This window comes from Nonomuraea sp. NPDC051941 (genome assembly GCF_044593615.1).
On record NZ_JBIUCF010000021.1, the window covers coordinates 1 to 57,037 of the forward strand.

Annotated in this window: 50 protein-coding genes (1 of these 50 cut by a window edge); 18 read left to right on the forward strand and 32 right to left on the reverse strand. The window is 72.9% G+C overall.

Annotated elements, in window-relative coordinates:
• A partial coding sequence (locus ACIHFD_RS31745) for a zinc ribbon domain-containing protein (protein WP_397370003.1) occupies window positions 1–215 on the forward strand: 215 nt, incomplete at its 5' end.
• Between the two features lie 119 nt (window positions 216–334).
• On the opposite strand, the gene ACIHFD_RS31750 is transcribed toward ACIHFD_RS31745, so the two are convergent.
• The 15 genes from ACIHFD_RS31750 to ACIHFD_RS31820 form a co-directional block, all read right to left on the reverse strand.
• On the reverse strand, window positions 335–2,326 hold the full coding sequence (locus ACIHFD_RS31750) for a beta-galactosidase (protein ID WP_397370004.1): 1,992 nt from the start codon (window positions 2,324–2,326) through the stop codon (window positions 335–337).
• Complete coding sequence (locus tag ACIHFD_RS31755; RefSeq protein ID WP_397370005.1) at window positions 2,323–3,354, reverse strand: LacI family DNA-binding transcriptional regulator; 1,032 nt, start codon at window positions 3,352–3,354, stop codon at window positions 2,323–2,325. The genes ACIHFD_RS31750 and ACIHFD_RS31755 overlap by 4 nt, the downstream gene beginning before the upstream one ends.
• Window positions 3,355–3,518: 164 nt before the next feature.
• Window positions 3,519–4,520 (reverse strand): LacI family DNA-binding transcriptional regulator, encoded by a 1,002-nt coding sequence (locus tag ACIHFD_RS31760; RefSeq protein WP_397370006.1) that lies wholly within the window; start codon window positions 4,518–4,520, stop codon window positions 3,519–3,521.
• Window positions 4,517–5,623 carry a Gfo/Idh/MocA family protein gene (locus tag ACIHFD_RS31765; RefSeq protein WP_397370007.1) on the reverse strand — a complete coding sequence of 369 codons (1,107 nt, stop codon included), beginning with the start codon at window positions 5,621–5,623 and terminating at the stop codon, window positions 4,517–4,519. The genes ACIHFD_RS31760 and ACIHFD_RS31765 overlap by 4 nt, the downstream gene beginning before the upstream one ends.
• Window positions 5,624–5,666: 43 nt before the next feature.
• Window positions 5,667–6,515, reverse strand: a complete 849-nt coding sequence (locus ACIHFD_RS31770; protein ID WP_397370008.1) for an amidohydrolase family protein — start codon at window positions 6,513–6,515, stop codon at window positions 5,667–5,669.
• 40 nt (window positions 6,516–6,555) lie between these two features.
• The gene (locus tag ACIHFD_RS31775) at window positions 6,556–7,017 is read right to left on the reverse strand and encodes a VOC family protein (RefSeq protein ID WP_357742534.1); all 462 of its coding nucleotides are present in this window, start codon (window positions 7,015–7,017) and stop codon (window positions 6,556–6,558) included.
• Window positions 7,014–8,207 carry an ABC transporter permease gene (locus ACIHFD_RS31780; RefSeq protein WP_397370009.1) on the reverse strand — a complete coding sequence of 398 codons (1,194 nt, stop codon included), beginning with the start codon at window positions 8,205–8,207 and terminating at the stop codon, window positions 7,014–7,016. Before ACIHFD_RS31780 ends, ACIHFD_RS31775 begins: the two co-directional genes overlap by 4 nt.
• Complete coding sequence (locus ACIHFD_RS31785; protein WP_397370010.1) at window positions 8,197–9,768, reverse strand: sugar ABC transporter ATP-binding protein; 1,572 nt, start codon at window positions 9,766–9,768, stop codon at window positions 8,197–8,199. The genes ACIHFD_RS31780 and ACIHFD_RS31785 overlap by 11 nt, the downstream gene beginning before the upstream one ends.
• Window positions 9,750–10,718 carry a sugar ABC transporter substrate-binding protein gene (locus ACIHFD_RS31790; RefSeq protein ID WP_397370011.1) on the reverse strand — a complete coding sequence of 323 codons (969 nt, stop codon included), beginning with the start codon at window positions 10,716–10,718 and terminating at the stop codon, window positions 9,750–9,752. Before ACIHFD_RS31790 ends, ACIHFD_RS31785 begins: the two co-directional genes overlap by 19 nt.
• Window positions 10,715–11,698: an alpha-ketoacid dehydrogenase subunit beta gene (locus tag ACIHFD_RS31795; RefSeq protein WP_397370012.1), complete on the reverse strand. Its 984-nt coding sequence runs from the start codon at window positions 11,696–11,698 to the stop codon at window positions 10,715–10,717. Before ACIHFD_RS31795 ends, ACIHFD_RS31790 begins: the two co-directional genes overlap by 4 nt.
• Window positions 11,691–12,638 (reverse strand): thiamine pyrophosphate-dependent dehydrogenase E1 component subunit alpha, encoded by a 948-nt coding sequence (locus ACIHFD_RS31800; RefSeq protein ID WP_397370013.1) that lies wholly within the window; start codon window positions 12,636–12,638, stop codon window positions 11,691–11,693. The genes ACIHFD_RS31795 and ACIHFD_RS31800 overlap by 8 nt, the downstream gene beginning before the upstream one ends.
• Window positions 12,631–13,971, reverse strand: coding sequence for an adenylosuccinate lyase family protein (locus ACIHFD_RS31805; protein WP_397370014.1), 1,341 nt, complete (start codon window positions 13,969–13,971; stop codon window positions 12,631–12,633). The genes ACIHFD_RS31800 and ACIHFD_RS31805 overlap by 8 nt, the downstream gene beginning before the upstream one ends.
• Window positions 13,972–13,973: 2 nt before the next feature.
• Entirely contained in the window at window positions 13,974–14,732 is a 759-nt protein-coding gene (locus ACIHFD_RS31810; RefSeq protein WP_350735230.1) for an SDR family NAD(P)-dependent oxidoreductase, read from the reverse strand.
• A gap of 87 nt (window positions 14,733–14,819) precedes the next feature.
• Entirely contained in the window at window positions 14,820–16,586 is a 1,767-nt protein-coding gene (locus ACIHFD_RS31815; protein ID WP_397370015.1) for an aldehyde ferredoxin oxidoreductase C-terminal domain-containing protein, read from the reverse strand.
• A 72-nt stretch (window positions 16,587–16,658) separates the two neighbouring features.
• Window positions 16,659–17,534, reverse strand: a complete 876-nt coding sequence (locus ACIHFD_RS31820) for an IclR family transcriptional regulator (protein ID WP_397370016.1) — start codon at window positions 17,532–17,534, stop codon at window positions 16,659–16,661.
• 266 nt (window positions 17,535–17,800) lie between these two features.
• Between ACIHFD_RS31820 and ACIHFD_RS31825 the strand changes: the two genes are divergently transcribed.
• From ACIHFD_RS31825 to ACIHFD_RS31835, 3 genes are all read left to right on the forward strand, one after another.
• The gene (locus ACIHFD_RS31825) at window positions 17,801–20,287 is read left to right on the forward strand and encodes a beta-glucosidase H (RefSeq protein ID WP_397370018.1); all 2,487 of its coding nucleotides are present in this window, start codon (window positions 17,801–17,803) and stop codon (window positions 20,285–20,287) included.
• Window positions 20,284–21,834 carry a carboxylesterase/lipase family protein gene (locus ACIHFD_RS31830; protein ID WP_397370019.1) on the forward strand — a complete coding sequence of 517 codons (1,551 nt, stop codon included), beginning with the start codon at window positions 20,284–20,286 and terminating at the stop codon, window positions 21,832–21,834. Before ACIHFD_RS31825 ends, ACIHFD_RS31830 begins: the two co-directional genes overlap by 4 nt.
• 66 nt (window positions 21,835–21,900) lie before the next feature.
• A complete protein-coding gene (locus ACIHFD_RS31835; protein WP_397370020.1) occupies window positions 21,901–22,872 on the forward strand; it encodes a glycosyltransferase family 2 protein in 972 nt (323 codons plus the stop codon).
• Between the two features lie 31 nt (window positions 22,873–22,903).
• Here the strand turns inward: ACIHFD_RS31835 and ACIHFD_RS31840 are convergent, their stop codons facing one another.
• The 7 genes from ACIHFD_RS31840 to ACIHFD_RS31870 are packed head-to-tail and all read right to left on the reverse strand — an operon-like array spanning window position 22,904 to window position 29,429.
• Window positions 22,904–24,139, reverse strand: a complete 1,236-nt coding sequence (locus ACIHFD_RS31840; protein ID WP_397370021.1) for a glycosyltransferase family 4 protein — start codon at window positions 24,137–24,139, stop codon at window positions 22,904–22,906.
• Complete coding sequence (locus tag ACIHFD_RS31845) at window positions 24,136–25,374, reverse strand: lipopolysaccharide biosynthesis protein (protein ID WP_397370022.1); 1,239 nt, start codon at window positions 25,372–25,374, stop codon at window positions 24,136–24,138. The genes ACIHFD_RS31840 and ACIHFD_RS31845 overlap by 4 nt, the downstream gene beginning before the upstream one ends.
• Complete coding sequence (locus ACIHFD_RS31850) at window positions 25,362–26,108, reverse strand: NTP transferase domain-containing protein (protein ID WP_397370023.1); 747 nt, start codon at window positions 26,106–26,108, stop codon at window positions 25,362–25,364. Before ACIHFD_RS31850 ends, ACIHFD_RS31845 begins: the two co-directional genes overlap by 13 nt.
• Entirely contained in the window at window positions 26,105–26,854 is a 750-nt protein-coding gene (locus ACIHFD_RS31855; RefSeq protein WP_397370024.1) for an HAD family hydrolase, read from the reverse strand. Before ACIHFD_RS31855 ends, ACIHFD_RS31850 begins: the two co-directional genes overlap by 4 nt.
• Entirely contained in the window at window positions 26,851–27,975 is a 1,125-nt protein-coding gene (locus tag ACIHFD_RS31860) for a 2-phospho-L-lactate transferase CofD family protein (RefSeq protein WP_397370025.1), read from the reverse strand. Before ACIHFD_RS31860 ends, ACIHFD_RS31855 begins: the two co-directional genes overlap by 4 nt.
• Window positions 27,972–28,748 carry a glycosyltransferase family 2 protein gene (locus ACIHFD_RS31865; protein WP_397370026.1) on the reverse strand — a complete coding sequence of 259 codons (777 nt, stop codon included), beginning with the start codon at window positions 28,746–28,748 and terminating at the stop codon, window positions 27,972–27,974. The genes ACIHFD_RS31860 and ACIHFD_RS31865 overlap by 4 nt, the downstream gene beginning before the upstream one ends.
• Before the next feature lie 3 nt (window positions 28,749–28,751).
• Entirely contained in the window at window positions 28,752–29,429 is a 678-nt protein-coding gene (locus ACIHFD_RS31870; RefSeq protein ID WP_397370027.1) for a hypothetical protein, read from the reverse strand.
• A 666-nt stretch (window positions 29,430–30,095) separates the two neighbouring features.
• Between ACIHFD_RS31870 and ACIHFD_RS31875 the strand changes: the two genes are divergently transcribed.
• The 3 genes from ACIHFD_RS31875 (at window position 30,096) to ACIHFD_RS31885 (ending at window position 35,936) form a co-directional block, all read left to right on the forward strand.
• Window positions 30,096–31,274: an ROK family transcriptional regulator gene (locus tag ACIHFD_RS31875; protein WP_397370028.1), complete on the forward strand. Its 1,179-nt coding sequence runs from the start codon at window positions 30,096–30,098 to the stop codon at window positions 31,272–31,274.
• Between the two features lie 128 nt (window positions 31,275–31,402).
• Window positions 31,403–32,530: a sugar phosphate isomerase/epimerase family protein gene (locus ACIHFD_RS31880; RefSeq protein WP_397370029.1), complete on the forward strand. Its 1,128-nt coding sequence runs from the start codon at window positions 31,403–31,405 to the stop codon at window positions 32,528–32,530.
• Window positions 32,531–32,630: 100 nt separating this feature from the next.
• Window positions 32,631–35,936, forward strand: coding sequence for a PQQ-dependent sugar dehydrogenase (locus tag ACIHFD_RS31885; RefSeq protein WP_397370030.1), 3,306 nt, complete (start codon window positions 32,631–32,633; stop codon window positions 35,934–35,936).
• Between the two features lie 201 nt (window positions 35,937–36,137).
• Here ACIHFD_RS31885 and ACIHFD_RS31890 read toward each other — a convergent pair whose 3' ends face one another.
• The 3 genes from ACIHFD_RS31890 to ACIHFD_RS31900 are packed head-to-tail and all read right to left on the reverse strand — an operon-like array spanning window position 36,138 to window position 39,601.
• Complete coding sequence (locus tag ACIHFD_RS31890) at window positions 36,138–38,480, reverse strand: WD40 repeat domain-containing serine/threonine protein kinase (RefSeq protein ID WP_397370031.1); 2,343 nt, start codon at window positions 38,478–38,480, stop codon at window positions 36,138–36,140.
• Between the two features lie 57 nt (window positions 38,481–38,537).
• Complete coding sequence (locus ACIHFD_RS31895) at window positions 38,538–38,798, reverse strand: hypothetical protein (protein WP_350735260.1); 261 nt, start codon at window positions 38,796–38,798, stop codon at window positions 38,538–38,540.
• Window positions 38,795–39,601 (reverse strand): phytanoyl-CoA dioxygenase family protein, encoded by an 807-nt coding sequence (locus ACIHFD_RS31900; RefSeq protein WP_397370032.1) that lies wholly within the window; start codon window positions 39,599–39,601, stop codon window positions 38,795–38,797. The genes ACIHFD_RS31895 and ACIHFD_RS31900 overlap by 4 nt, the downstream gene beginning before the upstream one ends.
• A 101-nt stretch (window positions 39,602–39,702) precedes the next feature.
• On the opposite strand from ACIHFD_RS31900, the gene ACIHFD_RS31905 reads away from it, so the two are divergent.
• The gene (locus ACIHFD_RS31905; RefSeq protein ID WP_397370033.1) at window positions 39,703–40,470 is read left to right on the forward strand and encodes a helix-turn-helix domain-containing protein; all 768 of its coding nucleotides are present in this window, start codon (window positions 39,703–39,705) and stop codon (window positions 40,468–40,470) included.
• A gap of 103 nt (window positions 40,471–40,573) precedes the next feature.
• Window positions 40,574–41,506 (forward strand): transglycosylase SLT domain-containing protein, encoded by a 933-nt coding sequence (locus tag ACIHFD_RS31910; protein ID WP_397370034.1) that lies wholly within the window; start codon window positions 40,574–40,576, stop codon window positions 41,504–41,506.
• An 18-nt stretch (window positions 41,507–41,524) separates the two neighbouring features.
• Here the strand turns inward: ACIHFD_RS31910 and ACIHFD_RS31915 are convergent, their stop codons facing one another.
• Both ACIHFD_RS31915 and ACIHFD_RS31920 read right to left on the reverse strand, forming a co-directional pair.
• A complete protein-coding gene (locus ACIHFD_RS31915; RefSeq protein ID WP_397370035.1) occupies window positions 41,525–43,279 on the reverse strand; it encodes a glycoside hydrolase family 15 protein in 1,755 nt (584 codons plus the stop codon).
• Between the two features lie 80 nt (window positions 43,280–43,359).
• Window positions 43,360–43,965, reverse strand: a complete 606-nt coding sequence (locus ACIHFD_RS31920) for a hypothetical protein (RefSeq protein ID WP_350735270.1) — start codon at window positions 43,963–43,965, stop codon at window positions 43,360–43,362.
• Window positions 43,966–44,028: 63 nt separating this feature from the next.
• On the opposite strand from ACIHFD_RS31920, the gene ACIHFD_RS31925 reads away from it, so the two are divergent.
• The gene (locus ACIHFD_RS31925; protein ID WP_350735272.1) at window positions 44,029–45,459 is read left to right on the forward strand and encodes a PLP-dependent aminotransferase family protein; all 1,431 of its coding nucleotides are present in this window, start codon (window positions 44,029–44,031) and stop codon (window positions 45,457–45,459) included.
• 237 nt (window positions 45,460–45,696) lie between these two features.
• Here the strand turns inward: ACIHFD_RS31925 and ACIHFD_RS31930 are convergent, their stop codons facing one another.
• The 3 genes from ACIHFD_RS31930 to ACIHFD_RS31940 all read right to left on the reverse strand — a co-directional run bounded on the left by ACIHFD_RS31930 (window position 45,697) and on the right by ACIHFD_RS31940 (window position 48,076).
• Window positions 45,697–45,927, reverse strand: a complete 231-nt coding sequence (locus tag ACIHFD_RS31930; protein ID WP_350735278.1) for a hypothetical protein — start codon at window positions 45,925–45,927, stop codon at window positions 45,697–45,699.
• A gap of 72 nt (window positions 45,928–45,999) precedes the next feature.
• Window positions 46,000–46,608: a trimeric intracellular cation channel family protein gene (locus tag ACIHFD_RS31935; RefSeq protein WP_350735280.1), complete on the reverse strand. Its 609-nt coding sequence runs from the start codon at window positions 46,606–46,608 to the stop codon at window positions 46,000–46,002.
• A 10-nt stretch (window positions 46,609–46,618) separates the two neighbouring features.
• Entirely contained in the window at window positions 46,619–48,076 is a 1,458-nt protein-coding gene (locus tag ACIHFD_RS31940) for a peptide MFS transporter (RefSeq protein WP_397370036.1), read from the reverse strand.
• 140 nt (window positions 48,077–48,216) lie between these two features.
• On the opposite strand from ACIHFD_RS31940, the gene ACIHFD_RS31945 reads away from it, so the two are divergent.
• From ACIHFD_RS31945 to ACIHFD_RS31955, 3 genes are all read left to right on the forward strand, one after another.
• Window positions 48,217–50,058, forward strand: coding sequence for an AMP-dependent synthetase/ligase (locus tag ACIHFD_RS31945; RefSeq protein WP_397370037.1), 1,842 nt, complete (start codon window positions 48,217–48,219; stop codon window positions 50,056–50,058).
• Between the two features lie 104 nt (window positions 50,059–50,162).
• The gene (locus tag ACIHFD_RS31950; protein WP_397370038.1) at window positions 50,163–51,353 is read left to right on the forward strand and encodes a hypothetical protein; all 1,191 of its coding nucleotides are present in this window, start codon (window positions 50,163–50,165) and stop codon (window positions 51,351–51,353) included.
• Between the two features lie 152 nt (window positions 51,354–51,505).
• Window positions 51,506–51,994: a hypothetical protein gene (locus ACIHFD_RS31955; protein ID WP_397370039.1), complete on the forward strand. Its 489-nt coding sequence runs from the start codon at window positions 51,506–51,508 to the stop codon at window positions 51,992–51,994.
• A 213-nt stretch (window positions 51,995–52,207) separates the two neighbouring features.
• Here ACIHFD_RS31955 and ACIHFD_RS31960 read toward each other — a convergent pair whose 3' ends face one another.
• Window positions 52,208–52,870: an NAD(P)-dependent oxidoreductase gene (locus ACIHFD_RS31960; RefSeq protein ID WP_397370040.1), complete on the reverse strand. Its 663-nt coding sequence runs from the start codon at window positions 52,868–52,870 to the stop codon at window positions 52,208–52,210.
• A gap of 107 nt (window positions 52,871–52,977) precedes the next feature.
• On the opposite strand from ACIHFD_RS31960, the gene ACIHFD_RS31965 reads away from it, so the two are divergent.
• The 3 genes from ACIHFD_RS31965 (at window position 52,978) to ACIHFD_RS31975 (ending at window position 55,655) form a co-directional block, all read left to right on the forward strand.
• A complete protein-coding gene (locus ACIHFD_RS31965; protein WP_350735291.1) occupies window positions 52,978–53,346 on the forward strand; it encodes a helix-turn-helix domain-containing protein in 369 nt (122 codons plus the stop codon).
• 166 nt (window positions 53,347–53,512) lie between these two features.
• Window positions 53,513–54,502: a GTP 3',8-cyclase MoaA gene (gene moaA, locus ACIHFD_RS31970; protein WP_397370041.1), complete on the forward strand. Its 990-nt coding sequence runs from the start codon at window positions 53,513–53,515 to the stop codon at window positions 54,500–54,502.
• Window positions 54,503–54,506: 4 nt separating this feature from the next.
• A complete protein-coding gene (locus tag ACIHFD_RS31975; protein ID WP_397370042.1) occupies window positions 54,507–55,655 on the forward strand; it encodes an NTP transferase domain-containing protein in 1,149 nt (382 codons plus the stop codon).
• 303 nt (window positions 55,656–55,958) lie between these two features.
• Here the strand turns inward: ACIHFD_RS31975 and ACIHFD_RS31980 are convergent, their stop codons facing one another.
• A complete protein-coding gene (locus ACIHFD_RS31980) occupies window positions 55,959–56,273 on the reverse strand; it encodes a DUF3099 domain-containing protein (protein ID WP_350735295.1) in 315 nt (104 codons plus the stop codon).
• A gap of 99 nt (window positions 56,274–56,372) precedes the next feature.
• Here ACIHFD_RS31980 and ACIHFD_RS31985 point away from each other — a divergent pair, with 99 nt between their 5' ends.
• Window positions 56,373–56,585, forward strand: coding sequence for a dodecin (locus ACIHFD_RS31985; protein ID WP_350735297.1), 213 nt, complete (start codon window positions 56,373–56,375; stop codon window positions 56,583–56,585).
• A 123-nt stretch (window positions 56,586–56,708) separates the two neighbouring features.
• A protein-coding gene (locus ACIHFD_RS31990; RefSeq protein ID WP_397370043.1) for a hypothetical protein crosses the window boundary here: on the forward strand, window positions 56,709–57,037 show its 5' portion. The gene runs 229 nt beyond the window's last position; only the first 329 of its 558 coding nucleotides appear in the window; the start codon lies at window positions 56,709–56,711; its stop codon lies beyond the right edge, outside the window.

Below are 57,037 nucleotides of genomic sequence, written 5' to 3' on the forward strand. Positions count from 1 at the left end.
GGATGATGCTGGAGTACAAGGCCGCCTGGTACGGGCGCACGCTGGTGGCGGTGGATCGCTGGTTCCCTTCCTCCAAGCTGTGCTCGGCCTGCGGGAGCCTGCAAGAGGCGATGCCGCTGAACGTCCGGGAATGGACCTGCGGCTGCGGCGCGGCCCACGACCGTGACGTCAACGCCGCACGCAACGTGCTCGCCGCCGGGCCGGCGGAGAGCTGAAACGCCTGTGGAGCTGGTGTAAGACCTCAACGAGAGTCCTCTCGGGCGGGCGACCGGCGGTGAAGCAGGAAGGCCAACCGGCGACGGTTGGAATCCCCCTCGTTTACGAGGGGAGGAGGTCAATCCGCTCCTTGAACGAGGGCCGCGACCGCCTGGGGAGCCAACATGATCTGGCCGTCCACGGCGGATCCGGTCAGCAGGTCGGTGGCCGGGTGGGGGAGCGGCACGCGTGCCGCCTCCGAGCCGTGGTTGAGCAGGAACAGCACGTCGCCGCGGCGCACCGCCTCGACGCCGGGCGGCAGGTCCGGCAGGACTCCCCGCACGCCCGCGTCGGCCAGCGCCCGCGCGGCCAGCTCGCCGAGCGCGTCCGGCTCGGGCATCGTCGCCACGTACCAGGCGACCCCCTGCCCGGTCCGGTGCCTCAGCACCGCGGGCCCGCCCCCGGCGAACTCGGCCACCGATTCGGCCCCCTCCGCGGCGACCAGCTCGGTCCAGGCGTGCGCCGTGAACTCCGCCCCGGTGGCCCACCGGCACCGTACGGGCCCGTCCACGGGCCGCCATTCCTCGCCGGACGCGCCGAGCACCTCGCGCAGCGGCGCGGGGAACCGTCCGGTACGCACGTGCGCCCGCTCGTCCACGATCCCCGAGAACGGGCCCACGACCAGGACCCCGCCGCCGCGCACGTAGGCGGTCACGGCCGCGGCGTCCTCGTCGCGGATCAGGAACAGGTTCGGAATCACGACCAGGGCGTAGCTCCGCAGGTCGGCGGACGGGGGCACCAGGTCCACGGTCACGCCGCGCTCCCAGAACGGCAGGTAGTAGCCGAAGAGCTGGTCGGTCGCGGTGAGGCGGTCGCTGGGCCGGCCGCGCTCCTCCAGAGCCCACCAGCTCGCCCAGTCGAACACCATCGCCACCCGCGCGGGCACCGGCTGCCCCGCCACGGACGCCAGCTCGCGCAGCTCCCGGCCGTGCGCGCGGACCTCGGCGTGCAGGCGGGTGTCCGGTCCCGCGTGCGGGAGCATCGCGGAGTGGAAGCGCTCGGCGCCGAACCGGGAGGCCCGCCACTGGAAGTAGCACAGCCCGTCCGCGCCGCGGGCGAGCGCCTGCAGCGACTCCAGCCTGAGCCGGCCGGGCGGTTTGGGCGGGTTGTGCGGGCGCCAGTTGACCGCGCCGGCGGCCTGCTCCATCAGCAGCCACGGCCTGCCCTTGGCCAGGCCGCGCATGAGGTCGTGGGTGAGGGCCGTGCGGGCGGGCGCGAGCGGGTCCGACGGGTCGGGGTAGTGGTCGTTGGAGACGATGTCCTCCTCGTCCGCCCACGACCAGTAGTCGACCGGCTTGAACAGGCCCATGAAGTTGGTGGTGACCGGGATGCCGGGGGTCCTGGCGCGCAGGAGGTCGCGTTCGGCGCGGAAGTGGGCGAGCAGCGCGTCGGAGCCGAAACGCCAGAAGTCGAGCTGCTGGGAGGGGTTGATGATGTAGGGGGCGCGGCGCGGGGTGAGGATCTCGGCCCAGTCGCTGTAGCGCTGGCTCCAGAACGTGGTGCCCCACGCCTCGTTGAGCGCGTCCAGGTCGCCGTAGCGCTCCCGCAGCCAGGCGCGGAACGCCTCGGCGGAGTCGTCGCAGTGGCAGACCTGGCCGTACTCGTTGCCCACGTGCCACAGCGCCAGGGCCGGGTGGCCCGCGTACCGGTCGGCCAGGTCGCTCACGATCGCCAGCGCCCGCTCCCGGTAGACGGGGGACGACGGGCAGAACTGGTTGCGCGAGCCGTACCAGAGGCGGTGCCCGGCCTCGTCGACCGGCAGGGTCTGCGGCCACCGGTGCCCCAGCCACGGGGGCGGCGAGGCGGTGGGGGTGGCCAGATCCACCGCGATCCCGGCCTCGCTCATGAGGTCGAGCACCCGGTCCAGCCAGGCGAAGTCCCGCTTGCCCGGCTCCGGCTCGATGCGCGCCCAGCTGAAGACGCCGACCGTGACGAGGTTGACCCCGGCGGCCCGCATCAGCTCGGCGTCCTCGGCCCACACGTGCTCGGGCCACTGCTCGGGGTTGTAGTCGCCGCCGAACAGCAGCCCGCGCCCGGCGGTGAGCGTGTGCGTGCCCAGTCGTCCCGTCACGATCCGGTCCTTTCGCCTTCGCGGGGTGGTGCGGAGCTGTCGCCGACGACGAGGCGACAGGGCAGCAGCCGCTGCGCGGGCGGCCCGTCGCCCGCCAGCCGGTCGATGAGCATGCGGGCGCCGAGGCCGCCCAGCTCGGCGCTCGGCGGCTCCAGCGTGGTGAGTCTGGGGTGGAACATCTCGGCGACCCGCGCCGACGACAGCACCAGAAGCAGCGTCAGGTCCTCGGGGATCCGCCAGCCGCGCGCCGCCACGGCCGCGATCACCCCGACCGCCGCGTCGTCGTCCATCACCGCCAGCGCCGTCGTGTCGGGATGCGCGGCGACCAGCCGCTCGAACGCCTGCCTGCCCTCGTTGGCCGAGCCGGGCCGGAAGTCGTCGACGTAGCCGATCCCGGCCGCGCGGGCGGCCTCGGCGAACTCCGCCCCGGCCCGGATCGCGGGCCCGTACCGCGCCGCGTGCCGGTCGGCCGAGAGGTTGAAGAAGGCCAGCTTGCGGTGCCCGAGCCCGGCCACGTGCGCCACGGCGGCCGTGGCCGTGGCCGCGAAGTCGATGTCGGCGTAGTCGATCGAGCCCGGGTCGCGGGTCCGCCCGATCATGCTGAACGGCACGCCCGCCTCCAGGAGGTACTCCGTGCGCTCGTCGTCCAGCCCGACCTCCATCAGCAGCACGCCGTCCACCAGCCCCAGCCCCGTGATGTGGCGCAGCTCCTCGACCGGCTCGGCGTGCTCGGGGGAGAGCAGCAGGTGGTAGCCCAGCTCGCGGGCCGCCTCCGCGGCGCCGGTGGCGAACTGCATCTCGGTCAGCCCGAAACCGCTACGCGGGGTGGGGTACAGCAGGGCCAGGATGCGGGTGCGCTTGCTCTGCAGGCCGCGGGCCAGCAGGCTCGGGCGGTATCCCAGCTCGGCCGCCGCCTGCTCGATCCGCCGCCGGGTGTCCGCCGCCACGGGGCGGGTGCCGTTGAGCGCGGCGGACACGGTGCTCACCGCGACCCGCGCCCGCTCCGCCACGTCACGTATCGAAGACATGCCACTGCCGATCCGCTGGGGTCGAAACGTTTCGCACAACGTAGGACGCGGTTTGCGGGGCTGTCAATGGGGTGGAATCGGTCGTCCCAAATTACGGGCCCGCGCGCAGGGCGTCGCCCGCCTCCCGGCCGGGCCCGTAGCGGATCTTCGTGACGCCTGACGGCTCAGGGCGGGGGAGCCGTGGACCGGCGCTGGATCAGCTCGATCGGCCCGGCCAGCACCTCCGCCACCGTGTCGTCCGGCTTCAGACTGGCCAGCAGGGTCACGCCGCGGCGGCCCAGCTCGCCCAGCGGCATGCGCACCGTCGTGAGCGCGGGATTGAGGTAGCCGGCCAGCTCCAGATCGTGCACGGCGACGATCGAGACGTCCCGCGGGATCTCCAGCCCGGCCGCGCGCACGCCCTCCATCGCCCCGATGGCCGAGGCCACGTTGGCGACGAACACCGCCGTCGGCCGCTCGGGGGCGGCCAGCAGCCGGGCCATCGCCGCCGCCCCGCCCGCCGGCGTGTAGTCGGCCGCCACGATCGGCCCCTCCGGCAGCCCGGCCTCGCGCATCGCCGCCGAGTAGCCCGCCGACCTGCGCGTGGCCGTGTCGGCGCGCGCCGGGCCCGCCAGGTGGGCGATGCGTCGGTGGCCCAGGCGTACGAGGTGCTCCACCGCCAGCGCGGCGGCCCGCGCGTCGTCGAGGATGACGTAGCGCTTGACGCTCCTGCTGCGGTTGTTGAGCATCAGCCACGGGATGGCGGACCGGTCGAGCTGCGCGATGAGCCCCGACTCGTCGCCGGTCCCGGCCAGCAGCAGGCCGTCGATGCGGCCCTGCCCGATCCGGTCCATGTAGTCGCCCAGCGCCGCGCCCGACGCGCTGCCGGTGACCAGCACGTAGCCCTGCGAGGCCGCCTCCGCCTCCGCGCCCTTGATGATCTCCGCGTAGACCGGGTTGGCGAAGTCGGGGATGAACAGCCCGAACATGTGCGCCCGTGACGTGCGCAGGCTCCGCGCGGCCACGTTGGGCCGGTAGCCGAGCTCCTCGATCGCCGCCAGCACCCGCTCCCGCGTCTCCGGCCGGATGTTGAGCGTGGGGTCCTTGTTGACGACGCGGGAGACGACCGCCCGGTCGACCTTGGCGACGGCGGCGACGTCGGCCAGCGTGACCCGGGAACGCTTCATGACGACGATCCTCCCCTGTCCGCCGGGCGGCAGCGCACGCTCTCGCCGGTGTCCATCGAGCGGTAGAGCGCGTCGAGCAGGCGCAGCGTGCCGAGGTTGTCGGCGCCGGAGGTCTCCGGCTCGCCGCCCTCCGCGACGGCCCGCAGCAGCGAGCCCATCGGCCCGGCCACCGCGTCCGGCAGCCACCGCCCGGTCACCGGGTACGGCAGCCAGCCGTCCGTCGGCAGCGCCCGGCTGTGCACGGCCAGGGTGTCGGGGCGGCCGTGCGGGTAGTCGTACAGCAGGCCGAGCGTGCCCTTGATCGCGCCTTGCGTGCCGTCGAGGCGGAAGGACGCCTCCTGGTCGCCGGCGCGGTTCTCGTGCGTGACGTGCACCAGCGCCCGCAGGTCGCCCGGGTACACCAGCGTGCTCATCGTGCGCGTCTCGCCCTTGGCGAGCTGGCCCGGCGTGCGGCTGCCGGTGCAGAAGACCAGCTCGGGGTCGCCCAGGATGGAGCGGATCGCGTCCAGGTAGTGGATGGAGTGGTAGACGATCTCCAGCCGGTCGGTGGTGACCAGCCAGTCCCAGGCACTCCAGTCGGTGAGGATGTTCACGGTGAACGTCATCGCCGTCGGCTCGCCGATCCAGCCCGCGCGCACCATGGCCCGGGCGGCGGCGATGCCCTCGTCGAAGCGGAGCTGCTGGTTGACCGCGACCTTCAGGCCGCCGGCCGCCGCCAGGTCGACGATGCCCCGGCCGGTCGCCACGTCGGGCGCGAACGGCTTCTGGCACATCAGGTGCTTGCCCGCCGCCAGCGCCGCCCGCGCGATGCCGGGCTGCGCGCCGGGCGCGACGGCGATGTCCACCACGGCCACGCGCTCGTCGGCCAGCAGTTCCTCCAGCGAGCCGTACGTCCTGGGCACCCCGTGCCGCCGGGCCACCTCGGCGGCGCGATCGGCGTCGAGGTCGTACAGGCCGGTCACCTCCAGCCCGGCCTGCCGGTAGGCGGGCAGGTGGGCCACGTCCACGATGGCCCCGGCGCCCACGACGGCGACGGGCAGCCGGTGCGCGGCCGGGATGGACAGGTCGGCCGCGGCGGAGATGGGCGCGAACACGTCGATCACGCGGCGGCCTCCCGGGCGAGCAGGCCGGGGATGTGGCGGCGGGTCATGGCGCCTCCTGGAGGCCGTAGAAGCGGGTGGCGGTGCCGCCGAGTACGGCCGCGCGGTCGGCGGGCGGGAGCCCCGACAGCAGGACGTTCGTCTCCCGCCACACCTTCGCGTAGTCGCCGGCGAGCAGCGCCACCGGCCAGTCGCTGCCGAACATCAGCCGCTCGGGGCCGAACGCCTCCAGCGCGTGCTCCACGTAGGGCCGCAGGTCCCCGGCCGTCCACGTGGCGGCGTCGGCCGCCGTGTTCAGGCCGGACACCTTGGCGTACACGCCCGGGCACTCGGCCGCGCGGGCGAGCAGGGACGCCCACGGCTCCCAGCCCTTCTCCGCGATCGGCGGCTTGGCCAGGTGGTCGATCACCATCCGCAGCCCGGGCACCCGCTCGGCCAGCACCGGCACGTGCTCCAGGTGCCGCGGCAGCACCGCCACCACGTCGAACGGCAGCCCGGCCGCGGCCAGCAGCCCGAGCCCCTCGATCACCGGGTCCTGGAGCACCCAGTCGGGGTCGGGTTCGTCGTGGATGAGATGCCGCACCCCCGCGAACCTGGGATGCCGCCGGTACCGCTCCAGCGCTTCGGCCGCCTCGCCGGGCCGGTGCAGCGGCACCCAGCCCACCACCGCGCCGATGAAGTCGTGCGCGCCGGCCTGCGCGAGCATGGCGTCGGTGTCGGCGTAGGAGTCCATCGACTGCACCAGCACCGTGCGGCCGACCCCGGCCGCCGCGAGCTGGGGGATGAGCTCCGCCGGCTCGAACGTGCGGTGGATCGGCCCGTGCTCGGGCGTCAGCCACGGGTACGAGCCCGTCTCCAGGTTCCAGAAGTGCTGGTGGGCGTCGACGACGGTCATCCAGCCTCCTCACGTGATCAATCGTTTGAGCGTGCACATATTAGGGGTTATCCGGCGGTTGTACGAGCTCCAAGGTGATGTCGTCGGGGTCGAGGAAGTAGCAGGCGTAGCCGCCCCGGTTCACCCCCGCGGTGATCGCCTCGGGCGGGTTGACGAAGCGCACCCCTGCCGCCGCCAGCCGGGCATGCTCGGCCGGGGCGTCCTCGACGGTGAGCGCCAGGTGCGCGGCGCCCGGCAGGTGGCGGGCCGGGTCGCGCGGGGCGCCCTTCGGCCGTACGTATTCGACCAGTTCCAGGTCGTGCGTGGAGACGCCGCGGGGCTGGCCGGGCACGGCGAGCTGGGCCACGCGCAGCACGGCGTCGGGGTAGCCGACGAGCCGGCGGGTGTAGTCGTTGTCCTGCTCCTGCCGGTGCACCAGCGCGAACCCGAGCAGGTCGCGGTAGAACTCCACGGACCTGTCGAGGTCGGAGACCGTGAAGGAGAAGTGCCAGACGCCTCTCATCGCAGCGCCTCCTGTCTCAGAGTCGGTCGCGGTTTCGGCTCGCGCACGCGGCGCACCTGTCTCTGCCTGCCCGCCACGGTGTAGATGGCGGCGGCCACCACCACGACCGTGCCCACGATGACGCCCTGGTAGTTGGCGCCCAGGTTGACCACGTTGAAGCCGTTGTCCAGGGTGAACAGGATCAGCGCCCCCACCACGGACTTCAGCACGCTGCCCAGGCCGCCGAACAGCGAGGTGCCGCCGAGGATGGCCGCCGCGAGCACGGTCAGCTCGGTGCCCTGCAGGCCCGTCGGGTTGATGGCCAGCAGCTTGGCGGCGAACAGCACGCCGACGAAGCCGGAGCCGAGCCCGTTCAGGACGAAAGCGCCGATCTTGTAGCGGTTGACGTTGATGCCGGAGAGGCGGGCCGCCTCGGCGTTGGCGCCCACCGCGTACAGGCGGCGGCCGATCACGGTGTAGCGCAGCACCGCCCAGGTCACCCCGGCGATCACGATCAGATAGTACGTGGGCTTGCTCAGCCGCAGCTCGAACCCGAGCACCGGGCTGAGCGCGACGGCCACCACGCCCGCGATGACGGCCACCACCCCGGCCCGGCCCGACCGGCGCGCCAGCAGGACCACACCGGCGAGCACGGCCGCCGCCCCGAGGACCGCCAGGACGTGCGGGACCGTCCAGTAACCGGCCTGCAGCGCGATCAGCGAGCGCTGCGCGTCCGGGTCCTCGGCGGTGATCGTGCGTCCGTCGGTCAGGATGAGCACCAGCCCGCGCACCGCCGTCATGGTGCCCAGCGTCACGATGAACGCGTTGATGCCGACGAGCTGCACGATCAGCCCGTTCACCGACCCGCACACCAGCCCGGCGCCGAGCGCGATCGCCATCGCGGCGGGCAGGCCGAGCGGGGCGACCAGGCTGAGCACGGTCGCGGCCGAGAACGCGGCCACCGAGGCGACGGACAGGTCGAAGTTCCCGCTGATCAGGACCACCGTGGTGAAGACGGCGAGGATCGCGATGAGGGAGGACTGGTCGAGGACGTTGATGACGTTCGTCGGCGACAGGTAGGACGGGCGGCCCAGCTGGGCGGTCAGCAGCGTCAGGACGGCGACGATCAGCACGAGCGCGTAGACGACGCCCGCGTTGCCCGGCCTGAGGGCCGCTGCCCACTGGGAGCGCCCGGGGGTCTCAGGCGGCATCGTGGGCGCCTCCCTCGCCGAATCCGCCGCTGAATCCGCCGCTGAATTCGCCACTGAATCCGCCGCTGAATCCGTTCGCCAGCATCAGCAACTCCTCCTCGGATGTCTCGTGTGCCGGTCGTTCGGCGACGATCCGGCCCTCGCGCACGACCAGCACCCGGCTCGCCACCGCGAGGATCTCCTCGAACTCGCTGCTCACGACGACCACCGCGCCGCCGCCGGCGGCGAAGCGGCGGACCAGTTCGAGGAGGTCCGCCTTGGCCCCGACGTCCACCCCGGCGGTGGGCTCGTCGAGCAGGAACACCCGCGCGCCGCCGTACAGCCACTTGCCGAACACGACCTTCTGCGCGTTGCCGCCGGACAGCTCGCCCGGCAGGGCGTCCGGGCCGGGGCAGACGATGCCGAGGTCGGCGATGGCCCGACCGGCCCGCTCGGTCTCGGCGGCCTCGCGCGGGAGCGAGCGGCCCGACGACAGGGCCGCCAGGTCGGGCAGCGAGATGTTCTTCCAGATGGGGAACGTGCCCACCAGGCCCTGGGCGCCGCGGTCCTCGGGCACGAGCGCCATGCCGGCGGCCACCGCGGCGCGCGGGCCACGGCGTACCGGGCGGCCCTCGACCAGCACCTCACCGTGCGCCCTGGGGTCGGCGCCGTAGAGCGCGTGCAGGATCTCCGAGCGCCCCGAGCCCAGCAGCCCGGCGAGCCCGACCACCTCGCCCGCCCTGACCTCGAACGACACGTCGCGCACGCCCGTCGCCGAACCGAGCCCGCGGACCGACAGCAGGACGGGGGCGTCCGGCGGCGCGGGGGCCGCGCTGCGCCGCTCCACGTCGAGGAGGTCGCGGCCGACGATGACCTGGACGAGCCGGTCCTCGTCGTAGTCCGCGGTCGCGCCCTCGTCCACGACCGTGCCGTCACGCAGCACCGTGACCCGGTCGGTCAGCGACAGCACCTCGTCCAGGAAGTGCGAGACGTACAGGAACGCCGTGCCCTGCGCGGACAGGCGGTGGACCACGTCGAACACCACCTGCCGCTCGCCCTCGGCGAGCGAGGCGGTCGGCTCGTCCATCACGACCAGCTCCGCGCCCGTGGCCAGCGCCTGGAGGACGGCCACCATCTGCCGCTCGCCGATCGCGAGGCCGGCGACCTCCGCGTCCGGGTCGATGGCGTAGCCGACCCGCTCCAGCAGCCGGGCGAACTCCGCGCGCCTCGACCGCGGCAGCCGCCAGGGTCCGGGCGCGCCGAGGAAGACGTTCTCCAGCACGGTGAGCGTGGGGGCGAGCGGCACGTGCTGCATGATCGTCGCCACGCCCGCCTTCCGCGCGGCGCCGGGGGTGCGCCAGACGACCCGCTCGCCCTTCCAGCGCACGATCCCCGAGGTCGGCGGGTGCGCGCCCGCGATGACCTTGATCATCGTGGACTTCCCCGCGCCGTTGGCCCCGACCAGGCCGTGCACGCTGCCCGCGTGCACGGTGAGGCGGGCGTCCCGCAGCGCGACCGTCCCGTTGGGGAACTCCTTGCCGATGCCCTCCAGCGACAGCAGGCTCACCATTGCGGCGTGCAATCGGCGAGGTTGTTCTTGGTGATGGCCGGGGTGTCGTACGTGACGAAGGCGGCGTCCTGTTTCTTCTCCCCGGTCAGGTGTTTGTAGAGGGTGTCGAGGGCGAGCTTGCCGAGGTCCTCCGGCTTGTAGCAGACGGTGCCGGAGATGGCGCCCGACCGCACGGCGTCGATGCCGAGCTTGCTGCCGCCGATGCCGACGATCTTGGCTTTGGAGCCGACCGCCGACACCGCCTTGGCGCAGCCCACGGCCATGTCGTCGGACTGGGCGTAGAAGAGCTGCGTGTCGGGGTGGGAGGAGAGCATGTTCTGGCAGGCCGACTGGGCCTTGTCCTGCACCCAGTCGCCCGGCTGGCGGGCCACGACCTCGTACGTGGCGCCCTTGGCCGCGGCCGACGTGGGGAACTCCTGGAAGCGGTTGACCACCTCGGCGAACCCGGCCTGGCCCTCCACGACCGCGAGCTTGCCGCCGCCCGGCACGACGCCGGCCGCGATCTCGCCCGCCTTGCCGCCCGCGGCGTACTCGTCCTGGGTGACCAGCGCCACCAGGCCGGGGTAGACGTCCTTGAGCTTGCGCGCCTTGGGGTCGCCGACCTGCGAGGCCACGGCCACGGTGGGGATGTTCGCGGCCTTGAGCCGGTCGGCCAGCCCCTGGGCGACGCCGGAGTCCACCGGCAGCATGAGCACGCCGTCGGGCTGCTGGGCGATGAGGTCCTGGACGTCGTTGCTCTGCTTGTCGGCCTTGCCCTGCGCGTCCAGCTCGACGATCCGCACGCCGAGCCTGGCGGCCTCCTCCTTGACGCCCTTGCCGATGGCGGCCGGGAAGGGGAAGCTCAGGCCCAGGTTGGAGACGCCGATCGTGTACTCCTTCGTGCCCGTCGCACCGGTGGAACCGCCGCCGCAGGCCGTCGCGCCGGCGATCAGGGCGGCGGCGACGAGGAATGACTTCTTCATGGTGCTCCTGCTTCGGTCAAACGTTTGACTTCGTGAATGATCCGCGTGGCGTCGGGGACCAGAGCCTGCGCGAGGACCGGCGCCGCGGGCATCCGCACGTCGGGCGCGCCGATCCGGATCGGCGGCGCGGCCAGCGCCACCCCGGCCCCCGCGACCCGGGCGACGACCTCGGCGCCGAAGCCGCCGGTGACGTTCGCCTCGTGGACGACGGCCAGCCTGCGGGTGCGGCGCGCGCTCTCGATCACGGTCCCGGTGTCGAACGGGTTGAGCCACGGCGTCTCCAGCACCTCGGCCTCGACCCCCTCGCCGGCCAGGGCCTCGGCCGCCTCGAGCACCCGGTGCGTCATCGCGCCCCAGGTGACGAGCGTGACGTCGGAGCCCGCGCGGCGGGTGCGCGCCCCGCCCATCGGCTGGACCGGGCCGTCCGTCCTGACCGGCTCCTTCGGGCCGAAGTACAGCGTGCGGTTCTCGACCACCAGCACCGGGTCGTCGCCGTGCACGGCCGTCACCAGCAGGTCGTAGGCGTCCTGCGGCGTGCTCGGCATGCACACCCGCAGCCCCGGCACGTGCAGGAAGAGCGCCTCCAGGCACTGCGAGTGCTGCGCGCACGCGCCCGGCGCGTTGCCCTGCTGGGTGCGGATGGTCAGCGGGGCCCGCAGCCGCCCGCCCGACACGTAGCGGACGTTGGCCGCCTGGTTGACGATCTGGTCCAGCGCCACGAGGGAGAAGTCGGCCCACATGATCTCGACGATCGGGCGGCGGCCGAACATCGCCGCGCCGACCGCGCTGCCGAGGATCGCCGACTCGCTGATCGGGGTGTCGAACACGCGGTCGCCGTACTGCTTGCGCAGGCCCCTGGTCACGCCGAACACGCCGCCGGGCACGGCGACGTCCTCGCCGTACACCAGCGTCTCCGGCAGCTCCTCCATGAGGCGGTGCAGGGCCGCGTTCACGGCCTCGCCGTAGGACAGGTCAGGCATACAGGTGCTCCCTTGCGGTGGCGGGGTCGGCGAGGGGCGCGGCCAGCGCGCGCTCGGCGGCGGAGGCCATCTCGGCCCGCGCCCCACGCTCCACGGCGTCCAGGTCGGCGGCCGGCACCCCGTCGGCGAGCAGGCCCTCGCGCAGCCGGGCGATCGGCTCGCGCCTGCCGATCCGCTCCAGCTCGCCGGGCTGCCGGTACGTCTCCGCGTCGCCGATGTAGTGGCCGACCAGGCGCTCGGTCATGCACTCCAGCAGCGTCGGCCCGCCGCCCTCGCGGGCCACCTCCAGCGCGTCGCGCACGTGGAACCGCACGGCCTCCACGTCGTTGCCGTCGACGCGGTGACCCGGCATCCCGTACGCGGCGGCGCGGTCGGCCAGGCGCGGGTTGCGCACCATGTCGGCGATCGGGGTCAGCTCGGAGTAGCGGTTGTTCTCGCAGACGAAGACCACGGGCAGGGAGAACGCGGCGGCGAAGTTCATCGCCTCGTGCACCGCGCCCTGGTTCATCGCGCCGTCGCCGAAGACGCTCACGGCCACCCGGTTCGAGCCGTCGTGCCGGCCGGCCAGCGCTGCCCCGCACGCGATCGGCGCGCCCGCGCCCACGATCGAGTTCTCGCCGTGGAAGCCGTACTCGGCCGCGGTGAAGTACGCCGAGCCGCCCCGGCCGCCGTTCACGCCCGTCGCCCGGCCCGCCAGCTCGGCGAACAGCGCCTGCGCGGGCACGCCCCTGGCCAGCGCCCAGCCGTGCCCGCGGTAGGTCGCGAACAGCGCGTCGTGCGGCTCCAGCACGTCGCACGCGCCCACCGGGACGGCCTCCTGCCCGATGCACAGATGCACCGAGCCGACGATCGGCCCTTCCGCTCGCAGGTCGCGCACCTTCTCCTCGAACGCGCGGATCCGCCACATGGCCAGCAAATCCGCGAGCCTGCGTTCACTCATCACATCTCCAGGCTTCGAGCGCCGCGGCGCAGATCGCCTCGGCGTCGCCGATGTAGGACTCGGGCGGGATGGGCAGCGCGCCCAGGCTCGCCAGATCGTCCGGTCCCGCCACGTCGCGCAGCGCGTCGGCCAGCGCCCGCCCGCGCTCGCGGGCCTCGTGCGCCGCCTTGTAGACCAGGTCGTGCGCCCGCTCCCGGCCCAGCGCCGGGGCCAGCCGCATCATGTACGCCTCCGCCATGATCAGCCCGCCCTCGGCGCCCAGGTTGGCCCGCATGGCCTCCGGGTAGACCCGCAGCCCGGCGGCGACCTCTGCGGCGGTGGCCAGCGCGCCCGCGGCCAGCTCGGCCAGGAGCGGCACCACGTACCACTCGACCTGCCACTCGCCGGCGGCCCGCTCGTGGCCGGCCTCCATCGCGCGGAACAGGCCCGAGCTGAGCGCGCCCGCCGTGCCGGACATGCCGATGACGGCCTCGCAGCCGATCGGGTTGGCCTTCTGCGGCATCGTGGACGACGCGCCACGGTGGTGTCCGCCCGCCTCGCGCACCTCGCCGATCTCGGTCCTGGACAGGTCCACGACCTCGCGGGCGAAGCGGGCCGCGGTGGCCGCCAGGCTCGCGCAGGTCACGCCGAACTCGGCGACGCCGTCCCTGGCCACGTGCCAGGGCACCTCGGTGGTGCCGAGGCCGAGCACCCCGGCCATGCGCTCGCGCACCAGGCTGGAGCGCTCGCCCATCGCGGCGGACGTCCCGCCCGCGCCGAACAGCGACACGACCCGCACCCGCCGCGCCGCCTCGCCCACCCGGTCGCGCTGGCGCGTCACCTCCGCCAGCAGCACCGCCATCTTCGCCCCGAACGTCGTGGGCACCGCCTGCTGGGCGTGCGTGCGGGCGGCGACGACGGTGCCGGCGTGCTCGGCCACCAGCCGGGCCAGCGCGCCGCCGAACGAGCCGAGCAGCGCCCGCAGGTGGTCGAGCGCCTCGCCCATCTGCAGGGCCAGGCCGGTGTCCATGATGTCCTGCGTGGTCGCGCCGTAGTGGACGCGGCCGTTGGGCCCCTCGGGGAGCGCGGCGGAGATCATCCGTACGAGGGGCAGGATCGGGTAGCCCACGTTGACCGCCTCCGACCAGAGGCGCCGGACGTCGATGTTGGCCGGCACGCAGGCCGCCTCGATGGCCCGCGCGTCGGCCTCGGAGATCACACCCTCCTCGGCCTGGGCGCGGGCCAGCGCGGCCTCCGTGCGCAGCCAGGCGAGCACGGTCCGCTCGGCGGAGAAGATCTCGGTCATCGCGCCGTCGCCGAACAGCTCGGGCAGCAGCTTGAACGTCTGGCGCACGGTCAGTTCATCTCCAGTCCGCCGTCGACGTTGAGAGCCTGGCCCGTCACGAACGACGCCAGGTCGCTGGCCAGGAAGAGCACCGCGGAGGCGACCTCCTCGGGACGTCCGGGGCGGCGCAGCGGGGAGCGCTCGCTGACCTCCTTCAGGTAGCCGGCGCCCGCGTCGGGGCCGAACCGCCGGTCGCGGTCGGCGATGATCTCGTCCCACATGGGGGTGAGGAAGACGCCGGGGCACACGGCGTTCACCCGCACGGGGGCCAGCGCCTCGGCCGCCGACTTCGTCAGGGAGAGCAGGGCCGTCTTGGTGGCGGAGTAGTGGGCGGCGTTGGGGCGGCCCGAGCGGGCGGCCACCGAGGCCAGCGTCACGATCGAGCCGCCGCCCCGCTCGGCCATCCCGCGCCCGACGGCCTGGGTGAGCCAGAACGTGGCGTTGAGGTTGACGTCCACGATCCGCAGCCACTCGCCGGGCTCGATGTCGAGCAGCGGGGTGGTGCGCATGATCCCGGCGCAGTTCACCAGCACGTCGATCCGGTCGCGGGCGCCCGCCAGCGCCGCCGCCTGCGCCGGGTCGGTGAGGTCGGCCGGCCGGGCCTCGGCGCCCAGCTCGGCCGCCGCCTCGCTCAGCCGCGGGCCCTCCAGGTCGGAGAGCACGACGTCCGCTCCGGCGTCGGCCAGCGCGCGGGCGCACGCGAACCCGAGCCCTCCCGCGCCGCCCGTGACGAGCGCAGTCCGCCCGCCCAGGTCGATCGTGACAGCCATCCCCGATGGTCTCCCGTCTCTCGTTCAAACGATTGACCAGACCATAACGCGAACCGCACAAACCGGACAAGAGCGTTTTTCGGGAAATCAGCGCCAGCCGAGCTCCTCGTAGAAGGCGGCCCGGGCGAGCTCGAACGAGGCGCGGTCCAGCACCGCGCCCTCGTGGGGCCCCGCAGCGACGGGCTCCTCGTGCATCCGGGCCGGCAACTCGTCGGGACCGCCGCCCTCGCGGATCGCGTACGCGCGCATCGCGTCGAGCCGCGCCTGACCGGCCGCCAGCAGGTCGTCCAGGGTGAACTCCCGCCCGAGGACGGCGGTGACCAGGGCGCTCAGGTGGTCGAGGGTCAGCGGGCGGGTGGGGGAGGAGGCGAAGACGCACAGGTTGAGCGCGTCGAGCCCGCTCCACAGCCGCAGCAGCCGGGCGGTGCGCCGGCCCCGCTCGGCGTCGAGCCCGGCGACCGGCGCGGGCTCCGCCCCGATCCGCCTGGCCTCGCCGAAGCTGTAGGCCAGCCCGGCCACGGGGTCGAAGTCGAGGTCGTGCTCCAGCGCGTCGTAGCGCGGCCCGCCGGGGGCGATCGCGTACCCGAGGCCGATGCCCGGCTGGACGCGGGGGTCGAAGCAGGGCAGCTCGGCGCCCTTGACGGTCATGGCGTACGGGGCCGCGGCCGGACCGAGCTTCGCGGCCGCCCGCGCCGCGCCCTCGGCCAGCAGGTCGCCCATCCCGCCCGTACGCCCCGCCACGTCGTCGATCAGCCCCGGCAACGCCGCCGGATCGCCGAACACGGGCCCGCCGGGGAGCAGCCCGCGCTCGGCGCACTCCATGGCGAACGCGAGCGTGCCGCCGAGGGAGACCGGGTCCAGCCCGAGGTCGTTGCAGCGGGCGTTGGCGGCCAGCACGGTGTCGAGGTCGTCGATCCCGAGGTTCCAGCCGAGCGACAGGAACGCCTCCTGCCCCAGCCCGCCGGTCCGCCGCTCGGCGAGCCCCGGTGGCGCGTACACCTTGAGGCAGTCGTTGGGGCAGCCGGGGCAGGCCCCGGTGGTCGCCACCGCGCGCCCGTCGTAGTCGGCCGCGGACGGGACCCGCAGCCCGTGCGCGCCGGTCACCGAGAAGTTGCGCACCGCGGCGTACCCCGGGGCGGGCGGATCGCCCACCCATCCGGCGAAGCCGGGCATCCCTGCCTGGATCGCCGCCAGCGGGTTCGTGGCCAGCGAGTCGCGGTAGTAGGCGGCCAGCCCGGCGATCGCCCGGGGGTCGGCAACCTCCGTCGGGGCCTCGCCGACGCACACGACGGCCTTGAGGTTCTTGGCCCCGAAGACCGCGCCGAGCCCGTAGCGCCCGGCGGCGTAGGCGTAGTCGGTTACCACGCTCGCGTACCGCACGAGGTTCTCCCCGGCCGGCCCGATCGCCGCCACGTGCGCGCCCTGGCCGTGCCGCGCCCGCAGCGCGTCCGTCGTCGCGGCCGTGCCCAGCCCGCGCAGCTCCGAGGCGTCGTGCAGGGACACCTGTCCGTCCTGGACGAGCAGGTAGGACGGCCGCGCGGCCCGCCCCGTGACGGCCAGCGCCTTGGCGCCCGCCCCGCGCAGGCCCGCCGCGAACGGCCCGAGCGCGTGGGACTCCCCGGCCACCCCCGTCAGCGGCGACTTCGCCAGGAACACCGCCTTGGCCAGCCCCGGCGCCGCCGTCCCGCCCAGCACCCCGGCCGCCACGTACAGCAGCGCCCGCGGATCGTACGGATCGAGCCCGGCGGGCGTGCGCCCGGCCATCAGCCGCAGCCCGAGCACGGACCCGCCGATCTCGCCCGGGTGCTGCTCCTTCTCCACGTTCCCGCTGGTCAGATCCACAATGAACGGCACGGTCAAGCCTCCAGAGCGAAAGAGGAAAGCGAGCCGCACCACATCACACAACACCCGCGAAAGGCAACCCCGTCAGGGCCGCCCCGGGTGCGACTGCAGCCAGCGCGACAGCCCGCGGGCGGCGCCGACGACGGCCGGCACGAGCGCGCCCGGCTGCTGCTCGCCCACCCGCACCACGACCGACAGCGCGGCGATCACCTCCTCCGCCGCGTCCCGCACGGGCGCCGCCACCGACACCGCGTCCAGCGTGACCTGCCGGTCGCTGATGACGTACCCGTGTCGCCGCACCTCGGCCAACACCCCCCGCAGCCGGCCGGGGTTCGCGATGGTCCGGTCGGTGAAGGCCGCCAGCGGCCCGGCCAGGTACGCCTCCTGCGTCGCGGGCGGCGTGTGGGCCAGCAGCGCCAGCCCGACTCCGGTGGCGTGCGCCGGGAAGCGCCCGCCCACCCGGCTGCGCACGCCGACCGCGTCCCGGCCGGAGATCCGCTCCAGGTAGAGCACGTCGGGCGCGTCCAGGACGGCGAGCTGGGCGTGCTGGTGGGTGACCTCGTACAGGTCCTCCAGGAACGGCATGGCGGCCTCGCGCAGGCCCAGCCCGCGCGGGGCCAGCGCGCCCACCTCCCACAGGTGCAGCCCGATCTGGTAGCGGCCGTCGCGGTCGCGTTCCAGCGCGCCCCACGACATCAGCTCGCTGACCAGTCGGTGCGCCGTCGTCAACGGCATCGAGGCGCGGCGGCTGATGTCGGACAGGCTCAGCCTGGGGCACTCGCCGGAGAACGCGCTGAGCACGCTGAGGACCCGGCTCGTCACGGTCCGGCCGGCGGGCCGCCGCGCGCTTCCGGAAGCCGTCCGGCCCGCCGGCTGCTTGGCCGGCTGTTTGACACTGCCGGGCGCGTGCACGCCGCGGCGCATCGTGGCCGCGGCCGGGCCGTCGTCGGTTGTGGTCATGGTCGCCGCCTCCCGGTTCGGACCTGTCACCCCGCGATGTTCCGGTTTTTATGTTGTTTGCGGCAACGTAAACCCGTGCTGCCTGCGGGTCCAGCCCTCGAAGCCCCAGAGTTTGTTGCGATGGGTAACAATCCAGAAACACACCGAACGACGTTCTGAAAAGTCTTCCGTTCAACGGAGAACGCGGTTACGCAACCTCTCCGCGGCTCATATGTTGCGGGCGCGACCCCCAGCCGGTCGACCCGTTCCTCGAAGGAGCTGTTCACATGGCTGAAGCGCTCAACCCGTCGCTGACCCGCCGCGACGCGGCCCGGCTGCTCGGCGCGGCCGCCGCCGTCGCCGTGGTCCCCTCACGGTGGACCGCCCGCCGCACGGATGTCGACGCGCTCCTGCGGCAGCTGACGCTGGAGGAGAAGGTCTCGCTGCTGCACGGCGGCACCGACCCCGCCTCCAAAGGCCAGGCCGGGTACGTGCCCGGCGTGCCCCGCCTCGGCATCCCCGAGATCCGCCTGGCCGACGGGCCCGCCGGGGTGCGCGTCACGGCGAACGCCACCGCCCTGCCCGCGCCGGTGGCGCTGGCCTCGACGTTCGCCCCCGACCTCGCCCGGCGGTTCGGCGCGGTCATCGGCAGGGAGGGCCGCGCGCTGGGCATGGACGTCCTGCTGTCGCCGATGACCAACATCGTCCGGGTGCCGCAGGCCGGCCGGAACTTCGAGACGCTCGGGGAGGACCCGCTGCTGGCCGCCGCGCTCGTCGCCGGCGAGATCCGCGGCATCCAGGGCGAGGGCCTCATCGCCACGGTCAAGCACTACGCGGCCAACAACTTCGAGAACGCCCGCCAGACGATCGACGTCAAGGTGGACGAGCGGACCCTGCGCGAGATCTACCTGCCGGCCTTCGAGGCCGCCGTGCAGGCGGGCGTGGGCGCCGTCATGGCCGCCTACAACCACGTCAACGGCGTGTACGCCGCCGAGCACCCGCACCTGCTGACCGGGATCCTGCGCGACGAATGGCACTTCGGCGGCTGGGTGATGTCCGACTGGTTCGCCACGCACAGCGGCGCGCCCGCGCTCACCGCCGGGATGGACATGGAGATGCCCTTCGGCGTCAACTACGGGGGTCTGGCCGCCGCCGTCGACTCCGGGCAGCTGGCCGAGTCGGTGGTGGACACCGCGGTGCGCCGCGTCCTCGTCCAGCTCGACCGGTTCGGCCTGCTCGGCGGCGGCCGGCCGCGGCCCTCCCCGGACCCGGCGGGCGGCGCCCGCACCGCGAAGGAGATCGCGCTGGCCGGCGCCGTGCTGCTGCGCAACGAGCGGGACCTGCTGCCGCTGGGCCGCGCCGACCTGGCCGACCTGGTCGTCATCGGCCCCACCGCGGCCAGCCCCCTGGTGGGCGGCGGAGGCAGCGCCAGGGTGATCCCCGCGAACGCCGAGAGCCCGCTGACCGCCCTGCGCCGCCAGGCCGGCCCGGGCAGCCGCATCCGCTGGGCCACGGGCGTGGACCTGGAAGGGGTCCCGGTGCCCGCCTCCGCGCTGGTGCTCCAGCGCGCCCAGCAGGGCGGCATCCCGCAGGCCGCCGCCCAGGTCGACCACACCGGCGCGGACGCCCTGCCCGCCGGCTCGTCGTGGACGTGGACGGGCACGCTCACCGCGCCCGCGACCGGCGACTACGACCTGCGCATCCAGGGCTCGGGCGGAGTGCCGTCGTTCAACGGCTCGATCTCGCTGACCCTCGACGGCGTCAGGATCGGCTCGGTCGGCGCCCTCATCGGCGGCAACAGCAGCCTCATCGCGACCTCCGGCGGCCTGACGAACGCCGGCGCGACCGTCCGCCTCGAAGCCGGGGTGGCCAAGCCCGTCACCGTCGCGGCCACCGGCATCGCCGGCACGCCGCTGCAGGTCAGGCTGGCCTGGGTCACCCCGCAGCGCCGCCAGGAGGCGCTGCGCGAGGCCGCCGCGCTGGCCAAGGGGGCGCGGGCGGCGCTCGTGTTCGCCTTCAACGAGGGCACCGAGGGCGCCGACCGCGCCGCCCTCGCCCTCCCGAGCAGCCAGGACCCGGTCATCGGGGCCGTCGCCGCCGCCAACGCCCGCACCGCGGTCGTGCTCAACACCGGCGACCCGGTGCTCATGCCGTGGGTGCGGAGTGTGTGCTCGATCCTGCAGATGTGGTACCCGGGCCAGGAGGGCGCCGACGCCACCGCCACGCTCCTGCTCGGCGGGGCCTGCCCGGGCGGCAAGCTGCCGGTGACGTTCCCCGTGCGGGCCGAGGACGTGCCGACCGCGCAGCCCGAGCGCTACCCGGGCGTGGGCGGCGTCGCGGACTACAGCGAGGGCGTGCTCGTCGGCTACCGGCACTACGACGCGCACGGCATCGAGCCGCTGTTCCCCTTCGGGCACGGCCTGTCCTACACCCGCTTCCGGTACGACGGCCTGTCGGTGCGGGCCGCGGGCGGCGGGCTCAGCGTGTCCTTCACGGTCGCCAACACCGGCCGGCGCGCCGGGGTGGAGGTGCCGCAGGTGTATCTCGGCTCGCCGCCCGGCCCGCCGGTCCCGATGCCGCCCCGCGCGCTCGCCGGGTTCGCCCGGGTGCCGCTGTCGCCCGGCGAGCGGCGCCGCGTCACCGTGACGGTGCCGCTGCGCGCACTGCAGTACTGGTCGGACGGCCGATGGACCCTCGCGAGGGGCCGCCGTACCGTCCACGTCGGGTCCTCTTCCAGGGACCTGCGTCTACGTCAGGAGGTCACAGTCCGATGAGACGATTACTGATCGCGCTCGCCGCGGCGGCCCTGGCCGTCGCCACCGTCCCCGTGCCCGCCGCCGCGTCCGGCGGCGACCGGCCGACGGCGCGTACCGACACCGGCTTCGTACGCGGGGCCCGCGCGGACGGCGTCGACCGCTTCCTCGCCCTCCCGTACGCCGCCCCGCCCACCGGCGACCTGCGCTGGCGGGCACCCCGGCCGGCGCCCGCCTGGCAGGGCGTGCGCGACGCGTCCCAGTGGGGCAACCGCTGCCCCGCCGCCGCCAGCACCAACGGCCCCCGCTCCGAGACCGAGGACTGCCTCTACCTCAACGTGTTCCGCCCCGCCGGCACGAAGGCCGGGCAGCGGCTGCCCGTGCTGTTCTGGATCCACGGCGGCGGCCTGCAGAACGGCTCGGCCAACCAGCACGACGGCACCCTGATCGCCCAGCTCGAGAACGTCGTCGTGGTGAGCGTCAACTACCGGCTCGGCGTGTTCGGCTACCTGGCCCACCCGCTGCTGGCAGCGGAAGCGGGCACGTCCGGCAACTACGGCCTGGCCGACCAGCAGGCCGCGCTGCGCTGGGTGCACCGCAACATCGCCGCGTTCGGCGGCGACCCCCGCCAGGTCACCATCGACGGCGAGTCGGCCGGCGGCTTCTCCGTCTGCGCCAACCTCGCCTCGCCCGCCTCGGCCGGGCTGCTCGCCCGCGCGATCATCCAGAGCGGGTCCTGCACCAGCCGCCCGTACGCGGACGGCGAGCAGGCCGGCGCCTCCATCGCCACCGCGCTCGGCTGCTCCGACCTGGCCTGCCTGCGCGGGCTGAGCGCGGCCAAGCTGGTCGACGGGCCGCAGTTCGCCTCGTTCCTGTACGGCACGCCCGCCCTGCCGGAGAACCCCGACACCGCCGTCCGGGCGGGCCGCTTCCAGCGGGTCCCCCTGATCGTCGGCGCCAACCGCGACGAGGGCCGCACGTTCCTGCAGGGCGCCCGCGGCTGGACCAAGGAGCAGTACGAGGGCTGGGTCCGCGGCCTCTTCCCCGACCGCGCCGACGCCGTCCTGGCCAGGTATCCGTGGCCGGCGCAGTCCGACCAGTTCACCTCGGCGTACCTGGCGGCGGCCGTCTTCACCGACTCCGGCTTCCTGGCCGGCCTCGGCGGCTGCCCGACGCTGCGCTTCATCGAGGCCCTGTCCACCCATACCCGCGTGTACGGCTACCGCTTCGACCACCGCACCGGCCCCGGCCTGAGCCCCGAGCCGGCCGGCTACGAGTGGGGCGCGGGGCACGCCGCCGAGCTGGCCTACCTGTGGCCGAGCTTCGACAACGGCACCCCGATCGCGCCGACGTTCGACGCCTCGGAGCGGCGGCTGGCCCGCGACATGGTGCACTACTGGGGCTCGTTCACGATCACCGGGCAGCCGCGGGCCGCGTACTCGGCGCGCTGGCCGGCCTTCAACGGGACCTCCCTCGTCATGTCCCTGAGGGCGGGCGGGAAGTCCACGCCGGTCCCGCTGGCCACGATGCTCGCCGAGCACAACTGCGACCTGTGGGAGGCCGGCTGAGATGATGCGCCGCGGGGGCCGGCCGCGAGATCATGGAGGTCCCAGGACTCGCGAAGGGCGGCCCCCGTGACGAGAGTTTCCCTGATCGTGCCGTGCTACAACGCGGCCAGGACCCTGCGCCTGTGCCTGGAGTCGGCGCTGTCCCAGACCCGGCCGCCCGACGAGATCGTCGTGGTGGACGACGCCAGCGGCGACGGCTCCCCGGCCATCGCCGAGGAGCTGGGCTGCCGGGTCGTCCGGCTCCCCGAAAACCGCGGCGTCTCGGCGGCCAGGAACGCCGGGGTGGAGAGCACCACCGGCGACGTGATCTTCTTCCTCGACAGCGACGTGGCGTTACGCCCGGACGCGGTAGCGGGTGCCGTCCGGATCCTGGAGGAGGACCCCGGGGTCGGCTGCGTCCACGGCGTCTACGACACCGAGCCGCTCATCGACGACGGCCCGGTCGAGTGGTATCGCCTGCTCCACCAGGTCCACTGGCGGCGCAGGCACCTCGGCGAGGTCAACAGCGTCGTGTTCGCGCTGGCCGCGATCCGCCGCTCGGTGTGGCTGGAGGCGGGCCGGCTCGACGAGGGCCTGCGCGACAGCGAGGACGTGGAGTACAGCAGCCGCCTGGCCGTGCGCACCAGGATCCTGCTGACCGACGCGGTGATGGGCCGCCACGACGAGGGGCACCGGTTCCTGCCGGTGCTCGCCGAGCAGTGGCGGCGCGCGCTGCCGCTGATCCCGCTCGCCCTGGCCACGGCCAGGCGCGGCGCGGCCAGGCCCGAGAACGCCAACAGCCGGGCCGGCATCCTCGCCTGCGCGCTCGCGCTGGCGTCCCTGCCGCTGGGGCTGGTGCATCCCGGCCTGTTCGCGGTGCCGGTCGCGCTGGTGGGGTGGTTCGTGGTGGCCGATCCGCGGCTACTGCGGTTCGTGCACCGGGAGCGGGGGGCGGCCTTCACCGCCTACTTCATGGCCGTCCACCTGGCGGTCCACGTGGTGCTCGTCACCGGCCTCGCGGTGGGCTCCCTGCGTGTGCTCAAGGGAGCCCCCGCATGACCCGCATGACCCGGCCGTCCGGCACACGTGGTCAGCGGAGCTCCCGCCCTGCCTTCACCGCCGTCCGGTAGACCTCCGTCGTCCCGGCGGCGGCGCGCGACCAGCTGAGGCTCTCCCTGACGAACCGCTCGCCCCGCTCGGCCAGCCCCCGGCGCAGCGCCGCGTCCGACATCACCTCGATCACGCCCCGCGCGATGTCGGCGGGCTCGCCCGCCCGCACGACGTACGCCGCGGGCCGGTCCGGGTCCGGGCCGAGGAAGACCCGGGAGAAGCCGTCCCCCAGGATCGTCGCCCGGCCCATCGCCATCGCCTCGGTCGCCACCAGCCCGAACGGCTCGAACAGCGACGGGAACACGCACGCCGCGGCCAGCTCGTAGTACTCCAGCAGCTCCCGCCCCCCGACGAACCGCCCCGGGACCAGCACCCGCCCCCGCAGCCCCGTCGCGGCGACGATCCGCTCGACGCCCTCGACGTCCCCCTCGCCGAGGATCACCAGCCGCAGCCCCGGCACCACCCCGGCGGCCGCCCGCATCGCCTCCAGCAGCTGGTAGACGCCCTTCTGCCGCTCGAGCCTGCCCACGAACAGCAGCACCGGGTCCCCTTCCGCCAGCCCCAGCCGCCCGCGCAGGGCCGCCGCCCCGGCCCGCAGCGCGTCGCGGTCCAGCGACGGGAGCACCGCCTCGTACGTCCCGCCCAGCGGCACCACGTCGATGGGCGTCCGGGCCCAGCCGGCGGCCACGAGCTGGTCGCGCACCTCCGGCGTGGCCACCACCACCCGCCGGGCGACCCGGGCCAGCCATCGCTCCAGCGCCGCGAACACCTTCAGCGGGTCGGAGATGCTGCGCTGCGGCGCGACGCCGTACTCCGTGGTGTGCACGTGGAAGACCACCGGCAGCCGCAGCACGTAGTGGCAGAGCAGGCCCGACAGGAAGTTCGTCGAGTCGTGCACGGCGACCAGGTCGGGCCGCTCCCGGCGGCGGCGCAGCCGCAGGAAGTAGCGCCAGTTGCTGACCACGACGTTCAGCGCGAGCAGCAGGAACTCCGCGCGCCTGGTGCGGTTGAGCCGCCTTCCCCCGAGCAGGGAGCCGCGCGGCCGGTGCACGCGGACGCCGTCCACGATCTCGTCCACCGGCAGGCGGCCGTCGTTCGGCGTGTACACGGTCAGCTCGTGGCCGCGGGCCAGGTACGGGGTGATCAGCTCGGCGTACCTGCCCAGCCCGGCGGTGACGTTCGGCGGGAACTGGTTGACGACGCAGGCGATTCTCATGGGGGGCTCCGGTAGACGCGGGCGGCCGCCACGGCCACGACGGCCAGCAGGAGGAGGTTGGCCAGCGCGAAGCCGGCGAGCCCGCCCGCCAGCCCCTGCCAGCGGATGCAGGCCGCCAGCACGGCCAGGGCGGGCGGTGTCCCCGCGGCCAGGCAGCCGATGAGCACCCTGGCCCCGCGCACCCCGTCCATGGACAGGGCGACCGAGTACAGGTTGAACGCCGTGTGCGCGCCGATGCCCAGCGCCGACAGCGCCATCAGGCCCGGCGAGTACGGGTACTCGCCGCCCATCACCCGGAAGAACACCGTGCTCGCGGCGAACGAGAACACCGCCGTGACCCCGGCGACCGCCGGGACCAGCCGGGCGATCCGCCGCATCAGCAGCGCCTTGTCCATGGTGGCCATCACCGGCAGCAGCACCAGCCCGACCCCGTCGGTGAACACCACGCCCAGCAGCCGCTTGGGGAAGCCGTTGTAGACCGAGTACACGCCGACCTCGGCCGGGCCCGCCCAGTGGTTCAGGAAGATCACGTCGACGCCGAAGAGCACGCCGGTGAGCGCGGCGATGACGGTCACGTACATGCCGTGCCGGTACAGCGACCGGGCCAGCCGCGCCGACCAGAGCCCCGGCCGCACCCGCACCGCCGCCAGCGCCGCCACGGCGAACGCCACGTTCGTGGCGATCAGCGCGACCAGGTACGGCTCGGCCTCCCTGATCCCCAGCACCAGCAGGCAGTATGCGGCGGAGCCCAGGTACACGACCGCGATCGCCAGCTTGAGCCCCGCCACGAAGGCGAAGCGCTTCAGCCCGCGCAGGAAGCTCTCGGTGAGCTGGTTCACCGTCATCGACGCCGCCAGCGCCAGCCCGAAGGCGAGCGTGCGCGAGTCCACGTTCAGCGCGGCCGTGAGCAGCGGCGCCGCCAGCAGGCCCAGCGCGGCCAGCCCGGCGCTGACCGCCAATGTGGCCGGCAGCGCCGTCGCCACCAGCTCGGCCCGCCGCCCCGGCTCGGCCCTGGGCAGCTCCTGCAGCATCACGTAGTGCAGGCTCGTCAGCATCCCGACGGTGACGATCAGCGCGATCGACAGCACCACCGTGAACTGGCCGAACGCGCTCGCCCCCGCACCCCGCGCGATGACCAGCGTGGTCGCCGCCGCCGTGCCGCTGGCCACCGTGCTCACCAGCGTCGGCCCCGCCACCGGGCGCAGGCGCGCCGTGCGGGACTTCAGGACCCGCACCGCTGGTACGCCCGCCGCGCGAACTCCAGGTCCTCCGGGGTGTTGATGCCGCGCGCCTCGGCCGGGTCCGTCACCGGCACGACGGTCACCGGCCGCCCTTCGGCCCGCGACAGGTGCGTCAGGAACGGCAGGAAGTTCACCTCGCCGGTGGCCGCGCCCGCCGCCGCCCCGGCCGCGTACCGCTCCCACGCCTGCCGCAGCCCGCCGGTGGCCAGGCAGAACACGCCGACGTCGCTGAGCCCGCCGGGACGGCACTCGTCGCCCTCGCGGGACTGCCGCACGCGTACGAGCCCGTCCCCGTCCAGCTCGTACTCCACGTACGGATCGGCCATCGGCACCAGCGGCAGCGTCAGCCCCTCGCCCGGGTGGGCGGCCAGGACGTCGCGCACGGTCGCGGGGGAGAGGTTGGCCTGGTCGCCCCAGACCACCAGGATCGTCTCGTACGCCGCCCAGTGCGCGGCGGCGCCGAAGATCGCGTCCCCCATGCCGGTCGGCCGCTCCTGCACGCTCACCGACACCGCGCCCGCGGCGATCTCCCCGGCGGCGAGCTCCCGGAACGGGCCCTCGCCGTCGGGGGAGACGACGACGTGCACGTGCCGCGTCCATGGCCGCAGCCGCCGCAGCAGCAGGTGCCACATGGTGACGCCCTCGGCCACCTCGATCATGATCTTCGGAACCCCCTGGCCCAGCCGCGTCCCCCGCCCCGCCGCCGGGATCACCGCACAAACAGTCACTTGTCCTCCAGCAGGGACACGAGGTCCTCCAGCCCGCGCACCGCGACCGCGCCGGGGGCGGGCTCGGTGGTGTGGACGTGCAGCGTCGCCAGGCCGGCGCCGACGGCGGAGGCCACCCCGTGGGCGGAGTCCTCCAGCACCACGGCCTCGGCCGGATCGACGCCCCAGCGGCGGCAGGCCAGGCCGTAGAACTCCGGGTCCGGCTTGCTCACCGGCACGTCGTCGGCGGTGAGCAAGCCGCGGAAGCACGCCCCCAGCGACGAGCCCGCCAGCACCCGCTCCACCGACCCCCGGCTGCCGGCGGTGACCAGGTACGCCACCCGTCCCCGCGCCGACAGCCGGTCGAGCAGCCGGCGCGCCCCCGGGAACGGCCGGACCCGGCCCGCCGCGACGAACTCCCGGTAGAGCGCCTGCTTGCGCCGCGCCAGCCGGGCCGCCACCTCCCGGTCCCCGGTGAGGAGCGCGGCGACCTCGGCGGTGCTCGCGCCCGCGTGGTCGGCGTACCGGAAGGACGGGAGGGCGGCCGGTATGAGCTCGGCGACGGCCTGCCGGAACGCGGCCTCGTGCGCGGGGAAGGAGTCCACGAGCGTCCCGTCGAGATCGCACAACCACACCCGCCGCCCGGCCACCAGCCCCGCGACCGGCCCCGCGACCGGCGCACCGGCGCCGACGGCGCTTCCCCGGACGGCGCCGGGCGAGGGGGCCCTCTGGACGGCGCCGGGTGCGGCGCCCGTGGGGCCGCTCATCCGGCCCGCGCCAGCGGGATCTCGCCGAGCACGGCCCGCAGCGCCTCGGCCGTGCGCGGGCCGTCGTGCGTGCCGGGACGCCCGGCGTCCTCGACGTCCGCGCCGATCCAGCGCGCCCCCGCCCAGCAGCCGCGCTCCACGACCCCGAGTGGCACGGCGGGACCCCCGGACCCGCCCCGGCGGCTGAGCACGTGCGTGATCGTGCGCCGCTCGTTGCCCGGGTCGCCCAGGTACGCCAGCGTGCGGTCCACCAGGTCGGTGGCGGTCAGCCCCTGGATGTCGTGGTCGCCCCCGAGGTTGACGACGAACACCCTGGCCGCGGCCCGGCTCTCCGCGACCGCCCCGGCCAGCCCCGGAGTCAGGTAGCTGGGCAGCAGCGACGAGTGCGGCGTGCCCGGGCCGTACACGATGAGGTCGCTGTCCCGGACGGCCGCCAGCGCCTCGGGGCTGGGCGTGACCGTGGCGGCGCGCCGCGCGAGCAGCTCCGGCGACCCGGAGAGCGCGTCCGGGCCGGGCGGCTCGCGCAGCAGGAACAGCCCGGTGATGGCCACCGCGTCCTGCGGCGCGACGATGTCGGCCTCGTCGGCCAGCACCCGCCCGTCCTCCTTGAGCGCGACCAGGAACGCGTTCTCGCCGCCCGTCACGTTGAGCAGCCGCGCCGGCGACCCGAACGTGTGCGCGCACGCGCGTACCGCCGCGTTGAAGTCCTCGCCCAGCCGCAGGTACGCCCCCGCGAGCACCAGGTTGCCCAGCGCGCAGCCGGCCAGGTCGAGCCCGTCCGGCTCGGCGCGCAGCCGCCCGGCGAACACCCGCAGCTCCCGCGCGATCCGGTAGTCCAGCGGCCCGTCGGCCAGCCGCGCCAGGTCGGCGGCCGTGGTCCCGGCCGGCAGGCGGCGTTCGAGCAGCTCGCGCCGGGGGTCGCCGGGGTCCAGGTGGAGCAGGAGGTTCTTACGGAAGTCCGAGGGTCCGAGCATGCCCGGCAGGTAGCGGCGCAGCGCGCCGGTGGACAGCCCGTTGTCGTACCCGTTGATCAGCAGGGACAGCTCCAGCCCCGGCACCCCCAGCAGGGCTCGGGCGATCCCCGCCGCGCCGCGCCCGCCGCTGAACATGGCGACCCTCACCGGACCTCCTCGTGGCCCGCGGGGACCCGCAGCACGCCGCGCCGCAGCAGCCAGTGGCGCAGCCCGAGGTAGCCGACGAACAGGGCCCGGTCGCGCGCCCCCCGCCAGAACCGCCAGCCCCGGCTGCCGCCGCCCCGCTCGCGGTGCTCGATCGGCAGCTCCACCCACGCGTGGCCCAGCTCGGCGACGCGGGCGGTGATCTCGGTCGAGCAGTTCATCCCGGCCGACTCCAGCGGCAGCGCGCGGAACAGCGGCCCGTGCACCACCTTGAAGATCGAGTTGAAGTCGCGGTAGCGGGTGCGGTGCAGCAGGTTGCTGACCGCGCCGCTGGCCGCCGACCCCCACCGGTACGGCAGGCTGTCGGCCTTCCTGATCCGGGCGCCCGAGAACGCGAGCCCCGCCCCGGCCCGGATGCGCTCGATGAAGCCGTCCAGGTTCGCGATCGGGAACTGGCCGTCGGAGTCGAGCAGCACGACCCAGTCCATCCGGGTACGCGCGATCGCGGCCGCGATGGCGGCACCCGCGCCCCGGTTGCGCTCGAACGTGACGACGACGAGCCGCGGGCACTCCGCCCGCAGGCCCTCCAGGATCCTCCCGGTCGCGTCGGCGCTGCCGTCGTCGCACACGACGATCTCCCAGGCGCCGATCGCCGGGTTACGTTCCAGGTAGTCCCGCCATTCCGTCACCGCGGCCGCGATGTTGTCCGCCTCGTTGTACGCGGGCGCCGCCACCGAGATGTCGATGAGCGGCGCCGCGGCAGGCGCGTTCGGCAAGGGTCACCTCCTCCGGGTGGCATCCGCGCCGGCTCCCGTCAGGCGCGCGATCCAGCGGTCAAGGGGAAGCAGGTTGAGGCCCACGATCAGCGGGACGTGCGCCAGCGTGAACCAGATCGCCGCGCCGAACGTGATCGGCCCGCCGGTGAACAGGTTGATGTGCGGGGCGTCGATGCGCTCGGGGATCGGCACCGGGTTGACCACCTGCCACATCACGTCCAGGAAGCCCGAGAACACGATCAGCACCCCCGTGGCCATGATCTTCAGGCAGCGGCCGGGGGAGCCGCCGCCGATCCGGTACGCGGCGGCGGCGGTGAGCACGATCCCCGGGTAGAGCAGCAGGTAGAGATGGGTGTAGAAGCCGTCGCCGTACGCCCGCGCGCCGTCGCCGTAGTAGAACCAGCTGATCCGCGGGATCAGGTAACCGGTCAGGAAGACGAACGGGGCGTACAGCAGCCAGTGCAGGCGTGGCGACACCCACGGGAAGAACGCGATCGCGCAGCACAGGAAGGCGAAGGCGAGCAGCTTGGCCACGAGCTGCCAGGCGGCGCCGATCTCCCGGGCGTGCGGGGTGGCCAGCCAGACGAAGGCGAAGCCGGCCGCCCCGATGGCCAGGGCGATCCACCAGATGTGCGCGGCCCATGGGCGCCGGGCGTCGAGAAGGGGGTCGGGATGGTTCACTGCCGGTCCTCGTGGAGGGGCGTCATGGGGGAACGCGCTCGCGGGAGCGCTCCCAAACGCAGTATGGCACCTGCGCCCGCAATGGTGGCCTCAATACCAGATATCGGACCCGCCGGAATTGTCTGGCCTATTGACTAACCGTAGTGAAGGGGCAAAAGTCCAGCTCATCCCCCTTGCTTCAAGGTATCTGGAAATCTGGAACGTTTTACTCGCGAATCGGCACGGGCGGGCCTGCCTGGGATGTCAAGCCCTCACTCTCGACGTGATTGCCCCGGCTGTTCGCCACCCTTCAATTGGGTAAATTTCGGAATTTATCGGCATGTGTGCAGTTCAAGCGGGGTCTGATAGGCTTGGGAGCGCTCCCGCGCCTGGTTCGCATTCTGGGCCCGAAACACTGGTTTCCGGATCGCCGGAACCAGGCCCTGTGGAGGATCCGGCCGGGTGGCATCCCTGCGGGCCCGCGTCTCGGCGCGACGGCGGGCGAGGGCCGGACCGAATCCTCCAAGGCGTAGAGCGTTGATCCCGGGCCGGAGCTCGGGAATTGCCGGACGATCTCACGATATGTGGGCTGTTGCCCACATATGTCCGACATATTTCGCGACGATAGATCGGGCTTTTCGTTTCTGTCAACATAAGTCGGCCGATCATCGAAGTAAGGTAGTACCCATGACAACGGGATCCAACGGCCAGAGCGCCGGAGCGGGGGCGCTGCTGGCGATCCTCCGGGACGGGCGGGCGCGCACCCGCGGCGAGCTGGCCCAGCTCACCGGCCTGTCCAGGTCCACCGTGTCGCAGCGGCTCGACGCGCTGATCGCCGGGAGCTGGGTGGTGGCCGCCGACGACTCGATCTCCTCCGGGGGCCGCCCGGCGGCCGTGTTCGCGTTCAACGAGGGCGCGCGGGTGGTGCTCGCGGCCGACCTGGGCGCCACCCGCGCCCGCCTGGCCGTGCTCGACCTCGGCATGACCGTCCTCGCCGAACGGGCCGCAGACCTGCCCGTCGACCGGGGGCCCGAGCCCACCCTGGAGTGGGTCGCCACCGCCTTCCGCGAGCTGCTGGCCGACGCCGGGTATGACCTCGACCAGGTGTGCGGGGTCGGCGTCGGGCTGCCCGGGCCGGTGGAGCACGCGTCGGGACGGCCGGTGAACCCGCCGATCATGCCCGGCTGGGACGGCTTCGACGTGCCCGGATGGCTCGGGTCGCGGCTCGGCGCGCCGGTGCTGGCCGACAACGACGTGAACATCATGGCGCTCGGCGAGCACTGGGCCGCCGGACCCGAGATCGACCACCTGATCTTCATCAAGATCGGCACCGGGATCGGCTGCGGCATCATCTCCGGCGGCCGGCTGCACCGGGGCGCGCAGGGCGCCGCGGGGGACGTCGGCCACATCCGGGTCCCGGCGTCCGAGGAGCCTTGCAGGTGCGGGAACACCGGCTGCCTGGAGGCGGTCGCGGGCGGCGCGTCCATGGCCGCGCAGCTGCGCGCCGCCGGGGTCGACGCGCACGGCAGCCGGGACGTGGTGGCGCTGATGCGCGCGGGCGACCTGCGCGCCACGCGGCTCGTCAGGCAGGCCGGCCGTGAGGTCGGCGCCGTGATGGCCTCGATCGTGAACTTCTTCAACCCCTCGCTCATCGTCATCGGCGGGGACGTCGCCGAGGCGGGCGAGCAGGTGCTGGCGGGGGTCAGGGAGACGATCTACAGCCGGTCGCTCCCGCTGGCCACCCAGCACCTCGGCATCAGGTCGAGCCGGCTCGGCGACCGGGCGGGCGTCGTCGGAGCCGCCGTCATGGTCGTCGACCACGTGCTCGCGCCGGACGCCATCGATCAGGCTTTCGGGCACCATTGACCGCTTCTGCGCGGCGTAGTAACAATTGATCGTCGCAGGCTCCCCGCGCGGTGGCATGCTCGTGGAGCCGGGCACAGTTACGCCGTGACGTGGTCGGCGCACGCGTCCCTCGAGAAAGGGAAACACGCGTGAGCCAGCTCCATGAGCAGGAAGAGGCGCTCCGCCGCACGTTCGGCCTGAGCCGCCGCCGCCTCCTCGCGGCCACCGCCGGCATCGCCGCCGCGGCCGCCGTCCCCCTCGCCCAGCCCGCCGCCGCCGACCCCGTGCAGGCCCAGGGCGGGTGGAACCGGCCGCTGATCCCGCCGGGCAAGCGCGGCATCATCCTCTACACCGTCCGCGACGCGATCGGCCGCGACCCGGCGTCCACGACCCTGCCGTCCGGCTTCCGCCGCGTGTTCGAGGCGCTCGCGCGCATCGGCTACCAGCAGGTCGAGTTCGCCGGGTACCGGCAGCACGCCAACGCCGAGGGCGGCGCGAACCTGGAGACCGTCGAGGGCGCCCGGCTGCTGCGGAGCTGGCTCGACGACAACGGGTTGCGGGCCGAGGGCAACCACGGCTTCATCCCGGCCTCGTGGCCGCTGAGCACCGCCGACCTCGACCGGTTCAAGCAGGTGCTGGAGATCGCGAACATCCTCGGCCTGGACCACGTGGGCACCGGCTCCGACCCGACGGGCAGCGCGTACAAGGCCGACTGGGACGTGGCGGCGGAGAAGTGGAACGCGCTCGGCGAGCTCGCCTGCCGGGCCGGGGTCAAGCTCTACACGCACAACCACGACGCGGCGTACGGGTTCCTGCTCGACAGCGGCCCGCTCGACGACCAGGGCCGGCCCACCCGCTCCTCGGGCATCCGCAAGCTGGAGTACTTCTTCGGGATCAGCGACCCCAGGCGGGTCTACTTCGAGATGGACATCTTCTGGGCGCACGTGGCCCAGTTCAAGCACCGTACGTACACCGCGCCCGACGGCTCGGCGCAGACCGACGTCTTCGACCCGCTCGCCACCGTGCTGGCGCAGGAGAAGCGGTTCCCGCTGTTCCACGCCAAGGACGGCACCGCCAACCCGGGCACCGCCAACGGCTACGACATGGTGCCGTTCGGGGCCGGGGACATCGACTACTCCCGCTTCTTCGGCCGGCTCCGCTCCAGAGGCCTGCACAACCCGATGTACGAGCAGGACAACGCGCCCGGCACGGACCCGGGCCAGTCGCTGGAGTACGCCGAGCTCAGCTACCGCAACATGGCCGCCCTGCGCGGCTGACCCCCACCACAACGCCGGACCGCCACGCGATCCCTGCCGTTGCAGCGGCAGGCGTGGCGGCCCGGATCATGACACTCCTCGTCCTAGGAGCGGCATCACCATGCAGCGTACCCTCGCGGTGCTCGGCGGCTTCTTCCTCGCCGCCACCGCACTCGTCTTACCCGGCCCCGCCCAGGCACACGAACCGGCCACCGAGTGGTCGAGCTACGAGAAGATCACGCTGACCAAGAACGTGGGCGAGCCGATCGACCTGGCCGTCCTGCCCGACCGGCGGGTCCTGCACACCGCGCGCAACGGTGACATCAGGCTGACCGACCCGGCCAGCGGCGTCACGAAGATCGTCAACACCGTCCCGGTCTACAACAACTCCGAGGACGGCCTGCAGACGGTCTCCCTCGACCCCCGCTTCGACGAGAACCACTGGGTCTACCTCTACTACGCGCCCAAGACCATGTCGGCGCCGTACCCGGAGACGACGCCGACCGGTTCGGCGCCCAACTCGCTGCCCGCCGGGGCCGACGAGACGTACTGGAACCAGTGGAAGGGCTACAACCAGCTCTCCCGCTTCAAGTGGACCGGCAACGCGCTCGACCTGTCCACCGAGCAGGTCATCATCAAGGTCGAGACGCAGCGCGGGCAGTGCTGCCACGTGGCCGGCGACGTGGACTGGGACGCCGACGGCAACCTCTACCTCGCCACCGGCGACAACACCCCGGCGGGCGCGCCGGGCGCCAACGGGTACGCGCCCAACAACGACGCGCCCGGCATGAACCCGGGCTTCGACTCCCGGCGCGGCGCGGGCAGCAGCGACGACCTGCGCGGCAAGATCCTGCGGATCAAGGTCGCGGACGACGGCACGTACACGATCCCCCAGGGCAACCTGTTCCCGCCGGGCACGGCCAAGACGCGGCCGGAGATCTTCGTGACCGGGGTGCGCAACCCGTTCCGGATGGACGTGGACGGGGAGACGGGCACCCTGTCGTGGGCCGACTACGGCCCCGACGCCGGCACCCCCGACCCGAACCGGGGCCCGCTCGGCTACGTCGAGTGGAACATCACCCCGCTCACCAAGCCCATGAACAGCGGCTGGCCGTACTGCACGGGCGACAACTTCAACTACAACGACTGGGACTTCGAGACCGCCCAGCCGGGGCCGTGGTTCGACTGCGCGGCCGGGCCGCTGAACACCTCGCGCTGGAACACCGGCATCGACCGGCTCCCGCCTGCCGTCCCCGCCGACCTCTACTACGGCGACAACAACACCCACCAGCCGGCCGAGTGGGCCGGGCTCGTGGACTTCGACCCGCAGGGCGGCCAGGGGCCGATGGGCGGGCCGATCTACCACTACGACCCGGACAACCCGGCGCCCGGCAAGCTGCCCGCGTACTGGGACGGCAAGGCGTTCTTCGCCGAGTTCTCGCAGGACTACCTGGCGGCGTTCACCGTGACGTACCCGGACGGGCCGGTCACCAAGCTGGAGCACTTCCTGCCCAACGCCGAGCTGCGGGACGCCGCGCAGCCCATCACCGACAGCCCGATGGACATCGAGTTCGGACCGGACGGGTCCCTGTACGTGCTGGAGTACGGCGACGGGTTCTTCCGCGCGAACCCCGACGCCGGGCTCTACCGGATCGACTACACCCCGGACAACAAGACGCCCCAGGCCAGGATGACCATGGACAAGACGTCCAGCGGCCAGGCACCGCTCACGGTCGCCTTCGACGCGTCGTCGTCCAGGGACGCCGAGCCGGGGACGCTGACGTACGAGTGGGACTTCGACGGGAACGGCACGTTCGACGCCACCGGGGCGACGGCCACGCACACCTACACCGAGCTGGGGCAGTACGTGGCGCGGCTGCGCGTCACCGACTCCGGCGGCCGGGCGGGCCTCACCTCGGCCGAGATCACCGTCGGCAACACCGCGCCCGAGGTCAGCGTCCAGACGCCGCCGGACGGCGGGTTCTTCGACTGGGGGAACGCGGTGCCGTACAAGATCGCCGTGCATGACGCCGAGGACGGCGACAGCCCGGTGTGCACGCGCATGCAGTGGACGTTCGGTCTCGGGCACGACGTGCACGCCCACCCCGAGACCACCGGCACCGGCTGCACCGGCGCCTGGCCGACGCCCGCGAACGCGCCCGAGCACGGCGAGACGGAGAACATCTACGGCGTGGTCGTCGTGAACTACCGCGACAACGGCGCCAACGGCATCCCCGGCGCGCTCGGCGAGGCCGCGCTCACCCTCAACCCGAAGCTCGCGCAGGCCGAGCACGCCGACCAGAGCAGCGGCGTGACCAGGACCGCCGACGACGGGGCGTCGGGCAAGTTCAAGATCACCTCGTTCGACGCGGGGGACTGGCTCGCCTACGACCCGGTCAACTTCACCGGCATCACCGGGGTCCAGACCAAGGCCTCGGGCGCGGGGACGCTCTCCCTGCGCTGGAAGTCGCCCACCGCCGCGCCGTTCGCGACGGTGACGATCCCGCCGGGTGACGGCTGGCAGACGATCACCACCGCGCTCGCCGACCCGCCCGCGGGAACCGGCCGGCTGTACGTCACCTCGACCGGCGGCGTGGACGTGGACGCGTTCACCTTCCAGGGCGGGGGTGTCGCGGACACCAGCCCGCCCACCGTCACGGCCACGCTCAACCCGGCCTCGCCCGACGGCGCGAACGGCTGGTACACCCGCAACGTCACGCTCACCGTCACCGCGACCGACAACGGCACGGTGGCCAGTCGCCAGTACTCGCTCGACGGCGGCACCACCTGGGCGAACGCCGCCAACCCGGTGACGCTCAGCGCGGAGGGCGCCAAGGAGGTCCGCTACCGCGCGACCGACAACGGCGGCAACGTCTCCCAGGTCGGCACGGTCACCGTGAAGATCGACAAATCGGACCCGGCGCTGACGGTCACCGGCGTGGAGGCCAAGCCGTACGGCGACTCGGGCACCGTCACCCCGGTCCTGACGGCGACGGACGCGGTCTCGGGGGTGGAGGGCGCCACGGCCAAGCTCGACGGAACCGCGGTTCCCTCGGGAGCGCCCGTACGCCTCTGGACCCTGCCCCTCGGCGACCACTCCCTCGTCGCCACGGCGACGGACCGGGCGGGGCGGACGGTGACCTCGACCGTCACGTTCTCGACGACGACCTCGTACGGTGACGTGCGCGCGCTGATCGCGCACTTCAAGAAGGCGCGCACGGTGACCGCCGCAGGCGCTCGGGAGCTGCTGGAGCAACTCGACGCGGCGGAGTGGCACGAGAAGCGCGGCAGGCCCGGGCAGGCGATCGAGGCGCTGAAGCGCTTCATCAAGGCCGCGGGCAAGCACGCCAACGTCCCCGACTCCACGTCCCGCACGATCCTGACCCGCGACGCCCAGGCCCTCATCAACCGCCTCACCAACCCGTAACACTGCCTGGCCCCCCGTGTTCCGGCCTCCGCACCCGCCGGAGGCCGGAACACCGGTCCGGCGGGCGGGCCCGCCGGAAGTTCGGGCGCCGGTGCGGCGGGAGGGCGTAAGGCGGTGTCCGGCGCGACGCGTGCGGCGCGTACTTGCGCGCGCCGGTTTCCGGATTTCCGGATTTCCGGCGGGGGCGGGGTGAGGCGGCGGTCAGGCGGGGCCGAGGCTCCAGGCCCGGACGGTACGCTCTCCGCCCGTGTCGGCGACCACCGGGTGGCCGCCCCGTTCGGCCAGCGCCAGCGTGGGGATCGTTCCGCCGGGATCCAGGTCGAGCGCTCCTATGGTGTCGCCGTCGTCCAGGTTCCAGACCCGGGTGACGTACTCGTCGTTCCACGGACCGTGGGCGACGACGGCTATGGGCACGTCTCCCCACCGTCCGGTGACCAGAGCCACGGTGCCCCGGTCGTCCGGGCTCTGGTCGCTGAACTCCCACTTCTTCCTGCGCTTGCCCGTGGCCAGGTCGTACACGCGCAGGGTCGCGTCCAGGTGGGTCGAGACGAGGACGGGCCTGCCCTTGATCTCGCCGCAGGCCAGCCGCTCGATCCCGCCGATCTCCCCGGTGCTGAACGAGTGCGTCATCCGCCCGTTCGACAGCCGCCACACCCGGACCCGCTCCCCGCCGTCGCCCGTGACGAGCACGTCGTCCTTGCCCAGCCGGCCGAACGCCAGCCCTCTGATGCCCTGGAAGTGGTCGGTGATCGTGGGGCCGATCTGCTTGCCGGTGGAGATGTCCCACAGCCGCACGACGCTGCGGAGGTCCTTCATGGAGTCGTACTTCTGCGACACCGCCACCGCCTTGCCCGCGCCCGTGACGGTGACCGCGATGACGGGGTCGCTCACCTTGTGCGAGGCGAGGCTCTCGCCGGTCGGGCTCCACAGCCGCATCCGCCCGTCGGTGTGCCCGGAGGCGATCACCGGCGTGCCGCCGACCTCGCCGACGGCCACCTCCGTCGTCGTGGCCCCGCCGTCGCCGAGCCGGGTGGCCGCCCGGTCCGGGCCCCACGTGAACACCGCCCCTTTGGCGGTCCCGCACACGACGGTGCTCCCCGCGGCGGCGAGTGCCGTGATCGCGCCGTCCGCTTCGGGCAGGGGCGCGGACACCGCGACCTGCGTCCCGAAGGGCTCGGCGGACGCCGTCGGCGTGGGTGTCGGGGTGGGGGACGGGCTTCCGGTGGACGGCTGCTCCGTACGCCGGTCGTCCGGGTCGAGGGGGTCGTTCCTCGGGCGCAGGACGGTGAAGGCGGACACCGCGAGGGCGGCCGCCGCCGCGGCCCCGCCGAACACGGCCCGCCGGCTGACCGCCCGGCCCCGCCCGGTCGCCGTATCCGCGTCCGCCACCGGCCCGGCCCCGGCGCGGGGCCCCGTCTGAACGCCGCTCCGGGCATCGGGGCCCGTCTGAACGGCGTTCCCGGCAGGGGGTTCCGTCCGGACGCCCGAGGAGCCGGAGACGGGCTCAGCACCGGCAGGAGGCCACATCCCGGGGGGAGGAGGCGGAGGCCCGGCGTGCGCTGCCCCACCGGGCGGAGACACCGCCCCCGAAGGAGCCGAACCGGACGGGACCGCTCCAGCGGGCGGCGCCCAGGCGACACCGGACTGCCCCGCCCCGGTGGGTGGGCCGGCGGGCGCGGGCTGGGCCGGACCGGTGGGCGGGCCGGCGGGGGGTGTTGCGGGGACGCGGGCCGGCGGGCCGGCCTGGCGGATGAGTTGCTGGAGCAGGGTCGTCGGGTCCGGGCGGGTGGACGGGTCCTTGGCCAGGCACGCCGCGATCGCCCCCAGCAGGTGCGGCGGCACCCCCGTGAGGTCCGGGGTACTGCTCAGGACGCTGTTCACCACCGCCGCCAGCGTCTCCCCCGCGAAAGGCGTGTGCCCGGTGGCCGCGAACACCATCGTCCCCGCCCAGCTGAACACGTCCGACGCGGGTCCCACCCGCTCGCCCCTGAACTGCTCCGGCGACATGTACGCGGGCGTCCCCACCGGCACCGACGTCCGGGTCGTCGCGTCGAGGGCCTTGGCGATGCCGAAGTCGATGACGATCGGCCCGTCCGGCCCCATCAGCACGTTGCCCGGTTTGAAGTCCCGGTGCACGATCCCCGCCTGGTGGATGGCCGCCAGGGCGGTCAGCGTGGAGATGGCCAGCCGGTCCAGCGCCCCGCCCGACCGCGGTCCCGACGCCCGGACCAGTGTCTGGAGCGTGTCCCCTGGCACGTACTCGCTCACGATGTACGGCCGCTCGTCCGCCATCCCGGTGTCCAGCACCGCGGCCGTGCAGAAGGCGGCCACCCGCCGCGCCGCCTCCACCTCCCGCAGGAAGCTCTTGGTGACGTCCTCGTGTTCCTCGTGGGCGAGGTGCAGGACCTTGACGGCGACCTCGCGCCCGTCGTCGCCGACGCCCCGGTAGACCACGCCCTGTCCACCGGAGCCGAGCACGCCGACGAGCCGGTACGAGCCGATCCGCTCGGGATCGCTCGGCCGGAGCGGGCGCAGGTCCGGCATCCCGCTCCTTCCTCGGGCCAGATCGAGCGATCACACGATAAGGCCGTACGTCCGGATTTACGACATCTTCTCGAAGAAGAACTCGTGCTTCATGAACGACGTGTCATATTCGTGCCCGGGATACGGCGGGATGAGCTGAGACGCCTGGAACAGCCGCCACCCGTCGCGCAACGCCTCCACCCCCGTCTCGTACGGCGGCTCGTCCCCGTCACCGGCGGTCGGTTCGGTGCGCCCGGTGCCGTCGTAGCGCGACCAGCCCACCACCTGGGCGTCGAGCGCGGAGGTGGCCAGGTAGAGAACGAGCACCTGCTGCTTCATGCGACCCTCCCGGGGCGGTTGTTCACGCGAGTCGTCCAGTATTCGACGTCGAATGACGGATCGTTGGTCAGGGCCCGCCACATCCGCACCCGGTTGTGGACCTCCAACCGCCCGGTCGCCTGCTCGTACCAGGGGAAACGCCGGTCCAGCTCGGCCAGGACGGCGGGATCGTCCAGGTCGGAGGTGTCCCAGAGCCGCACCTGCGGCACGGTCGGGTTGAAGCGGATCTTGAACATGTACCTGCGGACGTCGCTGTCGTTGCGCCGCCCGCCGTGCCAGATGCCGTGGTGGAGCAGCATCACGGTCCCGGGGGGGCAGGTGAGCCGGGTCTGGCCGCGCAGGTTCTGGTAGCGGCCGGTGTCGCTCTCGTTGATCCGGCGCAGGTGGCTGCCCGGCACCACGAGGGTGCCGCCCATGTCGGCCGTCACCTCGCGCGGGTAGTACATGAGCTGCACGTCGAAGGCGTCCATGCGGGTGTCGATGATGGCGTCGGCGTGCAGCGGCTGGGCGTGGCCGTTGTGCGGCTCGCGGACGTGCACGGCGTGGTGGTCGACGGTCGGGTCGGGGCCGACGAGCGAGTGCAGCGCGCCCGCGACGGCGGGCAGCTCGATCAGGCGGCGGGCGAACGATCCCTCGGGGTAGGCCTGGGTGACCGGAGTGCCGTACGGCGGGCGCGGGATGCCCGCCTCCAGCACGTCGATCGCCTGGTCGTTGAGCTCGTCCGGGACGATCCCGTCGAGCCGCAGATAGCCGGCGGCCACGAATCCGGCGACCTGCGCGGAGGTCAGCAAAGTGGTTCGCATGCCTCGAAGTTAGAACCGGACATCCGCTATGTCGTGGGTTGTAATCATCAACTACTGGTCCATTTTCCCCCGCTGCGGTAGAACAGATCCCTGTGCGGCAGGTGACGATCACGCTCTCGGACCCGCCGGCGGTGGCCGGCGCGGGGGCGGCGGTGCACGGCGTGGTCAGCGCCCACGACGTGTTCCGGCTGCCCGACCTGTGGCAGCTCCACCTGTACGCGTACGCCGCCGAGCTGGTGCTCGACGGCACCGTGCACGCGATCAAGCCCGGCCACGTCAGCCTGATCCCGCCGGGCGCCGAGGTCCATTACCACTACCGGGGCAGGTCGGAGCACCTGTACGCGCACTTCAGGCTGCCCGGCGGCGACGAGCGGCGGGTCGTGCCCGTCATGCGGGACGCGGGGGACCAGGCGCCGCTCATCGCCGCCTCCCTGCGGCAGGCCATCGCGGCGGTCCCCGACACCAGGGCCAGGGCGTCGGCCGAGGTGTGGACGGTGCTCTGGCGGATCGCGAACCTGCCCGTCGCCGGCAGCGCGCACGCCGTCGTGGCGGCCGCCATGGAGTACATCGACGCGGACCTGGCCGCGCCGCTGACCGTCCCGCGCATCGCCCGCGCCGCCGGGGTGTCGCACAACCACCTCACCCGGCTGTTCCGGGCCCAGACGGGGCACACGGTGGTCGCGTACATCCGCCGCAGGAGGTTGTCCCGCGCGCTGCACCTGCTGCGCGAGTCGACCCTGGCGATCCCGGCGATCGCGGCGGCGGTGGGCATCCCGGACCTGCAGGCGTTCAACAAGGCCTGCAGGCGCGAGCTGGGCGCCTCACCCCGGGCCCTGCGCGCGAGCGGCCCCGACCAGCGGCGCGGATAAGCCGCCGCCCGCGCGCGAGCGGCCCCGATCAGCGGTGAGGCCGGGCGCGTGTCCGGGCCCGCCTGGCGCCGGGGGCGGGCCGTACCCGGTAGGTTGGCCGACCATGGAGGAACGCCACGATCATCACCGCCGCCCCGCCCGTGCCCTGGCCGCGATGGCGCTCGCCGCCCTCCTCGGCACGGCCGCCTGCGGCGATCCGGCCCCGGCGGCCTCGGCGGCCGGCCGGCAACCCGCGCCGAGCCCGACTGCGCCGAGCCCGTCCGGGTCCACCCCGCCGGCGGGCGGGACGCTGCCCGCGCCCGACCAGAAGATCCCCGGCGACCCCGCCCGGCTGGCCGCCGCCCTCAAGGGAACCAGCGCCGCGCTCAACGCCGCGATCGACGCCTGGCCGAAGACCGGCAAGCCGCCCCGGGACGTCGAGCTCCTGGCCCTTCACCAGCAGCGCGCCTACCGCTACACCGCCCGCCACCCCGAGGTGGCCGCCCGGGCCTTCGCGCGCCTGCCGTCCGGCCTGGCCGCCCAGGCCAAGGACAACACCGCCGCCATCCGCGGGCTGCTCTCCCTGGCCCACCCGATCAAGCCCTCGGCCACGTTCAAGGTCCAGCCCGCCCCGCCCGCCGCCGAGCTGCTCGGCCACTTCAAGAAGGCCGAGCGCAAGTTCGGGGTGGAGTGGGAGGTGCTGGCGGCGGTGATGTTCGCGGAGACCAAGTTCGGCCGGGTGAAGTCGGACAGCCACGTCGGCGCCCAGGGGCCCATGCAGTTCATGCCCGGGACCTGGAAGGCGTACGGCTTGGGCGGCGACGTGCAGGACCCGCGCGACGCCGTCATGGGCGCCGCCAACTACCTGCGCGCCTCGGGGGCGCCCCGCGACTACCGGCGGGCGCTGTACGCGTACAACCATTCCCGGGCGTACGTGAACGCCATCCTCCTGCACGCCCGCCAGATGAAGCGGGACCCGAGGAACTACTACGCCTACTACAACTGGCAGGTGTTCGTGATCACCACGGCCGGCGAGCGGCGCCTCACCGGCCCGTAGGCCCCGCTACGACCCTCGCTATGACAGGGCGCGCGCGGCGTGGATCAGGGGGACGTGGCTGAAGGCCTGCGGGAAGTTGCCGACCAGCCGGTTGTAGCGGGGGTCGTACTCCTCGGCCAGCAGCCCCACGTCGTTGCGCAGCGTCAGCAGCCGCTCGAACAGTGTCTTCGCCTCCTCCTTGCGGCCCTGCATCGCCATCACCTCCACCAGCCAGAAGCTGCACGCCAGGAAGGCCCCCTCCCCGCCGGGCAGGCCGTCCACGTCGTTGTCCGCGGCCAGCGGGTAGCGCAGCACGAACCCGTCCGACATGAGCTCCTTCTCGATGGCCGCCACCGTCCCCACCACCCGGGGGTCGTCGGCCGGCAGGAAGCCGACCATGGGGATCATCAGCAGCGACGCGTCCAGCTCCGACGACCCGTACGACTGCGTGAAGGTGTTGCGCCGCGCGTCGTAGCCCTTCGAGAGGATCTCGGCGCGGACGACGTCGCGCAGCGTGCGCCACTTGTCGACCGGGCCGGTGCGGCCGAACCGCTCCACGTACTTGACCGCCCGGTCCAGCGCCGCCCAGCACATCACCTTCGAGTGCACGAAGTGCCGCCGGGGTCCGCGCACCTCCCACAGGCCCTCGTCGGGCTCGTCCCAGTGGTCCTCCACGTAGTCGAGGAGCTCCCGCTGGATGGTCCACGCGCGGTCGTCGGGTGACAGGCCGCGCGTGCGCGAGACGAACAGGCAGTTCATCACCTCGCCGTACACGTCGAGCTGGAGCTGCTTGACGGCCTCGTTCCCGATGCGGACGGGCCGGGAGTCCTCGTAGCCGTCGAGCCATTCGAGGCGCAGCTCGGGCAGCCGGCGCTCGCCCGCGACGCCGTACATGATCTGCAGGTCCTGGGGCCGGCCCGCGATGGCCCGCAGTAGCCACGCGCGCCAGTCGGCGGCCTCCTCCAGGTAGCCGGAGCTGATCAGCGCGTCGAGCGTCAGCGTCGCGTCGCGCAGCCAGCAGAAGCGGTAGTCCCAGTTGCGCACCCCGCCCACGTCCTCGGGGAGCGACGTGGTGGGCGCGGCGACGATGCCGCCGGTGGGGGCATAGGTGAGGCCCTTGAGCGTGATCAGCGACCGCACCACGGCGTCCCGGTACGGGCCCTGGTAGGTGCACCGAGCGACCCACTCCGCCCACATGGCCTCGCTCTCGCGCAGCTGGGTGTCGGCCTCGATCTGCGGCGGCATCGGCTCGTGCGAGGGGTGCCAGGTGAAGACGAACGGAAACCGGTCGCCCTCCTTGACCGTGAACGTGGCCCGGTGCGCGTAGTCGCCGCCCTTCAGCGGCACGGGGGAGTGCAGCCACACCGAGTCGGGCCCGCCGATGGCCTGCAGGTGGCCGTCGCTCTGGCGCACCCACGGCACGATCCGGCCGTAGTCGAAGCGCACCCGCAGCTGCGTGGACATCTCCACGGTCCCGGAGACGCCCTCCACGATGCGCACGACGTCGGGGTTGCGGTCGCGCGGCGGCATGAAGTCGATCACGCGGACCGTGCCCGTCGGGGTGTCCCACTCACTCTCCAGAATGAGCGTCTCGGGCCGGTAGCGGCGGCGGGTGGCCGGTCTGCGGCCCGTGGGGCCGAGCCACCAGTGTCCGTTGCGCTCGCTGCCGAGCAGCGACGCGAAACAGGACGGAGAGTCGAATCTGGGCAGGCACAGCCAGTCGATCGAACCGTCGCGGCCCACCAGAGCCGCCGACTGCATGTCCCCGATGAGGGCGTAGTCCTCGATCCGCATGCCTAGACGCTACTCGGAGGAGGGGCGATCCCGTGAGGGGGTCCGATCATGTCGCGTCATGCCCGGACCCCCTCACGGGATCACGTCAGGGGGAACCAGCGGGTGAACAGCTGGGTCAACGGCCCGATGGCCAGCGCGAACACCAGCGTTCCCACGCCCACGGTGCCGCCGAGCAGCCAGCCGGCGGCCAGGACCGTGATTTCGATGAGGAACCGGCCCAGCCGCACCGACAGGCCGAGCCGCATCAGCCCGGTCATGATGCCGTCGCGGGGGCCCGGGCCCATCCCGGCGCCGATGTAGAGCACGGTGGCCAGGGCGATGGCGACGACGCCGAGCACCACGTACAGGCCCTGCAGGACCAGGTGCGACGGGGTGGGCAGCAGGAAGATCGCGCCGTCGGCGAACAGGCCCAGGAAGACGACGTTGCTGACCGTGCCCAGTCCGGGCTTCTGCTTCAGCGGGATCCACAGCAGCAGCACCAGGGCGCCGATGCCGATGATGACGGTCCCGATGGACAGATCGGTCCGCAGGGCCAGGCCCTGGTGGAACACGTCCCACGGGTCGTTGCCCAGCCCGGACTCGACCTGGAGGCCGATGCCGGCGCCGTAGAGCGCGAGCCCGCCGTACAGCCTGACGAGGCGCGCGGGAAGGGACGAACTGAGCCGGGGGACGGTCGCTTCACTCATAGTGGCCACAGATTGGCATCCAACCGACTTGCCAAAACAGAGCCAATCACGAAAAGTGGCCTTATGAGGCATCTGTCGGCGGCCCAGGTGGCGCGGCTCATCAAGATCGACCCGGCGGCGCGTCCGTACTACCGCGCGCTCGCCGACGGCGTGCGCGTCCTCATCATGGACGGCCAGATCCCGGTACGCGTCCGCATGCCCGCCGAACGCCACCTGGCCGAGACCCTCAAGGTCAGCCGCACCACCGTGACCTCGGCCTACGACCTGCTGCGCGAACGCGGCTACCTGGAGAGCCGCCAGGGCTCCGGCAGCTGGACCGCCCTGCCCGACCCGGCCACCACGGCCGACAACCCGTGGCTCAGCACCGACGGCGACGGCCTCGTCCAGCTCCAGTGCGCCGCCCCGCCCGCGCCGTCGGCCCTGCGGCAGGCGATGCTGGAGGCGGTGGACGACCTGTCCGTGTACGGCATGGGCAACGGCTACGACCCCATCGGCCTGCCCGTGCTCAGGGAGCGCATCGCCGCCCACTACACCGCCAGGGGCCTGGCCACCCGGCCCGAGCAGATCCTCGTCACGACCGGCTCCCAGCACGCCATCCAGCTCGTGCTCGGCCTGCTCGTCGGCGCGGGCGACCCGGTGCTCGTGGAGTCGCCGACATACCCGCACGCCATCGACGTGGCCCGGCAGCGCGGCGCCAGGATCGTCCCGGTCGGCATCTCGCACGAGGGCTGGCAGGCCGACCTGGTGACGGGGGCCATGCGCCAGTCGGGGGCCCGGCTGGCGTACCTCATGCCCGACTTCCAGAACCCGACCGGCGCCCTCATGGACGACGCCACCCGCGCCGCCGTCGTGGGCGCGGCCCGGCGTACGGACACGGTGCTGCTGGTGGACGAGACCTGGTCGGAGCTGGCGCTGGACGAGGTGCCCCGGACCTCGCCGGCGGCGGCGTTCGACACCGACAGCCGGGTGATCAGCATCGGCTCGGCCTCCAAGCTGTGGTGGGGTGGGCTGCGCATCGGCTGGGTCCGCACCACGGCCGCGCTGGCCCGGCGGCTGGCGATGTTCCGGGCGGCCGTGGACATCGCCAGCCCGGTGCTGGAACAGCTCGTGGTGGCGCGGCTGTTCGACCGGCTGGAGGAGACGCGCGCCGAGCGCCGCCGCACGCTGCGCGCCTCACGCGACGCGCTGGTGTCGGGGCTGCGCGAGCACCTGCCCGAGTGGACGTTCACGGTGCCGCGCGGGGGCGGCACCCTGTGGGTGCGCCTGAACGGCCCGGGCGCCACGCCGCTCGCGGAGGCGGCCGCCCACCACGGCGTACGCCTCGCGCCCGGCCCGTGGTTCGGCCTGGAGGGCACCCTGGAGGGCTACCTCCGCCTGCCCTACACCCAGCCGCCCCAGGTCCTGACGGAAGCGCTCACCCGCATCCGCGCCGCCCGCGACCACGGCCCCACCGGCCCCCGCCGCCCCGTGGACGCGCTCATCGCGATGGTGTGAGGGGGTAAACCTCGGCCTCCGCCCGATGCCCGCACGCGGACCGCAACTTGGCGTCCGTGGTGACCAGCGTGCATCCGAGAGCTTCGGCCAGAGGCCCGGTCGATGGGGAGCTTGCCGCTCATCACCAGCCCGGGCAGGGCGCTCAGGAATTCGAGTCGAGCGGCGTGGGAGCGTGCAGCGACCCCGCGGGTCGCTCGGCCTGAAGGGCGTGGACGCAGGCCGAGGCGTCGACCACGATCATGCGCCGCGGCCCTGGTGGATCGCCGTGAGGATGTCGTCGTTGGTCGGGCCGTTCTCCCGCGACCGCCGAAGCGCTCGCTCGATGACCTCGGCGGTCGTCGGGCGGGTGATGAGCCGCAGCTGGCGACGGAGATAGTCGGCGACCGTGAGGCCTTCGGCCTCCGCCTGAATGCGGAGCGCCTCATACGTCTCGTCCGGGACGTCGTCAATGCGTATCGTCTTCGCCACGCTCTGTGTCACCTCCCTCAGCTAGTCGCTTCCAGCGTGCGACGTCGTCTGCTTTCCCGCAATTCGAGCGCCTCATTCGCCGGAGCCCCGGGCCAAGGGGGCGCGCCATTTGCGGCGCATCGCCATGATCCGCAGCCCGAACGCCAGCACCGCCGCCGCCAGCGTGGCCGGCCAGCCGTGCAGCCCGTACGCCGACAGCGCCGCCATCACCCCCGACCCCAGCAGCGCGGGCACCGCGTACAGCTGGCGGTCGTACAGCAGGGTCGGGATCTCCCCGGCCAGCACATCGCGCAGCATGCCGCCGCCGATGCCCGTCACCACCCCCAGCAGCGCCGCGTGCAGCGGGGCGAGGCCGTACTCCAGGGCCTTCTCCGTCCCGACCGCGCAGAACAGCCCGAGCCCCGCCGCGTCCAGCACCAGGATGAGCGGCATCACCCGCGCCACGTGCGGATGCCAGAAGAACACGATCACCGTCGCGGCCACCGGCACCAGCACGTACCCGAGGCTCTGGAAGGCGGCGGGCCGGACGTTGAGGATCAGGTCGCGTACGACGCCGCCGCCCAGGGCGGTCATCTCGGCCAGCACCACCATCCCGACCACGTCGAGCCGTTTGCGCACGCCCATGAGCGCGCCCGTCAACGCGAAGACGAAGATGCCGACAAGGTCGAGAATTTCAGACACGTCGGAATATTTACCGTATGACCGGTTCGTGGTGCTCGGCCATCATCACCCGCAACCTCCGCGCGAACATGAACAACGCGATCCCGGCCACGATCGCCATCGCCGCCAGCACCAGGTAGTACATCGGATCCGACAGCACCCGGCCGAGCCGCCCCGTCTGCCCGCCGACCGCGTCGCCCACCGACAGCGAGATGAACCAGACCCCGAGCATCTGCCCCTTGAACGCCTCGGGCGCCAGCTTCGTCGTCACCGACAGCCCGACCGGGCTCAGCGACAGCTCCCCGAACACCTGGATGAGGTAGACGAGCACCAGCCACCACACCGACACCCTGCCGGGCCCCGCCAGCGCCGCCGCGACGGCCATGACCACGAAGCTCAACCCTATGACGATCAGCGCGAACGCGAACTTCTGCGGCGTGCTCACCCGCGTCCCGAGCCGCACCCACAACGCGGCGAAGACCGGTACGAAGATCATGATGAACAGCGGGTTGAAGGACTGCGTCGTGGCCGGCTGGATCGGGATGCCGAACAGCGACAGGTCGGTGTGGTCCCTGGCGAAGAACAGCAGCTTGCTCGGCGCCAGGTCGTAGATCATCCAGAAGACGGACGCGGCCACGAACAGCCAGATGTAGGCCTTCATCCGGATCCGCTCGTCCTCGGTCAGGTCGTGGCTGCCGAGCATGAGGTACGAGAAGTACGCCACCGGCACGATGAGGATGACCACGGTGATCGCCACGGTGAGCCGGTCGACCGTGAGCGTGCCGGTCGCCGCCCACGCGCCCAGCGCGATCGCCGCCGCCGCCGCGATCCCCGCCCCCCGCCAGAACAGGCGGTGCTGCACGTGGACCGGCCGCTCGCCGATGCCCCGCAGGTGGCGGCCGCCCCGGATGTACTGGGCCAGGCCGAACGCCATCCCGACGGCCGCCGCGCCGAACCCCAGGTGCCACCGGTCGCCGGTGGCCAGCCAGCCGACCACGATGGGCGCGAAGAACGCGCCCAGGTTGATGCTCATGTAGAACAGGGAGAACCCGGCGTCCCTGCGCGCGTCGTCCCCCTCGGGGTAGAGCCGTCCGACCATGACGGACATGTTCGGCTTGAGCAGGCCGGTGCCGGCGATGATCAGCAGCAGGCCCTGCCACACGAAGTACGGCGACGACACCGGGAGGGCCATGCTGATGTGCCCCAGCATGATGACGAACCCGCCCCAGAACACCGACCTGCGCGCCCCCAGGATCCGGTCCGCGATCCACCCGCCGGGCAGCGCCACCAGGTAGATGAGCGCGCCGTAGACGCCGACGACCGCCTGCGCCGTCTCCTGCGACAGGCCCAGGCCGTGCTGCGCCGGTGACGCGGCCAGGAACGTGGCGAGGATCGCCCGCAGCCCGTACCAGCTGAACCGCTCCCACATCTCGGTGCCGAACAGCGTGGCCAGTGCCCAGGGATGCCCGAAGAACGTCCTGCCGCTCATGTGCCGCCCCCTTTGCGCACCCGGTCGATTACTCTACGTGAAGGACGCGGGTCTTTCTCCTCAGGCTCTTGCCGCTACCCCCTTGGTGTGGTGCGATGCAGGCCACTCACGCAAGTGAACACTGACTGGAGGCGCGCGCCATGGCCGAAGACCTCGAAGTCCGGGCCGAGATCGAGCGGCAGATCGCCGGCCGTACCGTCTGCGAACGGCTCAGGCACGCCGCCGAGCAGCACCCCGACGCCCCCGCCTATTCCGACCCCGACGGGGACGGCTGGACCACGCTGACCTATGCGCAGGCGCGGCAGCGGGTGCTGGAGATCGCCGCGGGTTTCGTCGCGCTCGGGCTGGAACCCGGCGAGTCGGTGGCGGTGATGATGGTCAACCGCAGCGAGCACGTGCTCGCCGACCTGGGGGCCGTGCACGCCGGCGGGGTCGGCTGCACGGTGTACTCGACGTTCGCGCCCGAGCAGATCGCGTTCGTGGCCGGGGACGTGGCCGCCAGGTACGCGGTGCTGGGCGGCCCGGCCGAGCTGGCCCGCTGGCAGCCCGTCCTGTCCCAGCTCGACGGGCTCCGCAGGATCATCATGCTGGAAGGGGCGCCCGCGGACGAGCGGTTCATGTCGTGGGAGGACTTCCTGGAGCTGGGCCGCGCGCGCCTGGCCGCGGCCCCGGCCGAGGTCGAGGCCCGCATGAGCGCGGTCACCCCCGGCGACGTGGTCACCGTCCTCTACACCTCGGGCACCACCGGAATGCCCAAGGGCGTCCCCCTCACCCACGCGAACGTCTTCTACGAGGTCGCTGCCACCGACCGCATCACGAACCTGCCCGTCCGGGGCACGCAGATCTCCTACCTCACGTACGCGCACATCGCCGAGCGCATCCTCAGCCTCTACCTGCCCCTGGTCAAGGTCTCCCACGTGCACTTCTGCACCGACCTGGCCAACCTGGGCAAGACGCTGGGGCAGGTCAGGCCGATGATGTTCTTCGGGGTGCCGCGCGTGTGGGAGAAGATGATGGCCCGCCTGCTCGCCGTGCTCGCCACCCAGCCGGAGGAGCAGCAGGCCGCCGTACGCCAGGCGATGCGGGCGGGCGCCGCGTACGTGGAGGCCGGCCAGTACGGGCGCACGATCACCCCCGAGATCCAGGCGGCCTACGAGCAGGCGGACGCGTCCCTGCTGTCGATCATCCGCGGCATGATCGGCTTCGACCGCGCCGAGTGGACCGCCACGGGCGCCGCGCCGCTGCCCGCCGAGGTGCAGCACTTCTACGCCGGGCTCGGGCTCAAGGTCATCGACGTGTACGGCATGACGGAGACGACCGGCGCGTTCACCGGCAACAGCCCCTCCCGCTACCGCCTGGGCACCGTCGGCAGGGCCGAGCCCGGCGTCGAGATCCGCATCGCCGAGGACGGCGAGATCCTCACCCGCAGCCCGCTCAACACCCGCGGCTACGTCAACCGGCCCGAGGCCACCGCCGAGCTCATCGACGACGGCGGCTGGCTGCACACCGGCGACATCGGCACGGTCGACGAGGACGGCTTCTACCGGGTGGTCGACCGGAAGAAGGAGCTGATCATCACGGCGGGCGGCGAGAACATCTCCCCGGCCGAGATCGAGAACCACCTCAAGGAGCACATGCTCGTCGGCCAGGCCCTCGCCTACGGCGACAACCGGCCGCACCCGGTGGCCCTGCTGACGCTCGACGGGGAGGTGGCGCCGGGCTGGGCGCAGGCGCGCGGCATCGCGTTCGCCTCGCTGGCGGAGCTGGCCGAGCACCCGGAGGTGATGAAGGAGGTGGAGACGGCGGTCGAGGCCGCCAACGCCAAGCTGGCCAGGGTGCAGCAGGTGAAGAAGTGGGCGCTGCTGGGCACCGAGTGGACGGCCGAGACCGAGGAGCTCACCCCGAGCCTGAAGCTCAAGCGGCGGATCATCCACGCGAAATACGCCGACGTCATCGAGGGCCTTTACAGCGGGCCGCGTTAGGGCACTTTCGGCGGGGTTCGCCTGCTCCGGCTGATCCCGGTTTTGCCATTCGTGGCGTGTGTCGAGGTCCTGGCCATTACCGGGCGGTTCCTACCGTCTCGATCATGACCAGAAGCCTTCTTCTCGTCTCGCTCGCGGCCGGGCCGCTCACCGTGCCCGCCCCCCCGGTCGCGACCGAGCCCGTCATCCGCGCGATCACCGTCCGTCCGGCCGAACCCATCGTGGGGGCGAACGACTCCGTACGCCTGGTGGTCGACGTCGTCGCCAAAGGCGTGCGCGGCCAGGGCGGCGTCACCGTCAAAGTCGAACCCGGCGCCCCACCTGGCCCCGTACTGACCGAAAAGCTACCGATCCCGGCTCCGGCTCCGGCGCCCGCCCCCGACACCGGCTCGGTGGGCTCCGGCCCCGCCCCCACCAGCGGCTCCGTCGGCACCCGCCCCGCACCGGGCACCGCGCCGGGCACCGCGCCCCGGCCCGCACCGGTGGCCCGTCCGGCACCGGGCACGGCGCCCCGTCCGGCACCGGTGGCCCGGCCTGCACTACCGAACCAGCCCCGACCGGGCGTCCGGCCCGCACTGCCGAACCAGCCCCGGCCGGGCGTCCGGCCCGCACTACCGAACCAGCCCCGACCGGGTGTCCGGCCCGTGGCACCCGCCCCGGCGCCCGCACCCGTTCAGCCCCCTGCACTCGTTCAGGCCCCCGCACCCGCTCCCGTTCAGGCGCCCGCTGTCGCTCCGGCGGCGCAACCACCGCAACTGGCCGAGGACGCTCTGGAGGGCACCCCTCCGCAGCTGACCTGGCGCACCGCGGGACCGGGATCCGGCCCGCCGGCCCGCATGGCGAACGGCTGGGAGACCTGGCGCTTCCTCCCTGACAAGCAGCTGAACCGCTACTACCCGACCGGCACCTGGACGATCACCGCCACCGCCAGGGGAGCGGGCGGGACGACGGTCACCGAGTACGCGTCGTTCCAGTTCAGGCGGGACACGAAGCTCTCGTCGGTCCGGGCCGACAAGCTGGAGGGCTCCGACCTGGTACGCCTGCGCGGCTCGCTCAGGCGGGTGGACCCGCGCGGCTACACCGACTACGGCCCGTTCGCCAGGCAGGGGCTGGAGATCCTGTGGCGCGGCGACGAGTCCTCGGCCTGGGAGCGAATCGGGCAGACGACGACGGACGCCTCCGGGACCTTCGAGGCGACGGTCGCGGGCCGCTCGGGTGGCCTCTGGCGCGTCCGCTATCCCGGAACGGGACACTACGCCTCAGACGCCTCCAAGTCCCGACAAATTACGCAATAGCCGAAAAGATGCCTATAGCACGGCCTTAAACCGCTGTTGCGGAATTGTGATCAGCTTTACTACAACTTTTCCTTACCCTTACGCGTCATTGGCGTTGACATGGCCCCGACTTGGGGCCGTGTCCGAGACGGGGAAGGAATTCCATTTTGAAGATGCGACGTCTAGCCGCCGGCCTGGCGGCTGCCGCCCTGGGCGCGACGATGGTGGCGACCGCCGCCTCGCCCGCGCTCGCGGACCCGGACCCGGGCCTGGACCCGGATGTCGCGGGCTACACGAGCCTGCAGTTCGACGCGAACCCCGAGCCCGCATGGCGGGGCCGGCCCATCACTCTCGAGGGCAAGCTCTCCGTGCAGTGCGACGAGGACTACATCAGTGGCTTCGTGTCGGTGCACAAGGCCGACTACTGCAAGGACTCGGAGCGCTGGCACCGTCTGGCCTGGAAGCGGATCGTGATCCTCTTCCAGCCTGACGGCAGCGGCCGCTGGGAGTACGTGGACACCATCAGGACCAGCGGCAAGGGCTACTTCTCGACGCGGGTTCCGGCCCGTGAGTCGGGTACGTGGCGCGCGGTCTTCGAGGGCTCCCGTTCGCTCTCCCCGGCGGAGGGCAAGGACTGGGTCAAGGTCGTCGGCCGCCGCTGATCCACCCCGAAACGCCCGGCCTTTCCAGGCCGGGCGTTTCCCATTTCCCACCCCTTCCCCCAACCTCCCACCCGCCCCACACTCCCCGCCGCAAGACCTCACGTCCCCAGGACGCTCCATCGCCCGGGCTGCCCCAGGACGCCCTGCCACCCGCGCGGTCCGGAAGCGGCGGCGCGGCGAAGACGTCCCGGAAGCACGACAACCCGGCGGAGGCTAGTACGACACGGCAACCTGGACGCGGTGGTGCCGGGGCCGCTCGACCTCGTCCACCACCGCCACCCCCAGATCGGCGAACGAGAACACGGGCTCCAACGCCGGCACCTCCCCGCCCCCGATCCGATAACGCCCGGTCCGGGACGCCGACTCATCGAGGAGCACGGGCGGCGGCGCGAGCACCACCCAGTCGAGCCCCGACTTCTCGAACACCTCCAACTCCGCCGCATGCCCCAGCGAGAACGCCCGCGCCTCGGCCGGGAAGTCCGGCGTGTCCACGAGGCGCACCCCCGGCGAGACCTCCAGCAGGCTCCCGATCCCGACCGCCACCAGCCGGGACACCCCGGCCTGCCCCAGCCCGCCGACCAGCGCCCGGGCCGCCGCCGTGTAGAACTCCTCCGACGACATGTCCAGCCGGGCCGCCACCTGAACGGCCGCGTCGTGCCCCGCCGCGACCTCCGCCACGCCCGCAAGGTCGGTGACGTCCCCGGCCACCACCCGCACCCGCGCCCCGGACGAACCCGCCCCGGAAGAACCCCACACACCCGCGTACTTCCCGGGATCCCGGACGACGGCCGTCACCTCGTGCCCCCGTCCGACCGCCTCCGCGACCACCCGCACTCCGGCCCGCCCACCGGCACCGAACACCACGATCTTGCTCACCTTCACCACACCCCTTTTCTGCCTGGGCCGGCATCCCCGGCCACTCAGCGGAGACGGTAAAGGGCGAGATATCGCTTTCCGCAACGATAGTTACCTACGATGTCGGGATGGCCGAGCCACTCGATCCGGACATGTTCACCGGATGCCCTCCGGTAGTCGCGCCGATCCGCATCGGCGACAAGTGGACCGCGAAGCTCATCCGCTGCCTGGAATCGGGCCCGCGCCGCTTCAAGGAACTCCAGGTCACGCTGCGCGGCATCACCCCGAAAGTCCTCACCGAGTCCCTGCGCGCCATGGAGCGCGACGGCTTCCTCACCCGCACCGCGTACGACGAGATCCCGCCGCGCGTCGAGTACGAGCTGACCGACCTCGGCCGCAGCCTCATCGAACCCATGAACGCCGGCTGCGAGTGGTCGAGAAACCACCTGGCCGAACTGATGAACGCCCGCGAGGCATGGTACGAGGCGGCGGGATGACCCCGCTGACACCGGCCGCGTGCGGCATTTCTCGCGGTTCTGGGCTGTTCGTGTGGAATCGATCTAGGGCGCAAAGTGTTGTCGTGCGGTGAAGGAGTGATTTTGAGCGTCGCCGGACAGGCGTCGTAGTCTGGCCCTCTGGCGAACGAACAGGAGGTGACGCCCCATGTTGCGAGACTCGTTCGGACGGGTGGCGACGGATCTGCGGGTGTCCCTCACGGACAAATGCAACCTGCGCTGCACGTACTGCATGCCCCCCGAGGGCCTCGACTGGCTCCCCAACGCGCAGCTCCTCACCGCCGACGAGATCGTCCGCCTCGTGACCATAGGCGTCGAACGCCTGGGCATCACCGAAGTCCGCTACACCGGTGGCGAGCCGCTCATCAGGCGCGAGCTGGTCGACATCGTCGCCCGTACCACCGCCCTGAGCCCCAGGCCGCAGGTCTCGCTGACGACCAACGGCATCGGGCTGGCCCGGCTGGCCGAGCCGCTGGCCGCCGCCGGGCTGGACCGGGTCAACGTCTCGCTCGACACGCTCGACCGCGACACGTTCAAGCGGCTCGCCCACCGGGACCGGCACGCCGACGTGATCGCCGGTCTCGCCGCCGCCGACCACGCGGGCCTGCGTCCCGTCAAGGTCAACGCGGTGCTCATGCGCGACCTCAACGACCACGAGGCCGTACCGCTGCTGCGGTGGTGCCTTGACCGGGGCTACGAGCTGCGCTTCATCGAGCAGATGCCCCTCGACGCCCAGCACGGCTGGACCCGCGAGGGCATGGTCACCGCCGACGAGATCCTCGACCGGTTGTCGGGCGGGTTCGAGCTCACGGTGGACGATCTGGAGGAGCGCGGCAGCGCGCCGGCCGAGCGGTTCCTCGTGGACGGGGGTCCCGGCCGGGTCGGGGTGATCGGGTCGGTGACGCGCCCGTTCTGCGGGTCCTGTGATCGGGTACGGCTCACCGCCGACGGCCAGGTACGCAACTGCCTGTTCGCGAGGGAGGAGTCCGACCTGAAGACGCGCATGCGCGAGGGGGCCTCCGACGAGGAACTGGCCGAACGCTGGGTCGCCGCCGTGGCACGCAAGCGCGCCGGCCACGGCATCGACGACCCGTCCTTCCTCCAGCCGGCCCGGCCCATGTCCGCCATCGGCGGCTGACGGCGTGGCGCCCTCGGCCGAGAGCCCGGATCGGCCGGCCTTCGACGCGGTGATCCTGGCCGGGGGAGAGGCGCGCCGGCTCGGCGGGGCGGACAAACCCGGCCTCACCGTGGGTGGCAGATCCCTGGTCGAGCACGTGGTGACGGCCGTCGCGGACGCCCGCACGACGATCGTCGTCGGCCCCGAGCGCCCGATCCCCGGCGTGGTGTTCGTCCGAGAGGACCCGCCGAGAAGCGGCCCCGTCCCGGCTCTGGCGGCAGGACTGAACGGGGTCACCGCCCCATGGGTGGTCCTGCTCGCGGGCGACCTGCCGTTCATCACCGCCCCCCACGTCACGGCCCTCCTGAACGCCGCCACAACCCAGCCGCCCAACACCACAGCCGACCCCGCCCCGCCGACCACCACGGCCGGAGACCCAGCACCTCAGCCGCCCGCCACCCCCGCACACCCGACGCTTGGCGAGACGGCGCGGTCGGCGCCCGGTGACGTCGCAGGTCCGACACCCGGCAACGTCCTTGAGGCGGTGCCCGGGAACGCGGCACGGGCAACGTCCGAGCGTGCTGGGCGGTCGTCGATGCCCGGCCAGGCGGCGCGACCGATGTCTCAGGACGTCGCAGGGGCGGCGGCGGGAGGTGCCGTGGCGCCGGCGTCTGCAGATGCCCGAGAACCGGCCCCCGAGGAGGGGCCGGTCGGTGGGGTGGTGATGGTGGATGACGGCGGGCGGGAGCAGTGGCTGGCCGGGGTGTGGCCGACGGCGCGGCTCAAGCGGGCCCTGGCCGCCTACCCGGGCCGCTCACTCAAGGGCCTGCTCGGCCCCCTCACGGCCGTACGGCTGGCGTTGCCGGGAAGGCCCTGGTTCGACTGCGACACAATGGATGACCTGGAGGAGGCTCGTATGAACGTGCTCAACGAATGGACTGTCCTGGCCTGCAAGGAGCTGGGCATCGACCCGGCCACCGTGGACCGTGACCTGATTCTCGATCTCACCAAGGAGGTCGCCCACGGCGTGGCGAGACCGGCCGCGCCCCTGACGGCGTATCTGCTCGGCCTCGCCCAGGGCGCCGGGACCGCCCCCGACGACGCGGCGGCGAAATTGATCACATTGGCGAAGAACTGGGGACAGGCCACAGCCGAGACGCTGACAGACAGCTGACACTCGAACGAACTCTTGAAGTCAAGCCGCCCTCCCGCCTGAAGATTTCCTGTGAATAACGAGGCGGGAGGGAGTGCAAACGGTTTCGGGAAAGCGGCCCTATCCGACTGCGGCCGGCGTCGCCAACTGATCAAAAACTTCCGGGAAAGGGCGACGCCGGGTGGTTACGGGGGCAAACCACCCGGCGTCGCGTCATCGGCGTTCCGACGGGGGCCCGGAACGCCGGCACCAGCACTCCGACGGGGGACCGGAGCGCTTGCCTAAAGCGTACACCTACAACCCGTGGGATGCGTCAAGACTTAGTCACGACCCGATCTCGCGTCGATGCAGCGGTATCTCGGTTTGGTTAGCTTCAGGGGTGTCAAAGGTAGGCGGAGGGGCAGCCTTCCCTCTCTCATTGGCCCCGATTACGGCTATGTATGGCAAAAAGACTGCGGCGGCGATGAACAGCAGCCGGTACGGCCACGGCACCGGCACCACGACCGCCAGGATCAGGCAGATCGTCCGGATGCCCATCTTGATGAGGTAGCCGATCTCGCGCTTGCGGATGTCGTCCGTCAGCGACGGCTTGGCGTCCGTGACCTGGTGGACGTCTGGTCTCCTGCGCCACCCCTTCATATCTTCCACCGTAGACCTGGAACAGGCCGGGTGCGACAGCGCCCCGGTGCGGGAACAGGGGTCATGCGATCATGGCCTTTGAGTAAGGAGGATGTGGAGATGACGGATCGAACGTACCGGGTGACCGAGATCGTCGGAACGTCGGGGGAGAGCGTCGACGAGGCCATCCGCAACGGCATCAGACGGGCCTCGCAGACGCTCCGTCACCTCGACTGGTTCGAGGTGACGGAGATCCGCGGGTACATCGACGCGGGAGAGGTCGCGCACTTCCAGGTCGGCATGAAGGTGGGCTTCCGCCTCGAGGACGCCTGACTCGAAAACACCTCAACGGGCCGCGTACGGCTCCCTGACGGCCGTAGGGGGCCGTGCGGGCCCCGGGGATCGGAGAGCCGTCCCCCCGCCCCTCGCCGGAGGCGAGAGGTTAGATTGGCCGGTGTGAGTGTTGAGTTCCGGATCCTGCTGGTGTGCACGGCGAACATCTGCCGTTCCGCCATGGCGCAGGTGATCGCCGAGGCGATGCTCAACTCCGCGCACCTGCCCGTGGCGACGGGGAGCGCGGGGGTTCGCGCGCTGGTCGGCCGGCCGATGGCCCCCCACGCGATCACGGCCCTCGACCGGCTGGGCCTGGACGGCCGGGCGCACCGTGCCCGGATGCTGGACCACGACCTGGTCAGCTCGGCCGATCTGCTGCTGACGATGGAGGCCGGGCACCGGGCCGTGGCCGTCGGGATCGCCCCCGAGGCGGAGCGCAGGACGTTCACGCT

Bases quoted from the DNA above. Each gene is read 5' to 3' on its own strand.
- ACIHFD_RS31890 (WP_397370031.1), bottom strand. From the start codon at position 38,480: ATGCCGGACCTGCGCCCGCTCCGGCCGAGCGATCCCGAGCGGATCGGC.
- ACIHFD_RS31985 (WP_350735297.1), top strand. From the start codon at position 56,373: ATGACGGATCGAACGTACCGGGTGACCGAGATCGTCGGAACGTCGGGG.
- ACIHFD_RS31915 (WP_397370035.1), bottom strand. From the start codon at position 43,279: ATGCGGATCGAGGACTACGCCCTCATCGGGGACATGCAGTCGGCGGCT.
- ACIHFD_RS31895 (WP_350735260.1), bottom strand. From the start codon at position 38,798: ATGAAGCAGCAGGTGCTCGTTCTCTACCTGGCCACCTCCGCGCTCGAC.
- ACIHFD_RS31965 (WP_350735291.1), top strand. From the start codon at position 52,978: ATGGCCGAGCCACTCGATCCGGACATGTTCACCGGATGCCCTCCGGTA.
- moaA (WP_397370041.1), top strand. From the start codon at position 53,513: ATGTTGCGAGACTCGTTCGGACGGGTGGCGACGGATCTGCGGGTGTCC.
- ACIHFD_RS31900 (WP_397370032.1), bottom strand. From the start codon at position 39,601: ATGCGAACCACTTTGCTGACCTCCGCGCAGGTCGCCGGATTCGTGGCC.
- ACIHFD_RS31920 (WP_350735270.1), bottom strand. From the start codon at position 43,965: ATGAGTGAAGCGACCGTCCCCCGGCTCAGTTCGTCCCTTCCCGCGCGC.
- ACIHFD_RS31795 (WP_397370012.1), bottom strand. From the start codon at position 11,698: ATGCCTGACCTGTCCTACGGCGAGGCCGTGAACGCGGCCCTGCACCGC.
- ACIHFD_RS31955 (WP_397370039.1), top strand. From the start codon at position 51,506: ATGCGACGTCTAGCCGCCGGCCTGGCGGCTGCCGCCCTGGGCGCGACG.
- ACIHFD_RS31790 (WP_397370011.1), bottom strand. From the start codon at position 10,718: ATGAAGAAGTCATTCCTCGTCGCCGCCGCCCTGATCGCCGGCGCGACG.
- ACIHFD_RS31825 (WP_397370018.1), top strand. From the start codon at position 17,801: ATGGCTGAAGCGCTCAACCCGTCGCTGACCCGCCGCGACGCGGCCCGG.
- ACIHFD_RS31755 (WP_397370005.1), bottom strand. From the start codon at position 3,354: ATGTCTTCGATACGTGACGTGGCGGAGCGGGCGCGGGTCGCGGTGAGC.
- ACIHFD_RS31875 (WP_397370028.1), top strand. From the start codon at position 30,096: ATGACAACGGGATCCAACGGCCAGAGCGCCGGAGCGGGGGCGCTGCTG.
- ACIHFD_RS31945 (WP_397370037.1), top strand. From the start codon at position 48,217: ATGGCCGAAGACCTCGAAGTCCGGGCCGAGATCGAGCGGCAGATCGCC.
- ACIHFD_RS31770 (WP_397370008.1), bottom strand. From the start codon at position 6,515: ATGACCGTCGTCGACGCCCACCAGCACTTCTGGAACCTGGAGACGGGC.
- ACIHFD_RS31980 (WP_350735295.1), bottom strand. From the start codon at position 56,273: ATGAAGGGGTGGCGCAGGAGACCAGACGTCCACCAGGTCACGGACGCC.
- ACIHFD_RS31840 (WP_397370021.1), bottom strand. From the start codon at position 24,139: ATGAGAATCGCCTGCGTCGTCAACCAGTTCCCGCCGAACGTCACCGCC.
- ACIHFD_RS31885 (WP_397370030.1), top strand. From the start codon at position 32,631: ATGCAGCGTACCCTCGCGGTGCTCGGCGGCTTCTTCCTCGCCGCCACC.
- ACIHFD_RS31830 (WP_397370019.1), top strand. From the start codon at position 20,284: ATGAGACGATTACTGATCGCGCTCGCCGCGGCGGCCCTGGCCGTCGCC.
- ACIHFD_RS31925 (WP_350735272.1), top strand. From the start codon at position 44,029: ATGAGGCATCTGTCGGCGGCCCAGGTGGCGCGGCTCATCAAGATCGAC.
- ACIHFD_RS31775 (WP_357742534.1), bottom strand. From the start codon at position 7,017: ATGAGAGGCGTCTGGCACTTCTCCTTCACGGTCTCCGACCTCGACAGG.
- ACIHFD_RS31820 (WP_397370016.1), bottom strand. From the start codon at position 17,534: ATGACCACAACCGACGACGGCCCGGCCGCGGCCACGATGCGCCGCGGC.
- ACIHFD_RS31800 (WP_397370013.1), bottom strand. From the start codon at position 12,638: ATGAGTGAACGCAGGCTCGCGGATTTGCTGGCCATGTGGCGGATCCGC.
- ACIHFD_RS31810 (WP_350735230.1), bottom strand. From the start codon at position 14,732: ATGGCTGTCACGATCGACCTGGGCGGGCGGACTGCGCTCGTCACGGGC.
- ACIHFD_RS31760 (WP_397370006.1), bottom strand. From the start codon at position 4,520: ATGAAGCGTTCCCGGGTCACGCTGGCCGACGTCGCCGCCGTCGCCAAG.
- ACIHFD_RS31855 (WP_397370024.1), bottom strand. From the start codon at position 26,854: ATGAGCGGCCCCACGGGCGCCGCACCCGGCGCCGTCCAGAGGGCCCCC.
- ACIHFD_RS31950 (WP_397370038.1), top strand. From the start codon at position 50,163: ATGACCAGAAGCCTTCTTCTCGTCTCGCTCGCGGCCGGGCCGCTCACC.
- ACIHFD_RS31910 (WP_397370034.1), top strand. From the start codon at position 40,574: ATGGAGGAACGCCACGATCATCACCGCCGCCCCGCCCGTGCCCTGGCC.
- ACIHFD_RS31940 (WP_397370036.1), bottom strand. From the start codon at position 48,076: ATGAGCGGCAGGACGTTCTTCGGGCATCCCTGGGCACTGGCCACGCTG.
- ACIHFD_RS31780 (WP_397370009.1), bottom strand. From the start codon at position 8,207: ATGCCGCCTGAGACCCCCGGGCGCTCCCAGTGGGCAGCGGCCCTCAGG.